The following is a 57215-nucleotide window of genomic DNA, read 5'->3' as shown; positions in this document are numbered from 1 at the left end:
GACATGATGACGAGTAAGGGCGATCCCGGGCGCTCCGTCGAGCACCTTTTACTCATCCAGTCCTGGCGGGGCATCGCCGACCAGTTGGGCCCACTCATTGGCGACAGCGGTTTCTGTGCGCTGTATGGCCGCGCACTGCGCCTGGTCGGCCCCGAGTACGCATGGCTGGCCCCGGGCGCACCTTGCAAAACCCGCGACGCCCAAATCAACGCGCTGGACGACATGCTCGCCAGCGTTGCACCCGACCTCGCACAAGCGGCCCATGCCGCCTTGCTCCAGACGTTTACCAGCCTGCTGTCGTCGCTGATCGGGCATGCACTTGCGCGGCGCCTGCTCGATGCCGCTGCAGGTGACGGGGAAGAGAAGAAAGTACAGGAGCACAAGTAATGAGCGAAAAAGTATCCCTTGGGAAATTGAGCACCGGCGTGCAAGGGCTCGACGTCCTGCTGGGAGGAGGATTGAGCGAATTTTCTTTCAACCTGATCGCAGGGCCGCCGGGCTCGGGCAAGACGACGCTTGCTCACCAGATCATGTTTTCGCTCGCGACGAGCGAGCGGCGTGCGTTGTTCTTCACGGTGTTGGGCGAGCCACCCCTGAAAATGCTGCGCTATCAGCAGCAGTACAGTTTTTTTGACATGCAGAAAGTCGGTACTGCGGTGCGTTACGTAAACCTGGCCGAAGACTTGCGCGCTGGCGACTTCAGCGCGTTACTGGCGCGGGTGATGAAAGAGGTTGAAGACTTCGCGCCGAGCCTTGTGTTCGTCGATTCGTTCCGCTCGGTGGCGCAGACGGCGCGCAGCGGCAGCGAGGGCGTGGCGGACCTGCAGCTTTTCATCCAGGATCTCGGCACCCGCATGACGAGCTGGCAAGCCACCACGTTCCTGATCGGCGAATATACGAATGGCGACCTGGAAGCCAGTCCGATCATGACCGTGGCCGACGGCATGATCTCGCTGACGCCCGTGCATGACGACAATTCGGTGGTGCGCAAGATGCGCGTGGTGAAGATGCGCGGCCAGGCTCACATGAACGGCTCACACACCTTCCGCATCACCGATGACGGCATCCGCGTGTATCCGCGCATGCTGCCGCCGTTGGCACAGGATTACCACGATCACCACCAGGACGCGTCGGCCGCGCACGATGTGCTTCGCATCCCGACCGGCACACCCGACCTGGACGTGCTGCTGCATGGCGGCCTGCCGCAGGGGCATTCGTTGCTGGTCACGGGCCCCAGCGGCTGCGGCAAGACCATCCTGGCCACGCGTTTCCTGCAAGATGGCGCGCGCCGCGGCGACAAGGGCGTGGCCCTGTCGTTCGAGAAAAGCACGTCGCGCCTGCGCAACGCCGAACTGGCGGCGTTGGTCGCTGCCGGCGATGTGGAGGTGCTCGAAAGCCGCATGATCGACCTGACGGTCGATGAGGTGCTCGAGGCGCTGAACGAGGCGATCGACCGCACCGGCGCGCGTCGGGTGGTGGTCGATTCACTGTCCGAGCTGTCGCTGTACCTGGCGCCGGAAGGGCGAAACCAGTTGCGCTCCACCGTGTTCCAGATGCTCACGGCGCTGGCCAAGCGCAATGTGACGGTACTCGTGACGATGGGGATGGACGACAACTTCACGCATCTGCGCTTTAGCCAGTCCGAAGTTGCCTACCTCACCGATGCGGTCGTCCTGATGCGATTTGGTGAGAGCGCGGGCCAGCTACGCCGCTTCATCTCGGTGGTCAAGGTGCGCGGCAGCGGCCACAGTGCCGATCTGCGCGAGTTCCATATCGATGCCGCCGGCATTCACATCGATCCGATCAGCACAGCGCACGAGGGCGTGCTGCATGGTCTGCCGACCTCGCGCGGGGCCTGAATGACGGGGATGACGGCGCTTCCGGCCAACGCGGCATCGTCCCCCGAAAGCCGTCTTGCGCAACTCGAGCGCGAAAACGCACGGCTGCGGTGCGAGCTCGAAGCCAGCAACGCGCTGGCCGTGAGTCTGCGCGAAGCCAACGAACACCTGGTGCTGGCCGCTGTCGACGCGCAAACGTCGCGCGACGACGCCGAAGAGAACAACCGGCGCCAGAACGAATTTCTGGCCATGCTGGCGCACGAACTGCGTAATCCTTTGGTGCCGATCAGCGTCTCGGCGGGCCTTCTCGAGCGCGGGCCGGTCGCCAGCCTGCCGCTGGCGCGCCTGACGGCCGTCATCCAGCGCCAGGTCGACCATATGGCGCGCCTGCTCGACGACCTGCTCGATGCCGCCCGCCTAAGCAGCGGCAAGATTACGCTGGCGATCGAGCCGCTGCAACTGGCCGAAGTGCTGGAACACGCCGCCGAGACGGTCATGCCGCGCGTGCGCGAGCGCGGACAGAACCTCACGATCACCCATGACGTGCGTGATCTCGTCGTCGACGGCGACCGCGTGCGCCTGACGCAGGTTTTCACCAATCTGCTCAGCAACGCTTCCAAGTACACGCAGGACGGCGGCCAGCTCGCCGTCAGCGTGCGCTGCGAGCAGGGCGTCGCGGTCACCGTCGCCGACAACGGCGCCGGCATGTCTGGCGAGACGATCGGGCGCGCGTTCGAGCTGTTTACGCAGGGACCGCGCACGCTGGCGCGCTCCGAGGGCGGGCTGGGCGTGGGCCTGAACGTCGTGCGCAACCTGGTCAATATGCATGGCGGTAGCGTGACCGCCGGCAGCGATGGCCCGGGGCAGGGTAGCACCTTCACCGTGCGCCTGCCGCAATCGGCGGCCGGCGCGCCGCTCGTCCCCGCCGCTGCGCCGCTGCAGGCGGCCGTCGCCAGGTGCCGCATCCTGGTCATCGAAGACAATAGCGACGCCTCCGACGTCCTGCGCCTGCTGCTTGAATTCGAAGGCCACGACGTCGAGATCGCGGCCGACGGCCACGCCGGCCTGGCACTCGCGCTCGAAGGAGGCTTCGACGCCATCGTCTGCGACATCGGCTTGCCCGGCATCGACGGCCTCGAACTGATGACGCGTCTGCGCGCCGCGCAGCCAACCCCGCGCCCGCTCACGGTGGCGTTGTCGGGTTATGGTCAGCCGAGTGACCGCGCGCGGGCGCTGGCCGCCGGCTTCGATCGCTACCTGGTCAAGCCGGTGGCGTCGGCCACGCTGGTCGAGGCGCTGGCGGGCTGGTGCGTTGCGTCAGGGGCGTAGTCGCGCCTTGCCTTCACCCCGGTATTCCGCAAGCAGCCCGGATCGAGGCCTGTTGATGTCATCGTCATGGCGACGTTTCCTTTATGCGGGCGGTGCAATCGCAGTTTTGCTCTGGTACACCGCTCTGGGCGGGATGTTGGAAAGTACCAGATAAGGCATATCCTTCAGCGTGACTAATGGACAGATGGTTGCGCTTGCCCCCAACGTATGGCCCCAGCTGTTCACCGACGCCCCTAGTTTCTCTATTTTTCCAAGAGGCGGGTTCCAGATGAATATCGCGCCCCGCCAACATGCCTACGATGGAGCCAAGAACCGCGATAGCAGCTGTGATCAGTAACGGTATAGCCCTTCCGAAGCGCCAATCATGAAGTGCACCCAAGAGCATTGGTCTTGCAGCCGCCAGCAAATAACCCATTCGATACGGTTCAGCCGCTGTACTGTTCGCGGTCTCTGTATGTCGCTTGGTTTCAGGTGATAGCTCTACTTTTACGACGGCTCTTTTCCTGACCCTGTTCGCGAGACCCTTCGCCCCCATCGTCTGCGACACCGGCTTGCCCGTCATTGATGGCTTCGAACTGACGGCGCGCCTGCTGCCGGTGGCACTGTCGGGTCATGGCCAGCCGAACGACCGCGCGCGCTGTCTGCAGGTTTCCATCGCTACCGGCTGAAACAGGTGGCGTCGGCCACGCTGGTCGAGGCGCTGGCCGGTGGGCGCGTTGCGTCAGGGCCTACCGGGCTTTCTATCCATCCCCGGCAGTCGCACTTGCGCTTTGCGCGCACCGGATGCTGTGGCGCATGCGTGTAGTCATCCTGTCAAAGGTGACCTGCTCTTCGTGACATTCTCAGCATGATCAGCCATCGAAACCTGCGCGCCGCTCTGCAGGAGACCCGCACCTCGTCGACGTCAGTGACCGGATTACTGAAACTGAATATGGCCAGTTCGGTCATGGTCGACATACCGCCGCCCCTGCAGTACGCGTCGAACTGGTCGTGGATGACCGGCTGACGGATACGATTGCCCAGGTTTGTGCTGCCCGTGTCCGGCATCCGGTATCCGGAACATCTTGCCAAGGACATGATTGCGGTACCCATTGGTCTGCGCTGACAGGCGTTGGCGCTCGCCGCGGCGCCATCGTATCTGCTGGCGCATGGCCACCCCGGGCATCCCCGCGGGTTCATGTGGCATCAGTGCGTCCGTCTTCGCTTTGCAAGCGGCGCACTGACTGCCTGGGACTTCGAGCATGACGGTGAAAAAATCACCATTGATCCGGTGACTCGGTTGATCATCGGCGTCGATGCTGGAGCTGCCGGCATCGAACTGGCGCACGCCGGACCTGGATTGGTCGGCACATTCAGGAACTGGCTCGATCCGTATGGCGAGAACGGCAGTCTCGAGCCTGTCCTGAAGCATGATGGCAGCGATTCGACGGCCCCAAGCCTTAGCTCCCCAAGCAGACGCAGGCCGGCACCGCTGCTTGCCTTCGTTGACCTTGTCACAGAATGGCCGGTGTCCGACACTTGACGGCCATGCCGCGGCAAGGCAGGCAGCGCCGCCCACAACCTGCAATCGGCCCCGCACTCCCTGAGCCGGGTGCTCAGCGCCCTAGCTGACGCGCCAGCCGCGCCACTGCTTCCTCGATCCGCTCGTACTTGGTCGCATACGAAAAGCGCACATGCCGCGCCGGCGCGGCCACGCCGAAGTCGTCACCCGGCACGATCGCCACGTGTGCGTCATTGAGCAGCGCCATGCTCAGCGCCGCGCTGTCTCCCCGCAGCGGATGATCGAGTCCGCTGATGTCGGCGTACACGTAGAACGCGCCGTCGGGCATCACCGGCACGCCGAACCCGAGCTCGCGCAAGGCGGGCACCAGATAGTCGCGGCGGCGCCGGAATTCCTGGCGGCGCGCTTCGAAGATCGCCAGCGCTTCGGGCTGGAAGCAGGCCAGCGCCGCGTGCTGCGCGATCGTCGGCGCGCAGATGAACAGGTTCTGTGCCAGCTTCTCGAACACCGGCACCAGGCTGTCGGGCACCACGAGCCAGCCAAGGCGCCAGCCCGTCATGTTGAAGTATTTCGAGAAGCTGTTCACCGTGATCACATCCGGGTCGAGTGCCAGCGCGCTGACCGGCACGTGGTCGTATGACAGCCCTTGGTAGATCTCGTCGACGATGGCGAAGCCGCCGCGCGCGCGCACGGCGGCCAGCATGTCGCGCAGCTGCGTTGGCGTCATCGACGTGCCGGTGGGGTTGGAGGGTGAGGCCACCAGCACACCGCGCGTGCGCGCCTTCCAGCGCTCGTGCACGTGGTGCGCGCCGAGCTGGTAGCGGTCCTCGAACGAGGCCGGCACCAGGATCGGCGTGCCGCCGAAGCTGGTCACGAAATGGCGGTTGCATGGGTATGAGGGATCGGGCATCAAGACCTCGTCGCCCTGGCCGACCAGCGCCGCGCAGGCCAGCAGCAGGCCGGCCGACGCGCCGGCGGTGATGACGATGCGACGGGGATCGATGTCCAGGCCCTGCGTGGCGGCGTAGTGGCCAGCGATCGCGGTGCGCAGCTCGGACAGGCCGAGCGACTCGGTGTATTGCGTGACGCCGCCACGGATCGCGGCGACAGCCGCATCTGCCACGATGTCGGGCGCCGTGAAATCGGGCTCGCCGACGCTCATGCTGATGATGTCGTGGCCCGCGCGCCGCAGCAGGGCGGCGGCCTTGACCATCTCCATGACGCGAAACGGTTCGATGGCGTGCACGCGCTGCGCGACCTGCAGGGTGGTGTCGAGGGAATTGGAAGGCATGATGGCCGGATCTGGAAAGAAGCAATCCGGCCATCTTACAAGAAGCCTACCGGTGCGTGTGGTGCTCGGCCGTCAGGCGGCGCATCAGCGGCAGCGCAGCCAGTGCGATCAGCGTGCAGGCGATCGCCGCCAGGCCCAGCTTGTTGAACAGGCTCGTATAGATCGGGAGTGTTTGCAGCGGGTCGGTCATCCCTTGCGGCACGCTGGCCATCGTCGCTACCACGCCGCCCAGGTATTGCGAAATGCCGACCGCCACGAAGTAGGCGCCCATCATGAAGCCGCCCATCCGCGCCGGCACGTAGCGCGCGATCATGGCCAGTCCCAGGCCACTCACCAGGAGTTCGCCCAGCGAATACAGGCCGTACCCGGCGATCATGATCCACGACGAGGTCAGACCATTGACGGCAAAGGCGCCAGCGAAGCCATACGTGAAGAAGCCTGCCGCGACGACGGCAAAGCCCAGCGCGAACTTGGCGGCGATCGACAGGTCGCGGCCGGCGTTGCTCGCGCGCGTGTAGACCCAGGCCAGCACGGGGCTGAGCAGCATGATCCAGATGGCGTTGAGCGCCTGGAACTGCGCCGGCGACCAGGTAAACAGGTGGCTGCCGAACAGGCTGAAGTCCAGGTCGACGTTACGCAGCGCGAACAGCGACAGCGACGTCGACATCTGCTGGTAAAAGATGAAGAAGAACACCGTCTGCAGCGTCAGGACCAGCGCGGCGACGAGGCCCGCGCGTTCGCTGGTCTGGCTGGTGCGGATCAGGTGGATGAAGATGCCCAGCACGACCAGGCCCGCCAGGTAGACGAACAGGCGCGCGAGCCAGCCGTATTCGAGGATGAAGGCCGACGCGATCACGGCCAGCACGCCGCCGCCCAGCACCAGCGCGAGCTTGCCCCAGTCGAGCGGCAAGTTATCCGGCGGCGAGCCGATATGCTTGACCGTGCGGCGCAACAGGCCCACGGTGATCAAGCCCACCCACAGGCCCACGCTGCAGAACGCGAACGCCACGTGCCAGCCAAGTTGGCCAGCGTAGTTGGCGTTGACATGGTCCTTGATCGCCGGCGTGGCCAGCATCGACACCGTCGAGCCGACGTTGACGGCCATGTAGTAGATGGTGAAGGCGCTGTCGATTTTCGAGTCATTGCCTTCGTAGATCTTGCGCACCAGGTTGGCGGTATTGGGCTTGAACAGGCCGTTGCCAACAACGATCACGCCGAGCGCCGAAAACGTCAGCCAGGTATTCGTCGTCGGGATGCCCATCAGCGCGTAGCCGAGCGAGAGGATGATGGCGCCGATCACCATCGAGCGGCGCGTGCCCAGCACCTTGTCGCCGATCCAGCCGCCGATCGCGGGTGCGACATAGATCAGGGCGGCAGCCGCGCCCCACACCAGCGTGGCGCGGGTGTCATCGAACCCCAGGCGCTGCACCATGAAGTACACGATCAGCGCCTGCATGCCGTAGTAGCCGAAGCGCTCCCACAATTCGATCAGCGCGATCGTGGCGAATGAGCGGGTCTGGCTGACCGGGTGAGCGTGTGCGATGTCCATACAAGTCCTTTGCGACTGCGCCCGGGCCAGGCCGGCGCGCAAAATCCGACGATTCTATGTCATTTTCATGCAGCCCGCATCTCGGGCGGCATGCGCAATGGTGCCATTTGCCCGGTGTCCGCTACCCGCCAGGCAGCGAACGGTCTTCAGGTTTCGTGTAGGGCGAGGCTGTTGGTCGCGGCCGAATTCTGTCATGCTTCGGCTGCAGCCGCCCAACCTGACATCACGACATCGAAGACATGACAACCGCCACGATCGCCCGCCTTGCCCTGTGCATCACCGCACTCCCACTGGCCACCAGCACGCTGGCGTTCGCGCAGAACGCCGAGCGCCAGTTCAAGAGCGTCACGCAGAACGGCAACACGCTCGAGATCGCGACGGCTGACGGGCGCTACCTGATCAAGCCCTATTCGAGCGCGATCGTCGAGACCACCTTCGTCCCGAACGGCGAGAAGTTCGAGCCGGCCTCGCATGCGGTGATCCTGGCGCCGGTGCAGGCGCCGGCCACCTTCAACGACGACGGCGCGCGCATCACGTATGCGACCGACGGCATCGCCGTCACGGTCGAGCGCAAGCCGTTTCGCATCGCTTATACGTACAAGGGCAAGCCGCTCGTGGCGGAAAAGCGTGGCTTCGGCCGCGTCGACGGCATGGACACCATCGAATTTGGCCTCGACGATGGCGAAGCGCTGTACGGCGGCGGGGCGCGTGCGCTCGGCATGAACCGGCGCGGCAACCGCCTGCGCCTGTACAACAAGGCCGACTACGGCTACGCCGAACGCGCCGAGCTGCTCAACTTCACGATCCCGGTGGCGCTGTCGTCGAAAAAATACGCGATCCACTTCGACAATCCGCAGGTCGGCTGGCTCGATTTCGACAGCCGCAAGGATGGCACGCTGCGCTATGAGGTCATCGGCGGGCGCAAAACGTACCAGGTCGTCGCAGGCGAGAGCTGGGACGCCGTCATGGCCGGCTACACCGATCTGACAGGCCGCCAGCCGCTGCCGCCGCGCTGGGCTTTCGGCAATTTCGCCAGCCGCTTCGGCTACAAGACCGAGGCCGAGACGCGCGCCATCGTCGACAAGTTCGCGCAAGAGAAGATCCCGCTCGACGCTGTCGTGCTCGACCTGTACTGGTTCGGCAAGACGGTGCAGGGCACGATGGGCAATATGGACTGGGACCGCGACACGTTCCCGCACGCCGAAAAAATGATGGCCGACTTCAAGGGCAGGGGCGTCAAGACCGTCGTCATCACCGAGCCGTTCGTGCTCACCACGTCCAAACGCTGGCAGGAAGCGGTCGACAGGAACGTGCTGGCGCTGGATGGCGCCGGCAAGCCGGCCAGGTATGACTTCTACTTCGGGAATACGGGCCTGATCGACCTGTACAAAAAGGAAGGGCGCGACTGGTGGTGGAACATCTACCGCGATCTGAAAAAGGGCGGCGTGACTGGCTGGTGGGGCGACCTGGGCGAGCCCGAACTGCACCCGTCGAACCTGGTGCACGGCACGGGCACGGCCGACCAGGTTCACAATGTCTATGGCCACGACTGGGCGCGCCTGATCGCCGAAGGCTACAAGCGTGAATTCCCGGCCGAGCGCCCGTTCATCCTGATGCGCGCGGGTTACTCGGGCTCGCAGCGCTTCGGCATGATTCCCTGGTCGGGTGACGTCAGCCGCAGCTGGGGTGGTCTGCAGTCGCAAATGGAAATCTCGCTGCAGATGGGCATGCAGGGCCTGGCCTATATGCACTCGGACCTGGGCGGCTTTGCCGGGGCGGTGCTCGACGACGAACTGTACGTGCGCTGGCTGCAGTACGGCGTGTTCCAGCCGATCTTCCGCCCGCATGCGCAAGAGGCGGTGGCGTCCGAGCCCGTGCTGCGCTCCGAGCGCACCAAGGTGCTGGCGCGCGAAGCGGTGTGGCTGCGCTATGCGATGCTGCCGTATAACTACACGATCGCCTTCGACAACGAGCAGACCGGCATGCCGTTGATGCGCCCCCTGATGTTCGTCGAAACCGATCCGGCGCAGCCGATCGAACGCTCGTCGACCTATCTGTGGGGCCCGGATTTTCTGGTCACGCCAATCGTCAAGCCGGGCGCCACGCGCGCCGAGGTGTACTTCCCGACCACGGGCAGTGTGTGGTTCGACTTCCATACGGGCCAGGTGCACAAGGGGGGCATCCTGGAGACCGTGCGGCCGGTCGACGCCAACATCCCGGTCTATGTGCGCGCCGGCGCGTTCGTGCCGATGGCGAAGGTGGTGCAGACCACGCGCGACTACACGGGTCGTCAGATCGACCTGCATTATTACCACGATGCCTCGATCGAGACGTCAAACGGCAAACTGTATGACGACGATGGCGAGACGGCGGGTGCGTTCGCGGCGGGCAAGTACGAGATCGTGCGCTTCACCAGCCGCCTGCTCGAGACGGACGGCAAAGCGCGCCTCGAGATCGGCTTTGCCACCGAAACCGGCAATGCCATGACCGCTGCCGAACGGGGCTTTTCGCTGAAGGTGCACAATGTGGTGGCCAAGCCCCGCGCAGTAACGGTCGACGGGCGCGCCGTACGTTTTGTGTTCAACGCCCAGCAGCACCTGCTCGAAGTACCGGTCGCGGCGAAGAAGGGCCAGGCGGCGCAGGTCGTCATCATGCTGTAACGGCGCGTGGGCGGGACGGTGTTCTGGCGTACATCGAGGATGGTCGAAGTTCGCTACATTGGACGCTTCATTTCAGGAGCCACCAATGACGACGACCGCACCAGCCAATCCCCTCGTTTTTCGTAGCGAGTTCGAACACGTCGGCCTCGACGAATCCGAAACCATCCACGCGCTGCAGACCGTATTTGCCAATATGGCCAAGAAGGTCGCGGATGCCGGGGGCCACGCCAGCCGCGCCCGGTGTTCTCGGCGCCCGATCCGCAGGGGTTTCTGAAAAGCGTGAAGCTGCTGGCAGCCACCACCAACGCGTCCGAAACCGGCAAGAAGATCATTTCGGCCGTGCTGCGCACCGCTGAAAATGCACTGGAAGCAGTCGGTGGCGAGAGCGGCATGCTCAAGGCGCTGGGCGGCGAGCCGCAGCACCATCCGTTGGGCGAAACCTACTTCAGCCAGACCCCGTACCTGTACGGCCAGTACATGGCCAAGCTGTCACTGGTGCCCGTCGCGCCCGAACTGCTGGCGCTGGATGGCGCATCGATCAAGACCGAAGACGACGCCCAGTGTCACGCGATCGGGTCGCACTTCGCGTCGAAGGGCGGCGAGTGGGAACTGCGCGTGCAGCTGAACGTGGATGTCGAGAGGATGCCGATCGAGGATGCGTCGGTCGAGTGGCCGCAGGAACTGAGCCCGTTCATCGCCGTTGCGCGCGTGCGCCTGGCACCGCAAACGAGCTGGGATGCGTCGCTTGAAAAGCTGGAAGACGAAATCGCCTACGACCAGTGGAACTGCCTCGTCGAGCACCGCCCGCTCGGGTCGGTGAATCGCGCGCGGCGCCAGGTGATGGCCACGTCGCGCGCGTTTCGCTCGGCGTTCAACCGCTGCCCGATCCACGAGCCGTCGGCATCACTACGCGCTGTCACTACGCTACGACTACCGGGCCACGATCAAACGCAGCCCCAGTCCGATGAACACCGCCCCCGCGATCCGGTCGAGCCACATGCCGGCCGTGGGGGTGCGATTGAGCCAGCCGCCGATCGTGCCCGAGAAGTAGCCGAGCAGGCCAAAGATCACGGCCGCCTGCAGTGTGAAGACGAGCCCCAGCATGCCAATCTGCAGATTGGCGTCACCACGCGCCGCAACCACAAATTGCGGCAGGAACGACAGAAAGAACAGCACCACTTTCGGATTGATCGCCGCCGCCACCAGGCCTTTGGCGAACAGGCGCTGCGCCGGTTCGTTCGATAATCCGTCGCCGGACACGCGCGCGCCGCCACGGCTGCGAATGGCGCCCCAGCCCATCCAGATCAGGTACAGGCCACCGGCGAGTTTGAGCGCTGTGAATGCCGTGGGCGAGGCCGCGATCAGTGCACTCACGCCGACGACAGCCAGCAGCGTGTGACTCAGGCAACCGAAGGCGCAGCCTAGCCCGAAGGCCACGCCACGCAGACGGCCCTTGGCGATGCCGGTGCTGAGCACCATCAGGTTATCAGGCCCGGGAGAGAGCGTGATCAGGATGGCGGCGGCGAGAAAACCAAAGAGCTGTTCGGGCGAAAGCATGGCAGAGGCGAGATGAAGAAAGGGCGAACAGCATAGCGCATGTTCGCCCCCGTCAAGCATCCCGCAGTGCGGGGTCAAGCGCTCATCAAGCCTTCTTGCAGCTCAGTTCCTTGGCGTTCTCGCCCCACTTGATCGTGACCTTGCCCTTGTGCTCCTTGAACTGCTCGCCGCGGTTGCCGTAGGCGACGCCGTTGTCGCTTGGCTCGCCGCGCAGCAGCACGTGTTCCTTGTTGCGCGCTGCGACCATCGATGGTGGCGTGGTCTCGAGGAAGAACGCGGTGATCTTGCTCTTGTCGCTGCACGAGTACGACACCGGGCCTTTGGCCTGGGTGACCTTGTAGGCCGTCTGCAGCTGCATGGCGCGGGTGCCGTAGGCATTGTTGATGCAGCCGTTCATGTCCTTGGCGTCGGCGCATTGCTTGACGCCGTCCCACCACTTGGTGTGCTGTTCCTGCAGCGTCTTGCCGGCGCCGGCATCGATTTTTTCCAGCGCTGCGCGGTACATCGCGTAGACCAGGCCTTCCGATTCGGCGGAACCCGGGTGGCCGCAGACCTTGGCTTCGGCCGAGCCGATGCCCTTGGCGCAAAAGCCCGGCATCGAGGCAGCTTGTGCACCGATCGGCAGGGCGAGGGCGGCGGCAAGAATGAGAAGTTTTTTCATGAAGATTCCTTATGGTGGTGGTCGCGGCGCATCTAGAGGGGCGCCGTCGTGAATTGGGTCAGGCGGGCTTGCCCGATAATCTGGCCGGAAACTTGCTCAAGTCGAGCTCAATCCAGGTGGGGGTGTGGTCGCTGGGCTTTTCGCGCCCGCGCATGAATTTGTCCACGCCGGCCGCTGCGAGCGCCGGTGCCAGCGCAGGGCTCAGTAGCAGGTGGTCGATGCGCAGGCCGGCATCGCGCCCGAACGCATTGCGAAAGTAATCCCAGAACGTGTAGATCGTCTCGTCCGGGTGCAGCGCGCGCAGCGAATCGAGCCAGCCCTGATCCATCAGGCGCTCGAATGCAGCGCGGGTTTCAGCCCGAAACAACGCATCGTCGGCCCAGCGTTCGGGCTTGTAGACATCGCGCGCGGTCGGAATCACGTTGAAGTCGCCGGCCAGCACGGCCGGCACGCCAGCGGCGAGCAGCTCGAGGCCGCGCAGGCGCAGGCGCTCCATCCAGGCCAGCTTGTAATCGTACTTGGGGCCGGGCGCCGGGTTACCGTTCGGCAGGTACAGGCAGGCGATCAGGATGCCCTGGTACGCCACCTCGAGGTAGCGACTCTGCTCGTCCGTGTCGTCGCCCGGCAGGCCGCGCTGGACTTCCTGCGCCGGCTCGCGCGTGACGATTGCAACGCCATTCCAGCTTTTCTGTCCGTGCCACAGCGCGTGATAGCCGGCAGCTTCGATTGCCGCAATCGGGAATTTCTCTTGCGGCGCCTTCAGCTCTTGCAGGCACACGACGTCCGGCTGGCGCTCCTCGAGATAGTGCAAGAGGGCGTCCAGCCTGCTGTTGATACTGTTGACGTTGTAGGTGGCGAGCAGCATGGGGTATTCCGCATTTGTGACAGGGTAATTATGACAATATTGCGCGGAATCAGTCGCACGCCTCGTTCGGTGCGGATCGGTTCATATATACATAACAGTATTATCTTATGGCGAATAATTCGTTTTTCCATATAAGTGTTTGTTCTATACTACGATCATCGAATATTGTTGCTGGAGATTTTTGCATGATCAACCGCCGTTCCCTCATCCTCTGCGCCGTTGCGCTGGGCAGTTCGCTCACGATGGGCCTGGCCCACGCCGACCAGCTGGCCGACATCAAGAAGAAAGGCCAGATCGTGTTCGGGGTGCTTGGCACCGATGAGCCAAACAGCTTCATCGACCCGAAGACCCGCCAGCTGGTGGGCTACGAGATCGACGTCGCCACCGCCGTGGCCAAGAAAATCGGCGTCAAGCCCGTGTTCAAGCAGCTGGCCGTGTCGGCCCGCATTCCCGAGCTGCAGCAGGGGCACGTCGACATCCTGGCCGCCACGCTCACGCACAACAAGGAGCGCGAAGCGCAGGTTGATTTCGCACTGACCCACTTCGTCACCGGTTCGAAGGTCATGGTGCGCAAGAACAGCGGCATCACGGCGCTGCCGCAACTGGCGGGCAAGAAGGTCGTCACGGTCCGCGGCGGCACCCAGGAAACCAATATCAAGAAGGCCGTACCGACGGCCAATGTGGTGACCTTCGAGAACACCCAGCAAGCGTTCCAGGCGCTGCGCCAGGGCAAGGGCGCGGCCTATGTCAATGACGAGTCGTCGCTGCTGGCCGACTACGGCAAACTGGGCCCGACCGCGAAAGACTTCGTGATCCTGCCGCAGTCGATCGGCGTCGAGCCGATTGCCCTTGGCCTGCGCAAGGGTGAGGCGGGCGTCAAGACCGTCGTCGACCAGGCCCTGCGCGAGCTCGAGGCGAGCGGCGCGGCCGAAGACCTGTTCAATAAATGGTACGGCCCCGGCACACGCGCCAATATCGCCAAGCGGGCATTCAAGATCAGCACTGACAAGATCTGACCTTGGCACTGTTCGATCCGACCATCCTGCAATCCGGCCAGTATCACGACTGGCTGGTGCAGGGCTTCATCCTGTCGATCCAGCTGACCGTCATCAGCTTTGCCTTCGCGCTGCCGTTCGGCGCGCTGGTGGCGGTGATGCGCACCTCGTCGTCCGGGCCACTGCGCGCGGTTGGCGCCACGCTCGTCGAATCGATCCGCAATGTGCCGCTGCTGGCGCATCTGCTGTTCTGGTATTTTGCGTTCCCCGAGCTGTTGCCCGAGGGGCTGCGCGAGATCCTGTACGCGAACAATCCCGAGGCGGTATGCGCCGTGATCGCGCTTACGCTCTACAGCGGCGTGCATATGGCCGAGGATATCCGCAGCGGGATCCGCGCGGTGCCCGCGACCCAGCTGGAAGCGGCCCGTTCGCTGGGCCTGGGCCGCGCCGCTGCGGTGCGGCTCGTTCTGCTGCCGCAGGCGCTGCGCGCCTCGGTGCCCCCGCTTCTGTCGCAGACGGTCAATCTGTGGAAGGATACCAGCGTGGCCACCGTGATCGGCGCGGCCGAGATGATGTATCAGGCTGCGCGCGTCGAGACGGCGAGCTTTCGCAGCCTCGAAGCATTCACCTTCGCCACGCTGGCCTACCTGACTGTCTCGCTGCTGATTTCGGCGGCGGCGTACCTGTTCCAGCGCCGCTATCCGGTGCGCACGGCGCTCTGACCATGAAAGCGTCCCGATGCTGGAACTGATCGATACCTACTGGCTGTACTTCCTGGTCGGCCAATACCCGGACGGCCCGCTGGGCGGGCTCGTGCTGACCATCCTGCTCTCTGGCGCGGCGCTGGTGCTGGCCATGCCGCTTGGCCTGATGCTGGGCATCGCGCGCGTGAGCCGCCGGCGCGCCATCAGCCTGCCGGTGGGCGCGTTCGTGCAACTCGTGCGCGCCGTGCCGCTGCTGCTGGTGCTGTTCTGGGTGTACTTCTTCTTGCCGGCGGTGACCGGCGTGAAGACCTCGCAGGCGATGACGATGCTGATCGTGCTGGTGGTGTTCGACAGCGTGTATCTGGCCGAGATCGTGGCGGCGGGCATTCGCGCACTGCCGAAAGGGCAGCTGGAAAGTGCCCGTTCGCTGGGCCTGGGCTACGGCCAGGCGCTGCGCCACATCGTGCTGCCGCAGACCTTGCGCCACGGCCTGCCGTCGATCGTGAACCAGCTGGTCTCGACGATCAAGGCGACCTCGCTGGGCTACATCATCGGCCTGTCGGAAGTCTCGTTCATCGCCACCCAGATCAACACGCTCGTGTTCACCCGCGCGGTGGAGGTGTACCTGATCCTGGCGCTGACCTATTTCGTCCTGTGCTTTGGCCTGTCGCGCCTGGCCTTCCTGCTCGAACGGCGCCTGCAACGGCGGCCGGTCGTGGCGGGCTGAATTCTTGAAAGAAGCGAACGATGATCGTTCTGGATAACGTCAACAAGTATTACGGCGACTATCACGCGCTGGTGGGCATCACCGAGCGCGTGGAAAATAATGAAGTACTGGTCGTGTGCGGGCCGTCGGGTTCGGGCAAGTCGACGCTGATCCGCACGCTCAACCGTCTCGAAGACATCAATGGTGGCCGCATTGCCATTGCCGGGCAAGACATCCACGCGAAAGGCGTCGACGTGAACGCGCTGCGCGCCGGCATCGGCTTCGTGTTCCAGCAATTCAACCTGTTCCCGCACCTGACGGCGCTCGAGAACTGCATGCTCGCACCGGTGCAACTGAAGCGCGCCAGCAAGGCCGAAGCACGGGAGCAATCGATGCTGCTGCTCGACCAGGTGGGCCTGGCCCACAAGGCCGATGCCTATCCCGATGCGCTGTCGGGTGGCCAGCAGCAGCGCGTGGCGATTGCCCGCGCGCTGGCCATGCGTCCTTCGATCATGCTGTTTGACGAGCCGACCAGCGCGCTCGACCCGGAGATGGTGGGCGAGGTGCTGCAAGTGATGCGCGCGCTGGCAAAGCAGGGCATGACGATGGTGTGCGTGACCCACGAGATGGGCTTTGCACGCGACGTGGCCGACCGTATCTGGTTCATGGCCGAAGGCAAAATCCTCGAGAAGGGCACGCCTGCGGAGTTCTTCGCGAACCCGCAGCATCCTCGCGCCATCCAGTTTCTCGCCGATCGCAACCGCAACTAGCGTCTCGCCTCGGCTGGCATGCACAGTTTCGTGGACGCCGTGCATATGCACGGTGGCGGTTTGGTATTTATAATGGCAAGCCGGCAGGCATGCCTGGGCCTGCCATACTTGCATGGTACGTCCCCCGTGCCCCGTGCCCCGTGCCCCGTGACCCGTACCCCTTGCGCCGGTTGCCGATGCCGGCTTCCTTTTACCATGCCCCTTTGAAGCGTTCCCGCGATGACGTCCAATTCTGCCAACTTCGATGAAGAAGCACGCCTCGCCGTCCTCGATTCCTTCGGCATCCTCGATACGCCGCTGGAACGCTCGTTCGATGACGTGGTGCGCCTGGTCAGCCAGCTGCTCGATGCGCCGATCGCTGCCGTCAACCTGATTGCGCGCGGGCGGCAATGGTTCAAGTCGGAGATCGGTCTGGGAACGCGCGAAATGCCGCTCGAAAATTCGATCTGCCGCCATGCGCTGCTGCTAGAGCAGATGATCGTGACCGACACGCAGGACGATCCCCGCTTCAGCTGCAATCCGCTCGTCACGGCCGAGGGCGGCCTGCGCTTCTATGCCGGCGCCGTGCTGCGCACGCGCGACGGTGTGCCGCTTGGCACCCTGTGCGTGCTCGACAGGAAGCCCCGGCCGGAAGGGCTGACCGAGCAGCAGCAGTTCATGCTCACGACGATGGCGCACCAGGTCATGAGCCAGATCGAGCTGCGTCAGGCGCTGGCCGAGCAGGAATCCCTGAACGAGGCGCTGCGCTGCGCAGATCAGCGCAAGGACGAATTCCTCGCGATGCTGGCGCACGAGCTGCGCAATCCGCTGGCGCCGATCGTCTCGGCCGCCACGATGCTGTCGAATTTCGAGCTCCAGCCGAGCATGGTGCAGCGCGCCGCCGACATCATCGCGCGCCAGGCCGGTCACATGACGTCGCTGATCGACGACCTGCTCGACGTGTCGCGTGTCACGCGCGGCAAGGTGGAACTCGAATTCGTTGAACTCGATCTGAAGGCGGTCCTGGCGGACGCCATCGAGCAGGTCCGGCCGCTGATCGAGAAGCATGGCCATCGGCTGGTGCTGGAGGCGATGCCGGCGTCGGCGCTGGTCGTGGGTGATCGCAAGCGCCTGGTGCAGGTCATGACCAATTTGCTGAGTAACGCGGCCAAGTACACGCTTGAGGGCGGGCGCATCGAAGTGCGCATGTCGACACGCGGCGCGATGCTCGACCTGGCGATCCGCGACGACGGCATCGGCATGTCGCCCGAGCTGATCGCCAGCGCATTCGACCTGTTCTCGCAGGGCACGCGCGGCCTGGATCGCAGTCAGGGCGGCCTGGGCATCGGCCTGGCGCTCGTGCGCAGTCTGCTCAAGCTGCATGGCGGCGAAGTGAGCGCCAGTAGCGACGGGCCGGGTTGTGGCAGCACGTTCCGGGTCACGCTGCCGCTGTCGTTGCGTGCCAGCGTCGCTGCGCCGGTTGCCGTGCCGGATGCGCCGCAACGCAATCCGGCCGCGCTGCGCATCGGCGTGGTCGACGATAACGAAGACGCCGCCGTGACGCTCGCGCTGTTGCTCGAGACGCTGGGCCATACGGTGTCGGTCGCGCATTCGGCGCGCGAGGCGCTGGCGTCGCTGCCGCTGTTCGAGCCGGACGTGTGCCTGCTCGATATCGGCCTGCCTGAGATGAATGGGTTTGAGTTGGCGCGGGCGCTGCGTGCTAGGGCCGAAACCGGCCATGCGATCCTGATCGCGGTGACCGGCTACGCGCAGGAAAAAGACCGCGCCGAGGCGCGCGCCGCGGGCTTCCACGACCTGTTCGCCAAGCCGGTCGACCTCGAGGTGCTGGGCGCCGCGCTCGTGCAGATCGAACGGCGCCCGCGCTAGGCTGCTGTGCGACGGGGTCGGCGCGCGTCAGGCAGAATTTGTTCCTGATCCACGCACAAGGGACACCCAATGACACAGCGCTATCAACCAATCACGCGCCTGGGCCTGGGCGGCACGGGCTTTGGCGACATGTACCACGCCACCAGCGATGAAGCAGCCCAGGCAACCGCCGATGCCGCATGGGATGCTGGCATCCGCTACTTCGACACCGCGCCGCATTACGGCGCGGGCTTGTCCGAGCACCGCTTCGGCCACGCGCTGCGCCGCCGCCCGCGCGCCGACTACACGCTCTCGACCAAGGTCGGCCGCCTGCTGGCGTCGTCCAGCCCGGGCGAGATCGCCGCGCCGTTCGTCGGCGCCTTGCCATTCAAGCGCGTCATCGACTACACGGCCGACGGTGCGCGCCGCTCGGTGGAGGACAGCCTGCAGCGCATGGCGCTGGCATCCATCGACATCGTCTACGTGCACGACCTGTCGCCCGACATGTTCGGCGACCAGTTCGACCACTACTACCGGATCGCCGCCGGTCCGGGCGGCGCCTTCGAGGGCTTGACGAAGCTGCGCGAGGAGGGGGTCATCAAGGCCTGGGGCCTGGGCGTCAACACGGTCGAACCGTGCCTGCGCGCGCTGCGGGATGCCGACCCCGATATCTTCCTGCTGGCCGGGCGCTACACGCTGATGGAAACGACGCCGCTGGCCGAACTGTTCCCGCTGTGCGCCGAACGTAGCGCCAAGGTCGTCATTGGCGGGCCGTTCAATTCGGGCTTCCTGGCCGGCGGGCCAAATTACGATTACGGTCCGGCCGATGCGGGCAAGCTTGCGCAGCGTGAACGCTTGCGTAAAGTAGCGGTAGAGCACGGCGTCGACCTGGCGGCGGCCGCGCTGCAGTTCGGTCTGGCACACCCGGTGGTCGCCGCGACCATCCCGGGCGCGAGCAGCCCGGAGCACCTGCGGCGCAATGCGGTGTTGATGGAGATGGCGATTCCGAAGGCGTTCTGGGAGGCGTTGCGTAGCGAGGGGCTGGTGGCCGAGGACGCGCCGTTGCCGTAACCTGGCCGTTGTGGGAACACCCGGCGCGACATCGGCGCGGCTGACATCCGCCGCGTGGACGGCGCAGCCGTCCACGCTACGTCAACGGGATAGTGGATGAAAATGTGCCGTAGGGTGGGCGGATATGCCGCCCACGCGGTGATGGTTACAGCCAGAACAGCCGCGCGCTACCGGCCAATATAGAATCCGAAGGGCTTAAAAACCTTCTTCCGGCGTCAGATACCGCCACTGACCAACCGGCAGATCGCCCAGTTTGACGCGCCCGATCCGCACGCGTTTCAGGCCCAGCACCTTCAGTCCCACCATGTCGCACATGCGCCGGATCTGGCGCTTGCGGCCTTCCATCAGCGTGAAGCTCAGCTGGTCTTCGTTCTGCCAGCGCACCTTGGCTGGCAGCAGCGGTTTGCCGTCCATCCACAGGCCGTGCTTGAGCTTCTTGAGTTCACTGTCGGGGAGCGTGCCTGGCTTGGTGTACTGCACACGCACCAGGTATTCCTTTTCGATCGACGTTGTCTCGCCAATGAGCTGCTTGGCAATGCGGCCATCCTGCGACAGCACCAGCAGGCCCACCGAATCGATGTCCAGGCGCCCGCATGGCACCAGGCTGCGCAACTGGGTCGGGTGGAACTGCTCGGCCGATGGATCCTCGGCCCAGCGGTTCTCGGGCTTGATCAGTGCCACGGCCGGCGTGTAGCCGTCTTCGGCCTGGCCGCTGACGTAGCCGACCGGTTTGTGGATCAGCACCGTGACGCGCTTGGATTGCTCGGCGGCGGCCTGGCGCTCGACCGTGATGCGCTGCGTCGGCAGCACCTTGCTGCCCAGCTCCGAGACGACCTGGCCGTCCACCCGCACCCAGCCGCGCGCGATCCATTCATCGGCTTCGCGGCGCGAGCACAGGCCCAGTTCGGACATTCGTTTGGAGAGGCGGAGCGGTTCGGTCATGATCAAGGCTTTTCGGTAAGAGGGTAATTCAGATCTTGAGCGCGTCGAGCAGGTCGGTTTCGAGCTGGACCTGGATGCGCGGGTTGTTCAGGGCTGGACCATCGACGAGGAACACGTCTTCGACCCGTTCGCCCAGCGTCATGATCTTGGCGGTGTGCAGATTGATGCGGTAGCGCGTCAGCACGCTCGATACCGCATACAGCAGGCCCATACGGTCATTGGCGGCGATCGACAGCACATGGAACTGGCCCCGTTCGTCGGGCCGTACTTCGACCGTCGGCGTGATCGGGAACGTGCGCGACATGCGCGACAGGCGCCCGCGGCACGGTGGCGGCAGCGGCTCCTGCGACACGAGCAGTGCACTCAGTTCGTGCTCGATCAGGTTGATGATGTCGCGGTAGCTGCCGGCGAAGTGTTCGTCGGCCACCATGAAGCTGTCGAGCGCGTAGCCGTGGCGCGTGGTGTGGATCTTGGCGTCGAGGATCGAGAAATCCTTGCGGTCGAAATAGCTGCAGATGCGCGCGAACAGGTCGGGCTGATCCTTGATGTACACGGCCACCTGCAGGCCTTCGCCGATCGGCGCCAGGCGCACGCGCACGACAGGCTTGGCGCTGTCGACCTTGTCATGCAGGGCGCGCGTCTGCCAGGCGATGTCGGACGCGTCGTGGCGCAAAAAGTACGCGACGTCCAGCTGCTTCCACAACGCTTCGTGCGCATCGACCGGCAGGCCAAACAGGCGCAGCGTGGCCAGCGCCTCTTTCTGGCGCATGCGCAGCTCGCGGTCGGCCGAATGCGGTTCGCCCCCCAGCACGCGCAGCGTCGTCTTGTACAGGTCTTCGAGCAGCTTGGCCTTCCAGGCATTCCAGACCTTCGGGCTGGTGCCGCGGATGTCGGCCACGGTGAGCAGGTACAGCGCCGTCAGGTGGCGCTCGTCCTTGACGACGGCGGCAAACGCCGCGATCACGTCGGGATCGGACAAGTCCTGCTTTTGCGCGACCTGCGACATCGTCAGGTGCTGCTCGACGAGGAATACCACCAGTTCGGTGTCGGCCTCGGTCATCCCATGGCTGCTGCAGAACTGGCGTGCGTCGTCCATGCCGAGTTTGGAGTGGTCGCCCCCGCGCCCCTTGGCGATATCGTGGAACAGGGCGGCCACGTACAGCACCCAGCGGTCGCGGAAGTCGGCAATCAGCTGGCTGCAGAACGGGTATTCGTGCGCATGTTCGGGCATCGTGAAGCGGCGCAGGTTACGCACCACCATCATGATGTGCTGGTCGACCGTGTAGGCGTGGAACAGGTCGTGCTGCATCTGCCCGACGATCTTGCGAAACGCCGGCAGGTAGCGGCCCAGGATGCCGAATTCGTTCATGCGGCGCAGCGCATGGACCATGCCGCGCGGGGCCTGCAGCACGCGCAGGAACAGGGCCTTGTTGACTGGATCGGCGCGGTAGGCGTCGTCGATGCGGGTGCGGGCATGCCATAGCGCGCGGGTGGCGCGCGCCGTCATGCCCTTGATGTCGTGGCGTTCGGTCATCACGACGAACAGTTCGAGGATCGCCGTGGGCGTTTGCTCGAACGTATCGTCCTGCGCGATGTCGATCAGGTTGCCCATCTGCAGGAAGTGGGCGCTGATCGGGAAGGCGACGGCCGGCTGCGGGAACAGCTGGGCCTCGATATTCTGCAGCAGGATCGTGTTGAGCTGCGTGACCGTCTTGGCGGCCCAGTAGTAGCGCTGCATCAGCAGTTCGCTCGGGCGGCGCAGGTTCGGGCCATCGTCGGTGGCGACCAGGCCGAGCGTGTTGGCAATCGCCGTCTGGACGTCGAATACCAGCCGGTCCTCGCGACGTTTGGTGTGCAGGTGCAACCGGATGCGGATGTCCTTGAAGGCGCTTTCCTTTTCCATCAGCTGGCGCGCTTCCATGCGCGTGATCAGTTCGCGTGTGGCCAGCTGGCCCCAGCTGTCGGCCAGGCCAGCGGCCTTGGCCACCCACATGATCACCTGCAGGTCGCGCAATGCGCCCGGGCTTTCCTTGACGTTCGGCTCGAGCGCGAACGCCGTGTATTCGTGCTTGGCGTGGCGCAGACGCATCTCGGCCGTCTTGGCCCGGAAGAAGGCCTGTGGGTCGAGCGCATCGCGGTAACGCCGCTGCAATTCGTCGAACAGCGGCTCGTTGCCGGTGACCAGGCGCGCTTCGAGCAAGCTCGTTTGTACCGTGATGTCGGCCGCGGACTCGATCAGGCATTCCTCGACCGTGCGGATGCTGTGGCCGATCTCCAGCCCCAGGTCCCACAGCAGCTGGACCAGGCCTTCGAGGCGCGCCTGCGTGATCGCGTCCGGCGGGGCGGCCAGCAGAATCAGCAGGTCGACATCGGAATACGGAAACAGTTCGCCGCGCCCGTAGCCGCCCACGCCCACCAGCGCGGTGCCGGCTGGAAGGCCGGCCGCCTGCCAGGCGTCGATCAGGACCGCATCGACGACCTGACGCAGGTTGCGCAGCAGTTTTTCGGGCATGCCGTCTTCCTGGAACGCCTGGAACACGAGCTGGCGCTCGTTCTTGAGGCGCTGGCGCAGCGTGGCGCGGACGGTGTCCAGGTGTTCGGCGTGACCCATGGCGACTCCTTATGCGGCCGCGCTGGCAGGGGCAAGCGCAGGCGCAGAAGAGACAAAGTCCGGCCCGAGCAGCGGCAGGGCGATGGCCGGCGGCGGCGGGCTGCCGGCCGACAGCGTCAAGACTTCGACGCCGGTCTCGGTGACCAGCACCGTGTGCTCCCACTGCGCCGACAGGCTGCGGTCTTTCGTCTTGATCGTCCAGCCGTCCGGCATTTCCTTGATGTCGCGCTTGCCGGCATTGATCATCGGCTCGATCGTGAAGATCATGCCGGGTTGCAGGACTTCGAGGGTGCCCGGACGGCCGTAGTGCAGCACTTGCGGCTCTTCGTGGAACGAGCGGCCCACGCCGTGGCCGCAGAATTCGCGCACCACGCTGTAGCCGTTCTTTTCGGCGTGCTGCTGGATCGCATGGCCGATGTCGCCCAGGTGCTTGCCCGGCTTGACGGCGGCGATGCCCAGCCACATGCACTCGAAGGTGACTTCGGCCAGGCGCCGCGCCATGATCGACGGCTCGCCGACCAGGTACATGCGGCTGTTGTCGCCGTGGAAGCCTTCTTTGGTGATCGGCGTGATGTCGATGTTGAGCGCGTCGCCGCTCTTGAGCACGCGGTCGCCCGGAATGCCGTGGCAGATCACGTCGTTGAGCGAAGCGCAGATCGAGCCGGGGAACGGCGGATAGCCGGGCGGGGCGTAGTTGAGCGTGGCCGGGATCGTGCCTTGCACGTTGACCATGTACTCGTAGGCCAGGCGGTCGAGCTCGCCGGTGGTGACGCCGGGCTTGACGAATGGAGTGATATAGTCCAGCACTTCCGAGCCGAGGCGGCAAGCGGTGCGCATGCCGTCGATTTCTTCGAGGGTCTTGATGATGGTGGCCATAGGAGAGTCGTATCCTGCGTGGTATCGGGTGAGCGCCCGGCGACCGGGGTGGCAATGGTCGGGGCAGTATGGCCGCCATTATAAGGGATGTCGCGCCCCTGCTGTAAGCCAGGGGCCGAGCCCGGGGCGACGTCTGGCCCGCGCGGCTGCGATTGCACGCTTGAATAATGCTGACAATTCCGCTAGAATCTCGGGTTGCTCGGATTCACATCGTGCAACGTTGTAAAAATATAGTTTTTTAATTGATAGAAATCGCGAATGTGGCCCTAAAAGGGTGCCTGCTTGGTGACTGGCCACATTCAAGACCCAACCCTGGAGAATTACATGTCCGTTACTATGCGCGAAATGCTGGAAGCCGGTATTCACTTCGGCCACCAGACCCGTTTCTGGAATCCAAAGATGGCACCGTTCATCTTCGGTCATCGCAACAAGATCCACATCATCAACCTGGAAAAAACCATGGCGATGTATCAGGATGCGATGAAAACCATCAAGCAGATCTCCGCCAACCGCGGCACGATCCTGATGGTCGGCACCAAGCGTCAAGCACGCGAAATCATCGCTGCTGAAGCGCAGCGCGCCGGCGTGCCTTACGTCGACCAGCGCTGGCTCGGCGGCATGCTGACCAACTTCAAGACCATCAAGACGTCGATCAAGCGCCTGAAAGAGATGGAAGTCCTGGTCGAAGACGGCTCGGTCGAGAAGATGTCGAAAAAAGAAGCGCTGATGTTCTCGCGCGAAATGATCAAGCTGCAAAAGTCGATCGGCGGCATCAAGGATCTGGGCGGCGTGCCAGACGCGATCTTCGTCGTTGACGTCGGTTACCACAAAGGTGCGATCACCGAAGCCGGCAAGCTGGGCATCCCGGTCATCGGCATCGTCGACACCAACCACTCGCCAGAAGGCGTGACCCACATCATCCCGGGTAACGATGACTCGTCGAAAGCCATCAGCCTGTACGCACGCGGCGTTGCCGATGCGATCATCGAAGGCCGCGCCAGCGCGACCAACGAAGTGGCTGACATGGTCAAGGCAGCCGGCGGCGACGACTTCGTCGAAGTTTCCGAGCAGGCATAAGTGATGGCAGGCCATGTGCCTGCTGCCACATAGAAGGGGGCGCCGGACTGTCGAGCCCCCCTTTTTTTAAGCTAAATACTTGCAGGACGCTCATTATTGGCGGACTGCACCCCTGGATACACATTTAGGAGAACACACTATGGCAGCTATTACTGCAGCAATGGTTGGCGAACTGCGCGCCAAGACCGATGCACCAATGATGGAATGCAAAAAAGCACTGACCGAAGCCGAAGGCGACATGGGCCGTGCTGAAGAAATCCTGCGCGTCAAGCTGGGTGGCAAAGCATCGAAGGCATCGGCACGCGTAACCGCTGAAGGCGTTGTTGCTACCTATATTTCGGGCAATGTTGGCGCGCTGGTTGAAGTCAACAGCGAAACCGACTTCGTCGCGAAGAACGACGATTTCCTGGCACTCGTAAACCTGGCAGCACGCCTGGTCGCCGAAAACAACCCGGCTGACGTCGCTGCCCTGGCAGCACTGCCGCACGAAGGTGGTACCTTCGACGACGTCCGTACTGGCCTGATCGGCAAGATCGGCGAGAACATGACCGTGCGTCGTTTCCAGCGTTTCGAAACCACCGGCAAGCTGGCGTCGTACCTGCACGGCACCCGTATCGGCGTGATCGTCGATTTCGAAGGTGCGGACGAGCAAGTCGGCAAGGACCTGGCCATGCACATCGCTGCCATGAAGCCAGTCGCTCTGTCGTCGGAGCAAGTGCCAGCAGACATGATCGAAAAAGAGCGTTCGGTTGCTGAACTGAAAGCCAAGGAAGATGCCGACAAGGCCGTCGCCGAAGGCAAGCAGCCACAATCGGCCGAGATCGTCGCCAAGCGTGTCGATGGCTCGGTGCAGAAGTACCTGAAAGAAGTCTCGCTGCTGAACCAGGCGTTCGTCAAGAACGACAAGCAGTCGATCGAACAGATGATCAAGGCGGCAAACACCACCGTCAAGGGCTTCACCATGTACGTGGTGGGCGAGGGCATCGAGAAGAAGGTCGACGACTTCGCAGCTGAAGTCGCAGCACAGATGGCTGCCAACAAGCAGTAATCAAACAACGGGCCGTGAGGCCCGTTTTTGTAGGGTGGGCCGGGCCGCGCAGGCGGCTATGCCGCCCACGCGGTGATAGTTGGCGGCGCGGTGATGGGGCAGCAAGCGGAGCCGGTTTGGTCTGGTTTGGTATCCGAACGTAAGTTTTGCGGGATGGATATTGTGGCTCCGCTATCATTCCGGATAACAGTATCGCCAACGATCACCGCGTGGACGGCGCAGCCGTCCACCCTACGATCCGGATGATTGCGCAGCCAAACGCCATGCGTAGCGCGCCTCAGGCCGCACCCGCTTTACAATCCCATCCGTCCCGGGACGGATGAGACCCGCCCACGAGGCGCCGGTCAGCCCCGAATTCGAACCACAGAACCATCCTATAGGAGCCGCTTCATCATGACAAAACCAGCTTACCAACGTGTCCTTCTGAAACTGTCTGGCGAAGCACTGATGGGCGATGATCAGTTCGGTATCAACCGCGCGACCATCGAACGCATGGTGGCCGACGTGGCCGAAGTGTCCAAGCTGGGCGTGCAGATCGCGATCGTCATTGGCGGTGGCAACATCTTCCGCGGCGTCGCCCCCGGCGCCCAGGGCATGGACCGCGCGACCGCCGACTACATGGGGATGCTGGCCACCGTCATGAACGCGCTGGCATTGGCGGACGCGATGCGTCACGTCGGTATCACCGCCCGCGTCATGTCGGCCATCGCCATCGAGCAGGTCGTCGAGCCGTACGTGCGCCCGAAAGCACTGCAATACCTCGAAGAAGGCAAGGTCGTCGTGTTTGCCGCCGGCACCGGCAACCCGTTCTTCACGACCGACACGGCTGCCGCCCTGCGCGGCGCCGAGATTTCGGCCGAGATCGTCCTGAAAGCCACCAAGGTCGACGGCGTCTACAGCGCCGACCCGAACAAGGACCCGAGCGCCACCCGCTACGACAGCATCACGTTCGACGAAGCGATCTCGAAGCACCTGCAAGTGATGGACGCCACCGCGTTCGCACTGTGCCGCGACCAGAAACTGCCGATCAAGGTGTTTTCCATCGTCAAGCCCGGCGCGCTCACGCGCGTGATCATGGGCGAAGACGAAGGTACACTGGTCCACGTCTAAATTAACTGAACAACAGGAGAGCAGCATGTCCTTAGCTGACGTCAAAAAAAACGCACAAGACCGTATGGTCAAGTCCATTGAAACCCTGCGTGCCGATCTGGCCAAGGTCCGTACCGGCCGCGCGCATACCGGCATTCTCGACCATGTGACGGTCGACTACTACGGCTCGCCAACGGCGCTGCCGATGGTGGCCAACCTGACCCTGGTCGATGCCCGCACCATCGGCGTCCAGCCATTCGAAAAGAAAATGCTGGGGGCCATCGAAAAGGCCATCCGTGATGCCGATCTGGGCCTGAACCCGTCGTCGCAGGGCGAAATGATCCGCGTGCCGACCCCGCCGCTGACCGAAGAGCGCCGCAAGGAAATGGTCAAGCTGACCAAGTCCGAAGGTGAAGACGCGAAAATTGCCGTGCGCAATATCCGTCGCGACGCCAACGAAGCGCTGAAGAAAATGGTCAAAGACAAGACCGCATCGGAAGACGACGAGCGCCGTTCGTCGGACGAAATCCAGAAGCTGACCGACAAGGCCGTGGCCGACATCGACAAGTTGCTGGGCGAGAAAGAAAAGGAAATCCTGACGGTGTAAGCAGGCATTGCATCGGCAAGCCTCCGGGCTTTCTGCGGACCGGTCCCGGCAACTTGCCGCGGCCGGTCCGCGTGCCTTATGATTGACCAATTGCACAATGCCGCGTGCAGGTTGGTAGCGCAGTCCGATGGCGCAATTTTCTGACGCAGTTGTATGGCGCAGTTTTGCGGCGCAGTCTTATGGAAATATGATGTTCAAAAGCTCGACCACTGCCGTTCCCGCCACGTCCGCCGTGCCACGCCATATCGCCATCATCATGGATGGTAATGGTCGCTGGGCAACCAAACGCTTGCTGCCGCGCGTGGCTGGCCACGTCAAGGGCGTCGAAGCCGTACGCGGCGTGGTCGAAGCCTGCGTCGAACGCGGCGTCGAGTACCTGACGCTGTTCGCCTTCTCGTCCGAGAACTGGCGCCGTCCGGCCGACGAAGTCTCGCTGCTGATGCGCCTGTTCGTGACGGCGCTCGAGCGTGAAGTCGCCAAGATGCATGCCAATAATATCCGCCTGAAAGTGGTGGGTGACCTGAGCCGCTTCGACGCCAAGCTGCAAGAGATGATCGCCAATGCCGAGCGCCGCACTGCCGGCAACACACGCCTGACGGTCACTGTGTGCGCGAACTATGGCGGTCGCTGGGATATCATGCAGGCAACCGGCAAGATGGTGAAAGCCAACCCCGGCATCACCGAGTTCAGTGAAGACATGCTGGCGCCGCACCTGGCGATGGCGTACGCGCCTGAACCCGACCTGTTCATCCGCACCGGCGGCGAAGAACGCATTTCGAATTTCCTGTTGTGGCAGTTGGCGTATGCCGAGCTGCACTTTACCGACACCTTCTGGCCTGACTTCACGCCAAAGGCGCTGGACGAGGCGATTGGCTCCTTCCAGGAGCGCGAACGGCGCTTTGGCCAGACCGGCGCCCAAGTAGCGAAGAAGACCAACTAAATGCTCAAGACCCGGATTCTCACCGCGCTCGTTCTGCTGGCAGTGTTGCTGCCGGTTTTGTACTCCAACAATTACATGGCGTTTGCGGTGGTGGCCTCGGTCTTCTTCGGCGCCGCGATCTGGGAGTGTTTTCGCCTGTTCAATCCCGGCGCCCGTAGTGCGATCGTGATCGCCGCTGCCTGGACGCTGGCCTTTGCCTATGCGTTCTTCGTGCGCGAGCAGGGCAATCCGACCTTCTGGTTCGGCATCGGCGTGCTGCTGTGGGCGCTGCGCTTCGCACCCACGCTCAAATTCGGGCTGCCGCCGCTGTCGAGCGCGCCCAACACCCTGCTGAGTCTGCTGTACGCGATCTCGCTCGTGGCCTGCTTCGTGGCCATCGTCTACCTGTTCAATTATTCGGCGGTGCTGCTCCTGTCGGTGCTCGCCATCGTCTGGGCGGCCGACATCTTTGCCTATGTCTGCGGCAAGACCTTCGGCAAGCGCAAGCTCGCGCCGAGCATCTCGCCCGGCAAATCGTGGGAGGGCGCCATCGGCGGCGGACTCGTCACGCTGGTGCTGGCTGCGTGCACCGTGGTCTTCGGCGGCGAAGCCTTGGCCGGCACGTTTGCCGTGCGCGTGCAGGCGGGCCTGGGCTGGCTGGGCATGTTCGCCGTGATTGCCCTCATCGTGGTTGCCAGCGTTGTTGGCGACCTGTTCGAATCCCAGCTCAAACGCCGCGCCGGCGCCAAGGACAGCAGCAACCTGCTGCCGGGCCACGGCGGCGTGCTGGACCGGATCGACGCACTCGTGCCGGTCCTGCCACTGGCGGCGCTGATCGCTACCTGGCTCTAGAAGGAAGTTCACATGCAACGCATTACCATCCTGGGCGCCACCGGCTCGATCGGCGCCTCGACCCTCGACGTGCTGGCGCGTCATCCCGAGCAATACCAGGTGTACGCGCTGAGCGCCCATACCCGCGTGGAAGAACTGGCCGCGGCCTGCCGTAGCTGCCGCCCCGCGCGCGCGGTGGTCGGTAGCGCCGACGCGGCCGCGCGCCTGGCGCTGCTCATCGCCGACCTGCCGACCAGCGTCGAATACGGCGAACAGGCGCTGTGCGATATCGCGTCAAGCGACGACACCGACACCGTGATGGCGGCCATCGTCGGCGCCGCCGGCCTGGCCCCGACGCTGGCTGCGGCCCGCGCCGGCAAGAAGATCCTGCTGGCGAACAAGGAAGCGCTCGTCATGTCCGGCCAGCTGTTCATGGACGCCGTGCGCGAGCACAAGGCGACGCTGCTGCCGATCGACAGCGAACACAATGCCATCTTCCAGTCGCTGCCCGCCGCCTTTGGCCGCGTGCCAGCAGCGGCCGGCGTGGCCAAGATCCTGCTGACGGCATCTGGTGGCCCGTTCCTGAACCGCGCCGTCGAGACCCTCGGCGACGTGACCCCGGACGAAGCCTGCAAGCACCCGAACTGGGTCATGGGCCGCAAGATCTCGGTGGATTCGGCGACCATGATGAACAAGGGTCTCGAAGTGATCGAAGCCCACTGGCTGTTTGGCGCGCCGGCCGACCAGATCGAGGTCGTCATCCACCCGCAAAGCGTGATCCACTCGATGGTGTCGTATGTCGACGGTTCGGTGCTGGCGCAACTGGGCAACCCGGACATGCGCACGCCGATCGCGCACGCGCTGGCGTATCCGGACCGGATCGCGTCGGGCGTGGCCCAGCTCGACCTGACGCAGATGGCGGCGCTGCAGTTCTTCCCGCCTGATTTTGCGCGCTTCCCGTGCCTGGCGCTGGCGTTCGACGCGCTGCGCGCCGGCGGCACCGCCCCGTCATTGCTCAACGCCGCCAATGAGGTGGCGGTGGATGCCTTCCTCGCGCGCCGCATTGGTTTTCGCGATATCGACCGCGTCATCCGCCACGCGCTCGACGCCGTCGAACACGGTCCGGCACCCTCGATCGAGGCCGTGCTGGCCCAGGACGCGCGTGCCCGCGCGGCTGCGGCGCATGCGGTCGCGAGCCTGCACTGATTGACGGATAGATCCCGATGAACCTGCTCTACACAGTGCTGGCCTTCGCGCTGGCGCTCGGCCCGCTGATCGTGATCCACGAGCTGGGTCACTACCTCGTGGCGCGCGCCTGCGGCGTGAAAGTGCTGCGCTTTTCGATCGGCATGGGCCGCGTCGTCTGGTCGCGCCGGTTCGGTCGCGATCAGACCGAATGGGCGGTCTCGCTGCTGCCGCTGGGCGGCTACGTCAAGTTCCTCGACAGCCGCGATCCCGACGCCGGCCCGATCGACAAGAGTGAGCTGTCCCGCGAATTCACGCGCCAGAATGTCTGGAAGCGCATTGCGATCGTCGCCGCCGGCCCGCTGTCGAACTTCGTGCTGGCGATCGCCCTGATGGCCGCGCTGTTCATGCATGGCGTGGACGAGCCGTCGGCGCGCCTGCGCAGCGTGGCCGAATCGACGGACGCCTACCGCGCCGGCGTGCGTGGCGGCGAAACCGTCGTCGCCGTCAATGGCAGCGCCGTGCGCTCGTGGTCCGAGCTGCGCTGGCAGATCATGCACGCGGCGGTCGACAAGACCGATGTGCGCATGGATCTGCGCAGCCCCGACAACGGAACCTACGCTGTCGTGCTGCCAGCGTCCGTCATCGGCAAGCTCGATGTCGACAGCGACGTGATGACTACGCTGGGCCTGGACCTGTGGCGCCCGCAGCCGCGCATCGACAAGGTGATCGCCGATGGGGCAGGTCAGCGCGCCGGCCTGCAGGCCGGTGATCTCGTGATGCGCCTGAACGGTGCACCGGTCGTGGACGGCATCGCCTTTATCGACGCGGTGCGCGCTGCCCCGGGGCGCGCCCTGCAGGTCGACGTGCAGCGCGCCGGCGCGCCGGTCTCGCTGTCGCTGACGCCGGAGACGGACGCGAATGGCCGCGGCGTGATCAAGGCCATGGTGGCGCAGGCGCCCGAGATGGTGACTGTCTCATCAGGCCCGTTCGATGCCATCGCACGCGGGGCCGAGCGCACCTGGGAAACGTCGATGATGACGCTCAAAATGATCGGCAAGATGATTACTGGCGAAGCATCTTGGAAAAATGTGACCGGTCCGATCACGATCGCCGATTATGCCGGACAGACCGCCCGCATTGGTCTCGTGAGCTATTTACAGTTTATTGCCTTCATTAGTATCAGCTTAGGCGTCATGAATTTGTTACCAATTCCCGTTCTGGATGGTGGCCATTTACTGTATTATTCGCTGGAAGTTTTGACCGGGCGTCCTGTTTCTGTGCGCGTCGTCGAGTTCGCACAGCGCGCCGGGATCGGCCTGCTGTTCATGCTGATGGCGCTCGCCGTCTTCAACGACCTGGGCCGGCTGCTCTAGCCGCCCGCGGTTCGCTCCCCGAGAGCCCAGTCAAATCACCACGCAATCGTTGTCCAAATGAGTGACCCTTTGATCCAGCCAATGAAATCACAACCAGATCGTTTCGCCTTGCCGTTCATTCGCCGCAGCCTGATCGGCTCCGCCGTCGTGGCGCTGTGCGCCACGCTGTACGCAAATAATGCCATGGCCGCCAACCCGTTCGTCGTCAAGGACATCCGGGTCGAAGGCATCCAGCGTACCGAGGCAGGCACCGTGTTCAGCTACCTGCCGGTGCGTGTGGGCGAGACCTTCGACGACGTCAAGGCCTCGAGCGCGATCAAGGCCTTGTACGCGACCGGCTTCTTCAAGGACATCCGCCTCGAAGAAGAAAACGGCGTGCTGGTCGTGCTAGTCGAAGAGCGTCCGGCGATTTCGTCGGTCGACTTCACGGGCACCAAGGAATTCGAAAAAGACATGCTGGTCAAGGCGCTGTCCGAAATCGGCGTCGCCCAGACCAAGATCTTCGACAAGGCCTCGGTCGACCGCGCCGAGCAGGAGCTCAAGCGCCAGTACCTGTCGCATGGCCTGTACGGCGTGAAAATCACCACCACCGTGACCCCGATCGAGCGCAACCGCGTCACGATCATGTTCAACGTGGACGAAGGCGATGTCGCCAAGATCAAGGGCATCAACATCATCGGCAACAAGGCGTTCAGCGATAAAGAGCTGCGCCAGTTACTCGAGCTGCGGCCGTCGGGCTGGTTCACCTGGTACTCGAAGGCTGACCAGTACTCCAAGCAGAAGCTGACCGGCGACCTCGAAAAGATCAAGTCGTGGTACCTCAATCGCGGCTACCTCGAAGCCAACGTCGAATCGACGCAAGTGTCGATCACGCCAGATAAACGCGACATCTACCTGACGCTCAATATTACCGAAGGCGAGCAGTACACCGTCTCGAGCGTCAAGCTTGAGGGCGAAATGTTCGGCCGCGAAGAAGAGCTCAAGGGGCTGATCCTGCTCCAGCCTGGCAAGACCTACGTGGGCGACCTGCAAGAGGGCACCAACAAGCTCATTTCCGATCGCCTGGGCACCTTCGGCTACGCATTTGCCAACGTCACGGCCAACCCGGAACTCAATCGCGAAAAGCGCGAAGTGGCCTTCACGTTCTTCGTCGATCCGGGCAAGCGCGCCTATGTGCGCCACATGAACATCACGGGCAACACCGTCACGCGCGATGAAGTCATCCGCCGCGAATTCCGCCAGTTCGAGAGCTCGTGGTATGACGCCAACCGCGTCAAGCTCTCGCGCGACCGCGTCGATCGCTTGGGCTACTTCAAGGATGTGAAGGTCGAAACGCCCGAGTCGCCAGGCACCTCCGACCAGGTCGACGTGAACATCGCGGTCGAAGAAAAACCGACGGGTAACTTCATGATCGGCGGCGCCTTCTCGCAGTCCGAGAAGTTCACGTTCACCGCGTCGATCTCGCAGGCCAACTTCGCCGGCAGCGGCAACACGGTCGGCATCGAACTCAATACCAGCAAGTACAACCGCACGATCGCGTTCTCGCAGACCAATCCGTACTTCACGGACGACGGCGTCTCGCGCGCGTTCTCGCTGTACCTGCGCACGTCGCGCCCACCGGCACTGAACATCGGTTCATACACGGTGAAGCAAACCGGCGGCAACATGACCTTCGGCGTGCCGTTCTCCGAGTCCGACACCGTCTACTTCGGTGCTGGTCTGGAACGCACCCAACTGGAAACCGACGAATCGTCGCCAAGCATCTACCAGACGTTCGTGCGCCAGAACGGCGGCCCGGCCAGTGGTGTCGGTTCGGCCACCACCAATTCGATTCCATTGACGGTGGCGTGGGGCCGCGACACGCGCGACAGCGCCGTGACCCCGAGCCGCGGCCGCTTCCAGCGCGCCAACTTCGAAGTCGATGCGATTGGCGACGCCAAGTACTATCGCCTGGTGTACGAACACCAGTGGTGGAAGCCGGTCACGCGCTGGATGACGCTGGCCCTGCGCGGCGAGTTCGATTACGGCCAGGGCATTGGCGGCAGCGCCTACCCGGTCTTCAAGAACTTCTATGCCGGCGGCATCGGTTCGGTGCGCGGCTACGAGAGCTCGTCGCTGGGCGTGGTCGACCAGCGTAACTTTGATGCGATCGGCGGCTCGAAACGCGTCATCGTCAACGCCGAACTGCAGTTCCCGTTCCCGGGCAGCGGCACCGACCGCAGCCTGCGCTGGTTCACCTTCGCCGACGGCGGCCAGGTGTTCCAGGAGGATGCGAAGATCCGCTTCGGCGAGTTCCGCTACTCGGCCGGTATCGGTCTGTCCTGGATTTCCCCGGTCGGTCCGCTCAAGTTGAGTTATGCTAAGCCGCTGAATTCGCTGCCGGGTGACCGCCTGGAGCGCTTCCAGTTCCAGATGGGTACCGGCTTCTGACCGGCCCACTGCGTCCTGAAGAACGATTGCGAGAGACTTTATGTTGAAAACTCTGATTGCCTCGCTGCCTGACGGCTTCAAGCCCACCGTGGCACCAGCCTTGCTGCTGGCCGCGATGTGCGCGTCGCCGCTGGCGCAGGCGCAGGCGCAGGTGGCGACGGGCCGCATCGGCTTTGTCTACACCGAGCGCCTGATGACCGACTCCAAGATGGCCAAGGCGGCCGACGCCAAGCTGGCGGCCGAATTCTCCAAGCGTCAGAAGGCCCTCGAAGAGACGGTCGGCAAGTTCAAGGGCGCGTCCGAGAAGTTCGACGCCGAAGGCAGCAGCCTGGCCGAGCTGGAACGCACGCGCCGTGCGCGCGAGCTGTTCAACATGCAGAAAGACGTCGAACGCATGCAGCGCGAGTTCCAGGAAGACCTGCAGCAGCGCAAGAACGAAGAACGCGCCGCCATTGCGCAGAAGGCCTACAAGCTGGTCGAACAGTACGCCGAAGCCGAAAAGCTCGACGCAGTGCTGGTCGAAGCCGCCTGGGTCAACCCGCGCGTGGACATCACCGACAAGATCCTCAAGCTGCTCGACAAGTAAGCTTTGTTGGCAGTGTTTTCCTGCTTTACCGATTTTGACTCACACTGAAAGACCGAGATGGGCATTCGACTAGGCGATTTGGTCGAGCGCTTCGGCGGACAGCTGGTGGGCGACCCGAACCTCGAGGTTACGGCGATTGCTCCCCTGGACACGGCCGGCGCTTCGCACATCAGCTTCCTCTCCAACAGCAAGCTGCGCGCACTGGCGGCGCAAAGCGGGGCCGCGGCCCTGATCCTGTCGCCGCTGGACGACCCGACGGTGGCCGCGACCTACGAAGGCGCGCGCATCGTTACCACCAACCCTTACGCATACTTCGCCCGCGCGGCGCAGTATTTTGCCTCGTTGACCGACCACGTGCCGGCCGCGGGCGTGCACCCGAGCGCCGTCGTTGCCGACAGCGCCGTGGTCGACCCGAGCGCCCATATCGGGCCGCACGTGACGATCGACGAAGGCGCCGTGATCAAGGCGCAGGCGGTCATCGACGCCGGCTGTTACGTCGGGCGCAACGCCGTCATCGGTGAAGGCACGCACCTGTTCGCGAACGTGACGTTTCACGCTGGCTGCGAGATCGGCAAGCGGGGCATCCTGCACTCGGGCGCCGTCATCGGCACCGACGGCTTCGGGTTCGCCAACGAAGGCGGCGTGTACATCAAGATCCCGCAGACCGGCCGCGTGCTGATCGGCGACGACGTCGACATCGGCGCCAACACGACGATCGACCGCGGCGCGCTCGAAGACACGATCATCGAAGACGGCGTCAAGCTCGACAACCAGATCCAGATCGGCCACAACACCCGCATCGGCGCGCACACCGCGATGGCCGGCTGCGTCGGCGTGGCCGGCAGCGCGAAGATCGGCAGCCGCTGCACGTTCGGCGGCGCCGCCATGGTGCTGGGCCACCTCGAGATCGCCGATAACGTCCACATCTCATCGGGCAGCATGGTATCGCGCTCGGTGCTTGAACCGGGCCAGTACACGGGCTTTTATCCGCTGGCCAAGAACGCCGAGTGGGAACGCAGCGCCGCGATCGTGCGCAACCTGAGCTCGATGCGCGAAAAACTGCGCGCGCTCGAGAAAACCATCAAGAACCTCACAGAACAACAACAATGACAACGCCACAACTCACCACTCTCGACATCAACCAGATCAAAGAATACCTGCCGCACCGCTATCCGATGCTGCTGGTCGACCGCGTGCTCGACGTCGAACTGGGCAAGCGCATCGTCGCGATCAAGAACGTCACGATCAACGAAGAATTCTTCAATGGCCACTTCCCGCACAAGCCGGTGATGCCGGGCGTGTTGATGATCGAAGCGCTGGCGCAAACCGCCGCGATCCTGTCGTTCATGACGATGGGCGTCAAGCCCGACGAAAACTCGGTCGTGTACTTTGTCGGCATCGACAACGCGCGCTTCAAGCGGCCGGTGGAGCCGGGCGACCAGCTGCGCATGGAAGTGGAAATCGTGCGCGTCTCGCGCGGCATCTGGAAATACAAGGCCGTGGCCACGGTCGACGGCAAGGTCGCTGTGGAAGGCGACTTGATGTGCACGATCCGGGGCGCAGCCGAAGCGCCGATGAAAGGCGAGGCTGCACCGGCTGCGGCCACGCCCGAGTAAGGAGACGCGATGAGCAAGATCCATCCAACCGCGATCGTCGATCCGCAGGCGCAGCTCGATAGTTCGGTCGAGGTCGGGGCTTACTCGATCGTCGGGCCGAACGTGCGCATCGATGCCGGCACCGTCATCGGGCCGCACGTCGTCATCGACGGCCACACGACGATCGGCAAGGACAACAAGTTCTTCCAGTTCTGCTCCATTGGCGCAGCGCCGCAGGACAAAAAATGGCAGGGCGAGCCGACGCGACTGGAAGTGGGCGACCGCAATACGGTGCGTGAATTCGTCAGCTTCAACCTGGGCACCGTGCAGGATGAAGGCGTCACGCGCCTGGGCCACGACAACTGGATCTCGGCGTACGTGCACCTGGCGCATGACTGCCAGGTTGGCAACAACACGATCTTCTCCAACAATGCACAGCTGGCGGGCCACGTGCATGTGGGTGACTGGGCGATCCTGTCCGGCTTCGTCGGCGTGCATCAGTTCTGCAAGATCGGCGCGCACGCGTTCATCGGCATGTATACGAGCCTGACGCAGGACGTGCCGCCGTACGTGCTGGTGTCGGGCAATCCGGCCGGTGCACGCGGCGTCAACCTCGAAGGCCTCAAGCGCCGCGGCTACACGCGCGAGCAGCTCGATGGCATCCGCAGCGCCTACAAGCTGCTGTACCGCAACGGCCTGACGCTCGAGGAATCGAAAACGGCGCTGCAGGCCGAAGAAGAACGCCTGCCGGCAGCGGCGGACGATATTCGCCTGCTGCGCGACTTCCTCGGCACCGCGAGCCGTGGCATTGTCCGCTAACGGCGTGCGCACTGCCTCTTCTGCCGACGTGTCGCTGGCCCTGGTGGCCGGCGAAGCGTCCGGCGACATGCTGGCGGCGCGCCTGCTGGCCGGCCTGCGGCCGCACCTGCCGGATGCGCGTTTCCACGGCATCGGCGGGCCGCGCATGATCGAGCAGGGCATGGTCAGCGACGTCCCGATGGACCTGCTGACGGTGCGCGGCCTGTTCGAAGTCATTCCCCGCTACCGTGAGCTCAAGGGCATCCAGAGCCGCCTGCGCGACCGCTTGATCTCCGAGCGGCCGGCCGCCTTCATCGGCGCCGACTACCCCGGCTTCAACCTGGGCTTAGAGGAGCAGTTGCGCGCCGCGGGCATCCCGACGGTGCACTTCATCGGGCCGCAAATCTGGGCCTGGCGCGGTGGCCGCATCAAGAAGATCCAGCGCGCCGTGTCGCACATGCTCGTCATCTTCCCGTTCGAAGAAGCGATCTACCGCGCGGCGGGTGTCCCGGTGACGTATATCGGGCACCCGCTGGCCGAGACGATTCCGCTGGCGCCCGACGTGGCGGCTGCGCGCCGCGCGCTGGGTTTGTCGATCGATGCGCGCGTCGTCACCGTCATGCCGGGCAGTCGCATGGGCGAACTGAAATACCTGGCCGAGCCCTTTGTGCGCACCGTGCAGCTGCTGGCGGCGCGCGATCCGGGCCTGCGCTTCGTCGTGCCGATGGTCGGCGAGCGCCAGCGCGCCTACTTCGACGAGATCGTCGTTGCGGCAGGACTGCAGGGCGTCGAGCTGCTGGTGACCGCCGAAGGTTCGCACACGGCGATCGCCGCTGCCGACGCGGTGCTGGTTGCCTCGGGCACGGCCACCCTTGAAGTCGCGCTATTCAAGAAGCCGATGGTCATCGCCTACAAAGTGATGCGGGCCTCGTGGGAGATCATGCGGCACATGGGTTACCAGCCGTGGATCGGCCTGCCGAATATATTGGCGCGCGAATTTGTCGTGCCGGAGCTGTTGCAGCATGCGGCTACGCCCGAAGCGCTGGCCGACGCCGTCTGGCGCCAGCTGGAAGATACTGCGGGGCGCGAGCGCCTGGCGCAGCGCTTCCTCGACATGCACCACAGCCTGCTGCGCAACAGCGCCGCAGAGAGCGCGCAGGCGGTGCTGCAGATTATCGGGCGCTCGGCGCCCACACCACGTTCATGACCAAGACAAGAATCAATCTGTATCCCGGCCTGCCCACCAGGGGCCGGCCGTTTACCGCACTGGACATCGTGTGCGGCGTCGATGAAGCGGGCCGCGGCCCGCTGGCGGGGCCCGTGTTTGCGGCCGCCGTCATTCTCGATCCGCGCCGTCCGATCGACGGCCTGCGCGACTCGAAGAAACTGACCGCCGCGCGGCGCGACGAACTCGCGCCGCTGATCCGCGCACAGGCCCTGGCCTGGGCAGTGGCCGAATGCTCGTGCGAAGAAATCGACAGCATCAACATCCTGCAGGCGACCATGCTGGCGATGCGCCGCGCCGTGGAGGCGCTGCAGCATGCGCCGACGATCGCGCTCATCGACGGCAACCGCTGTCCCGAGCTGACGGTGCGCGCGCACGCGATCGTCAAGGGCGACGACAAGGTCAATGCGATTTCGGCCGCGTCGATCCTGGCCAAGACCGCGCGCGACGCGGCGCTGGTGCGGCTGCACGAACAGTATCCGCAATACGGTTTCGACCAGCACAAGGGCTACGGCACGGCGCTGCACCTGGAACGTCTGGGCGAGCACGGGCCGTCGCCGGCGCACCGCCGCTCGTTTGCACCGGTGCGCGGGATGCTGCAGACCGATCTGTTTGGCGCCATGGTTGGCAGTGTGGTGACCCCATGAAGACCATCACCTCGCGCGACAACGCGTTCTACAAAGAGATCAAGGCGCTGGCGACCAGCTCGCAGGCGCGCCGCAAGGCCGGCCACAGCCTGCTCGATGGCGTGCACCTGTGCCAGACCTGGCTCGACCTGCGGGGTGCGCCGCGCCATTGCGTGGTGTCCGAGGGCGCGCTGGGCAACCCCGAAGTGCAGGCCATCGTCGCGCGCTGCGGCGCCGTGAACGCCCCGGTGACGGCGCTGCCCGATGCGCTGTTCAACGCGGTCAGCCAGGTCGAGCATGGCGTGCATCTGCTGTTCGTGATCGACACGCCGCAGCCGGCGACTGCGCCGGCATTGGTGATGGCCAGCGTGCTGCTCGACGGCGTGCAGGACCCGGGCAACGTCGGCTCGATCCTGCGCAGCGCCGCTGCCGCCGGCATCAAGCAGGTGTACTGCAGTCCCGGTACCGCATTTTGCTGGTCGCCGAAAGTGCTGCGCGCGGCGATGGGCGCTCATTTCGTGCTCGAGATCTTCGAGCACGTCGAATTGCCGGCGCTGGTGCGCACGGCGCAGGTGCCGGTGCTGGCCACCAGCGGCTATGCGGCCGCAGGCCTGTACACGCTGGACCTGCGGCTACCTGTGGCGTGGGTGCTGGGGCACGAAGGGCAGGGCGTATCAAACGCCGTGCTGGACCTGGCCACGCACCGCGTCGCGGTGCCGCATCTGGGACAGGTCGAGTCGCTCAACGTTGCGGCCTGCGCCGCCGTGTGCTTCTTTGAAGGTCTGCGCCAGCAGCAGGCATAGACGGCGCCTGCGCCATCAAGTAGGCTAGCGGCTGGTAACGTGGAGTAACGATGGACATCGCGCATTTGCATTTTCTGGTGGCGCAAGCCGACCCTTCCGAACGCCGGGTGCTCGTGGCCTTGCTGGGGCAACTCGGCGCCGGCCAGGTCACCGACGTCGCCGACGGCCCGGCCGCGCTGCAGGCGCTGGAAGCCGGGGCCACCCCGCTCGTCAACGTCGCGCTCATCGACCTGGATTTGCCTGGCATGGACGGCTTGGCGCTGTTGCGTCGCCTGGGCGAGGTCAAATGTGCGGCGCGCCTGATCGTCACTGGCGCGCAGCCGGCCGGCCTGCTGTTCTCCGTCGAGACGCTGGCCGAAGCCTTCGGCATCGAGCTGCTCGGCGCCATCGGCCGCCCGGTCACCGCCGTCACCCTCAAGCCGGTGCTGGAGAACTACACGCCGCTGCCGCGCTTCGCGCAGCCGCCATCCGAGCCGCAATTCACCTTCCAGCAAGTGGGCATCGGGCTGCAAAAGCGCCAGTTCGAGCCGTACTTCCAGCCCAAGATCGAACTGGCGACGGGGCAGGTCAAAGGCCTGGAAGTCTTCGCGCGCTGGAACCATCCGGAGCATGGTGTGCTGGGGCCGGCCTCGTTCGTCGATTCCCTGGGCGAGAGCGGCCGCATCGACTTCCTCGACTGGAGCATGATCGAACTGGCAGTTGAGCGCCAGCGCTGCCTGCAGGACCAGGACATCGCGATCCCGATCTCGCTGAACATCGCGTCCGAAACCCTGGCCCATCCCGCGTTCGTGCGCCAGATGTCGGCCTGCCTGGAGCGCCACGAGGTAGCTGCTACGGACGTGACATTCGAGATCTCGGAATCGTCGGTGCTGAACACGGACCCCGACTTCATCGAGCGCCTGGTCCGGCTGCGGATGATGGGCTTCGGCCTGGCCATCGACGACTACGGCACCGGCCGCTCGAACCTGCAACTGCTGGCGCGCATCCCGTTCACCGAACTGAAGATCGACCGCAGCTTCGTCGATGGCGCTTCCCGCCGCCTGCCGCTGAGCACGGTTCTGCGCTCGTGCCTCAGCCTGGCGCATAGCCTGGAGCGAAAATCGGTCGCCGTCGGCGTCGAAACCCGCCGCGACTGGGACTTCCTCCAGGCACTGGGCTGCACCTACGCCCAGGGCTACCACATCGCCAATCCCATGCCCGCCACAGCATTCCCTGCCTGGCTGGGTGACTGGCGCCAATACTTCTAGCCCCTTATGGCGCCTCTCGGCTTCACGTCAGGTGCGCGCTAGCGGGGCGGTGGAGTTGCGCGTCACCAGTTCCAGGCCGTAGCGGATCTTGGCCGGTTTGATCTCGGCGCCCTGGATCAGGGCGATCACTTCGGTGACCGCGCGCTCGCCCATGGCGTCGTAGGGCGGGCGCATGGTGGTCAGTTTGGGGAAGACGTAGCTCGACGTGGGAATGTCGTCGAAGCCAATCACCGACACATCGCCCGGCACCGACAGGCCGCGGCTCTTGAGTGCATCCATGGCGCCGAACGCCATCTCGTCGTTGGCCGCGAAGATCGCGCTGGGCGGCTGGGGCAGCGCAATCAACTGCTCGGTGGCGGCATAACCCGAGGTCTGGTTGAAGGCGCCTTGCACCACCAGAGCCGGATCGGGTTCGACGCCCGCTGCGGCCAGGGCCTCGCAATAGCCTTTGTAGCGTTCCGCGCTTTGCCCCGTACCAGGGGTGCCGGCGATGAACGCGATGCGGCGGTGTCCCAGCGACAGCAGGTGCTCGGTGGCGGTGCGCGCGCCGATACGGTTCTCGACCGTGATGACCGGCACGTTCATGTCCTGCGCCTCGAAATTCATCAGCACGCAGGGAAAGCGGCATTCGTTGACCACGTCCAGGTAGAGGTCGCCGCAGGTTGGCAGTACCAGCAGCAGGCCGTCGCACAGCTTGCTCAGCATTTCGCTGGTGCCCAGCCGGCCCGGGCCGGCAAAGCGCTCGGCATTGAAAATGATCAGGTCGTAGCCGCGCTGGCGCGCATGGTCGCTGATGGTACGGATCATCTCGTGCAGGACCACGGAACCGTAATTGTTGACGAAAACGCCGATCAGGTTGCTCTTGTCCCCGCGCATGCGCCGCGCCAGCATGTCCGGCGTGTAGTGCAGTCTCGCGGCCGCCTCCATGATGCGCGCGCGGGTCGCTTCCGACACGTAGCCGACCCCGCGGACCGCCCGCGACGCCGTGATCGGGGACACCCCCGCGAGCTTGGCCACTTCACTCAATTTACTCGGTTTGCGCATGCTGCATCCATTGATTTCAAGACGGTGATTGTAGTGTCTGAAGGCAAATCCGGCACTGCGACCAGCGCGATGCGCACCACATGTGGTGACGATACCACTTGCCATGAAAAAATAAATTTAGTGATTTTTTCTTAAGTATTCAGGTACTTGCGTGAGCGTTTCACGCGCCAAAAATCTTGACGTCTTGCAAATCAAAATCATGATGGTAACGTGACCACATGCCCAGAGTGCGAAGACACCGGGTGCTGTAGTTCACCTACGGAGACAGAGATGAGACAGAAAATGTTAGTAACGCAGCTGGCGCTCGCGCTGGCCACGGCCTACGGTACCCAGGCGCATGCACAGACGGCAGCCGATGCGCAGGAGGGTGCAGCGCCCGCCTCAACCACCCCAGCCAGCACCGCAGCGCCGGCCGCCGACGCGCCCGTCGCCACCGTCCTCGTGACGGGCTTTCGCTCCAGCTTGCAGAAGGCGCTGAACCTCAAGCAGCAGGCCATCGGCGTGCGTGATTCGATTGTGGCCGAGGACATCGGTAAATTCCCCGAGGCGAACATCGCCGAATCGCTGCAGCGCGTGCCGGGCGTGATCCTGGTGCGCGATGAAAGCTCGGGCGAGGGGCAGCGTATTTCGATCCGCGGCTTGCCAACCGCGTATTCGGTGACAACGCTCAATGGCGCGCCGGTCAACGCCACGTCCACGGGCGGTATCGGCGGCGCGGTGCGTGGCTTCAATTACGACGTGTTCGCGTCTGAACTGTTTGGTCGCGTCGATTTTTACAAATCGCCATTGGCCGAGCTGACCGAAGGCGGTCTGGGCGGCGTGGTCGATTTGCAGAGCCCGCGCCCGTTCGACAATCCGAAGGGCGCGGTGCGCTATGGCGCCACGGCCAGCTACAACACCACGTCGAAGAAGATCGACCCGATGGGCTTCGCGCTGATGTCCAAGACCTGGGGCCAGTGGGGCCTGCTGGTGGGCGGCTCGCACTCGGGCGGCACCAACAACCGGTCCGGTTTCGAAGCGACCGGCGGCTACAACAGCTCGGCGCTCGGCAGCCAGAATCCGGTCCGTGGCAACTTCGCGCTGGCGCTTGACTATGGCGACCCGCGCACCAACCTGTCGGGTTACACCCGCGAGCAGGTCGACAATGCGCTGCTGCCCCGCATTTACCGTTTCTATGGATCGAGCAACGAGCGCTCGCGCGACGGCATGGTGTCGTCGCTGCAGTACAAGACGCCGACCCTTAACCTGTCATTCGATACGCTGTACTCGAAGCTGGAGAACGAGCGCGACGAACTCTTCTTCGGCGTCCTGATCCGCAGCACGCGCACCACCGAAGCCGGTCGTGGCACCGCAGCACCGGGTACCGCCAATCACAACGGGCTGGTGCCGATGGATGTGAAGATCGATCCGTCCTCGAACCTGCTGACCGGCACCTTCGGCAATACGTCCTACAGCAGCGGCGCCCTGTACAGCACCGACCAGACGCGCTTTCGCTACAACGCCGTGAACGCCCAGTGGAAAGCCACCGATAGGCTGACCCTGACCGGCCAGATCAGCGACAACTCCAGCAAGGCCGAGCGCGCAAGCTCCGAACTGTCGGGCCAGATCTTCGGCATCACCTCGACCATCGACTACGGCAGCGACCACGTCTATCCATCGCTGTCCTCGCCGACCAGTTATACCGATCCCGGCAATTTCGCCGGCTTCGCCAACTCGACCGGGCTGTTGCGTGAACTCGACAAGGGCCGCCAGGCACGCCTGATCGCCGACTACGACTACGACTTGCCGGGCGAGTGGACCGGCCGTCTGAAGGGCGGCGTGGTGTATGTCGAGACCACCAAGGACATCCACAGGCGCAACGGCACGGCGAACGGGACCGCGAAGATCAACCAGGTGGGCGCGACCGGCATGCGGGCCGGCATGACGTCGACGCTGCCGATCGACAACCTCGACATCGGCGCCGGCTGGCCAGGTACCTGGGCAACCTTTGGCCGCGATTACGCGTACGGCAACTTCAATCCGTACGCGCTCAATCCCGATGGTGCATTTTCTCCCGCAGACAGCTTCACCGCCGTGGAGGAGGTCCGCACCGCCTTCGTCCAGTCGGACTTCCGCGGCCAGGTCCTGGGGCGCGAGCTGCGCATGAACGCGGGCGTGCGCTATTCGGAAACCAACACCGACATCGCCAACTACAAGCGGCGCGGGGCCAACCTGCCTTACGATCCGAACGAAGAGCACGGCAAGTACAGCAATGTGCTGCCGGCGGCGTCGGTGGCGTTCGACCTGACCGACAGCCTGATGTGGCGCGCCTCCTGGGGCAAGACCATCTCGCGCGCATCGCTGTCGATCATCGCCGCCCAGACCGTGGTCCCGAACCCGTTCGACCCCGTCGCTACGTCAGGCAACCCGAACCTGCGTCCGCAGGCGTCGACCAACATCGACACCAGCCTGGAATGGTACTTCCAGCCGGGCGGCCTGCTGTCCGCGGCATTGTTCAAGAAAGAGCTGACCGACGCCACCGCGAACGTGTCCACGCAGACCACGTTCGGTGCACTGGGGCTGCCGGATACCGTCATGGGCGGGCTGTTCCGGGATGCCTCCGGGCGGGTCGATCCGAACCTGCCGATGACGCTCAACACATCCATCAATGCAGGCAAGCAGACCCTGAAGGGCCTGGAACTGGCTTACCAGCAGAACTTCGACTTCCTGCCCGCCCCGTTCAAGGGCTTTGGCGCGCTGGCCAGCTACACCTATATCGATCCGTTCAATAGCGCCAAATGGGTCACCAACGCCGGCCGCGAGATCGACGTCAATTCGGTGCCGAAGTATGCCTACAGCGTGACCGGCTTTTATGACCGTGGCCCGCTGGCGGTGCGTTTCTCGTTCAATCAGAAGGGCCGTTCGCTGCACTCAGGCAATCCGCGCAATAACGGCGACGACCTGATTCGCTGGAACGGCGCGCGCGGTTATCTGGATGGCTCGATCAGCTACAGGATCAGCGACCAGCTGGAACTTCGCCTCGACGCCCTGAACCTGTCGAACACCCTGGTGTACGACTACTTTGAGGATGCCACCGGCAAGTACGGCAGCGGCAGGAAGACCCGGATGGACTACGCCAAGTACGACGGCCGCACCATCAAGATCGGCCTGCGCGGCAGCCTGTGAGCCTGGTGGCTGCAACCTGACGAGGGCGAACAGCGGATTGCCGGTCCGCTGTTCGTTTCTGCCATCTCTTTCTTGTGCGTCCATGACATCACCGAATCTGACCGCCGCTCTCGTTTCCATCACCCTGCTGCTGGGTGGCTGCGCCTCGCCTGGTGATGGCGGGCCTGCCAATGTGGTCGAGGTCGAGGTCGGGCCGGGCTGGGCAAAAAACTCGGTCAATGCCGTGGTGTTTCGCAAGAATTCGCTGGTGTCACACGGCGAGACGCAATACATCGCGTTCTACGACCAGGATGCCAATGTGGTACTGGGCAAGCGCCAGCTCGGCACTGCACGCTGGCAGTTGCAACGCACCCAATACCGTGGCAATGCCGCCGACGCCCACAACAGCATCAGCATCATGGTCGACGGCGATGGCTTTCTGCACATGGCCTGGGACCACCACAACAATCAGCTGCGCTATGCCCGCAGCCTGCAACCCGGGTCGCTGGCGCTGGGCGAGAAGCGGCCAATGGTGGGCGTGGACGAGCAATCAGTCAGCTACCCCGAGTTCCACCTGCTGCCCGGCGGCGACCTGTTGTTCTTCTACCGTGACGGCGGGTCCGGTCGCGGCAACCTGGTGCTGAACCGTTACGACCGGGCGCGCGCCACCTGGACCCGCGTGCACAGTAACCTGATCAGCGGCGAGACGCAGCGCAACGCCTACTGGCAGGCGTTTGTCGACCATCACGGCTCTATTCACGTCTCGTGGGTGTGGCGCGAGTCACCCGACGTCGCCAGCAACCACGATCTGGCCTATGCCCGTTCGGTCGACGGTGGGCGCTCCTGGCAGAGCACGTCGGGCAAGCCCTACGCATTGCCGATCACGGCCGCGAACGCCGAGTACGCGGCGCGGATACCGCAGAACAGCGAGTTGATCAACCAGACCTCGATGGCGGCGGACAAGCGCGGCAACCCCTATATCGCCTCGTACTGGCGCGCGGCCGGGCAGCAGAGCCCGCAGTATCACGTGGTGTATCACACCGGCGGCCAGTGGCGCCAGCTCGACCTGAACTTTCGCAGCACACCGTTTTCCCTTAGCGGCCAAGGCACCAAGGCCATTCCCATCGCGCGACCGCAGATCATGGTCGATACGAGGGCGGAGCAGCCCGCCGGGCTGCTGGTGTTTCGCGACGAGGAGCGCGGCAGCCGCATCTCGGTGGTGCGGATCGAGGACTTCGACGGCGCCAGGTGGTCGTTGCGCGACCTGAGCGAATCGTCGGTCGGCGCCTGGGAACCGAGCTTCGATACGCAACTCTGGCGCCGGCGCGCAGAGCTCCATCTTTACACGCAGCGTGTCCGGCAGGCCGATGGCGAAGGCGTGGAAGAGGTCGCGCCAACCCAGGTGCAGGTGCTGGAGTGGACGCCCGCGTTCAATCCCGCCCTCAACAAGTGAACACACGAGGATGACGACATCAATGTTCAAGAGACGACTGTACCTGAAGGCGCTGCTGGGCGGCGTCGCGGCGCTGGGCACCGGCTGCACCATGGGCACGCCCAACCGCAATGCCGTCAGCGTCAACGCGACCCGCATCGACGTCCTGGAAACGCTCACCCGCGCCAACGACTATTGGCAGGCCAGCCACCAGCCCACCAGCTGGGCGTTCTGGGACTACGCCGCCTACCACACCGGCAATATGGAAGCCTACGCCGTCACCGGCAATGAGACCTACCGCCAGTACTCGACTGCCTGGGCCGAGCACAATGGCTGGAGCGGCGCCAGATCGCAGGACAAGGCGGCGTGGAAGTACCAGTATGGCGAAACCGACGACTTCGTGCTGTTCGGCGACTGGCAGATCTGCTTCCAGACCTACGTCGACCTGTACCTGCTCGATCCGGCCAGGGACCGCCGCAAGATCGCCCGTGCGCTCGAGGTGTTCGAGCATCAGATGCGTACGCCGAACGTCGATTACTGGTGGTGGGCTGACGGCCTGTACATGGTGATGCCGGCCATGACCAAGCTGTACAAGGTGACCGGCGACAAGCGCTACCTCGACAAGCTGCACCTGTACTTCGTCTGGGCCGACCAGCTGATGTTCGACCAGGAAGCCGGCCTGTACTACCGCGACGCCAAGTACGTCTATCCGAAGCACAAGGCATCCAACGGCGGCAAGGACTTCTGGGCGCGCGGCGATGGCTGGGTATTCGCGGGCCTGGCCAAGGTGCTGGCCGATCTGCCCAAGGATCACGCCGCCTACGCGCTGGTGCTGGACCGCTACCGCCGCATGGCGCGCGCGCTCAAGCCCGCGCAGCAGAGCGCGGGCTACTGGACCCGCAGCATCCTCGACCCGAACCATGCACCGGGCCCGGAGTCGAGTGGCACCGCCTTTTTCACCTATGGCTACCTGTGGGGTATCAACCACGGCATCCTGGAGCACGACGAGTACACGCCGGTGGTGGCCAGGAGCTGGGCATTCCTGTCGCGCACCGCGCTGGCCGCCAGCGGCAAGTTCGGTTACGTGCAGCCGATCGGTGAGCGGGCCATTCCCGGCCAGCGGGTCGACCAGGAATCGACCGCGCCGTTCGGCGTCGGTGCCTTTTTACTGGCGGCCGCCGAGATGAGCCGGTTCGTCGGCGCCTGACCGTGGCCGCGGATTGTCTAACACCGGACTTTCGCCGCAAGGCGCCATGCATATCGAGTGATACAACCATGACCACCACCCTTGTTCGCCGCCGCCTCCTGCAAGGCGCGGCTGCCGCCGCCAGCGGCGCCCTGGTTCCGATGAGCGTATTCGCGCAGGCCGCGTCGCCGCGCTTTGCCGTCGGTTCGCAGGACTTTCTGCTGGACGGCAAACCGATCCAGATCCGCTGCGGCGAGATGCACTTCGCCCGCGTCCCGCGCGAGTACTGGGCACACCGCCTGCGCGCAATCCGCGCCATGGGGTTAAATACCGTCTGCGCCTACCTGTTCTGGAATTACCACGAGTGGCGCGAAGGGCGCTACGACTGGGCCGGGCAGCGTGACGCCGTCGAGTTCTGTCGACTGGCGCAGCAGGAGGGCCTGTGGGTCATCCTGCGGCCCGGCCCATATGCCTGCGCCGAGTGGGAGATGGGCGGGCTGCCGTGGTGGCTGCTCAAGAAAAGCCGGTCCGACAGCTTCCTGCGGTCGCGTGATCCGGCCTTCGTCGAACCGGCGCGCCGCTACCTGGCCGAAGTCGGGCGCGTGCTCGGCCCGATGCAGGTCACCCGGGGCGGGCCGATCCTGATGGTGCAGGTCGAGAACGAATACGGCTTCTTCGGCGAGGACAAGGAGTACATGCGCGTGATGCGCCAGGCGCTGCTGGACGCGACATTCGACGTGCCCCTGTTCCAGTGCAATCCCACCAATATGGTCGCCAAGACCCATATCCCGGAGCTGCTGTCGGTGGCGAACTTCGGCAGCGATCCCGAGCGCGGGTTCGCGGCGCTGAAGGCGGTCCAGCAGGGCCCGTTGATGTGCGGCGAATACTATTCCGGCTGGTTCGACACCTGGGGCAATCCGCACCGGCGCGGGGACAATGCGCGGGCGCTGCAAGACATCGCGTACATGTTGAAGAACAACGGCTCGTTCAGCCTGTATATGGCGCACGGCGGCACGACCTTCGGCCTGTGGGCTGGTTGCGACCGGCCCTTCCGACCCGACACCACCAGCTACGACTACGACGCCCCGATCAGCGAGGCCGGCTGGGTCGGCACGAAGTTCGAGTCCTACCGCGAGGGCATGCGCCCGTTCCTGGCTCCAGACGAAACGCTGCCCGAGCCGCCAGCGAAAAACCCGGTCATCACCATCGACGCCTTCGCGCTGAAGGAGACCGCGCCGGTGTTCGCCAACTTGCCGGGTCGTGTCATCAAGACCGCGTCGCCGGAGCCGATCGAGCACTACGACATCAGCCGCGGGCTGGTGGCCTACCGCGTGCGCTTGCCGGCCGGACCGGCCGGCAGGCTGGCTGCCGCCAAGGTGCGCGACCTGGCCTGGGTGCACATCGACGGCAAGCTGGTCGGCACCATGGACACGCGCTACCGCCGCTTCTCGGTGGCGCTGCCGGCGCGCAGCAAGCCGGTGACGGTGGACATCCTGCTGTACACCATCGCGCGCGTAAACTTCGGCCTGGAGGTGCATGACCGCAAGGGCCTGCATGGGCCGGTGACGTTCACGGTCGGGGAGGGCACGCCCCAGGCGGTGGAGGGATGGGAGATCCGCGCCATTGACTTCGACGCCGACGGCGTGCTGCCACCGCTGAAGTTCGCCAGGGGCCGGGCCAGAGGGCCTGCGTTCTGGCGCGGCAGCTTTGATGTCAAGCGTACTGGCGACACGTTCCTCGACATGTCCAGCTGGGGCCAGGGCATCGTGTGGATCAACGGGCGCTGCCTGGGCCGCTACTGGAACATCGGGCCGACCCAGACCATGTACCTGCCGGGCCCGTGGATCAACAAGGGACGCAACGAGATCGTGGTGCTGGACCTGACCGGGCCCGCCGTGGCGCGCATTGCCGGGCGCGCCGAGCCGATTCTCGACGAACTGCACCCGGAACAGGACCTGCCGCGGCCACCGAGCACCGTCAAGCCCACACTGGGCAATAGCAAGCCGGCGCAGGAAGGAGAATTTGCGCCCGGCGGCGCCACCCAGGAAGTGCGGTTTGCCGCGCCCGTGAGGGGCCGCCATTTCTGCCTGGAGTCGCTGAGCGCCTTTGATGGCAAGCAGTATGCGGCGGTGGGCGAGATCGCCCTGCTCGGCCCTGACGGCAAGCCGCTCAACCAGCAGTCCTGGACCATCCTGTATGTCAGCAGCGAAGAGCGAAAGAAAGAGGATGGCTCGGCGCTCAACGCCATCAACGGCCAGGCGTCGGATCACTGGCACACGGCGTTCAGCGGCAGCGGCGCCGGCGCGGCGCACCCGCACCAGCTGATCGTGGATATGGGACAAGAGGTGGACGTGGCGGGTGCGCGCTACACCCCGCGCCAGGGTGCCGAGGGCGTGACTGGCCGGATCAGGCAGTACCGGATGTATGTGGCGGAGAAGCTGGTTACCGACAAATAGGCAACGACGCGAGCGACGACTGCGTGCCGGTGACAACGATAAATAACGATCAGGAGACACGATGGAACGACGCAATTTTCTCGGCTCGCTGGTAGCCGGGTCGGCCGCCACGCTCGCCGCTGCAGGCGAGGCAGACGCTGCAAACAAGCCGGCGGCCCAGCCGGCCAACGACCGCGCGTACATGGCCGGCCTGCTGCAAAGGATGACCGAGCCGGTATTGTCTGCCATGGCCCGGGGTGAACTGGTCAGCAAGTTCGAACTCGAAGTCAGCCCGACCTGGGACGGGCGCGACAAGCGTGTCAGCTACTTCGAATGCTTCGCCCGGCTGATGGCGGGCGCCGCGCCGTGGCTGGCGCTGCCCGATGACGGCACGCCCGAGGGGGCCACGCGCGAGCGCCTGCTGGACATGGCCCGGCAAAGCTACGTGAACTCGGTCGACCCGGCTAGTCCCGACCGGCTGATGTGGGAGGGGCCCGGCCAGGTGCTGGTGGACTCGGCGTACTACACCAACGCCCTGATGCGCGCGCCAAAAGCGCTGTGGGAACCGCTCGACGCCGCCACCAAACGCCGCATCGTCGACCACGTCAAATCGCTGCGCCGCATCGAGCCGCCGTACATCAACTGGATGCTGTTTGCAGCCATGAACGAAGCCTGGCTGATGTCGATCGGCGAAGCCTACGATCCGATGCGCATGAACGTCGCCATCCGCAAGGTCAACGAGTGGTACGTGGGCGACGGCTGGATCAAGGACGGCGAGACCTTCCACTTCGACTATTACGGGTCGTACGTGATGCACCCGATGCTGTGCGAAATCCTGGAAGTGCTGGAAAAGCACAAAGGACCATTCTGGAACGGCAAACCGGACGAGATGCGCGCACTGGCCTTCAGGCGCATGCAGCGCTTCTCGGAACACCTGGAGCGCTTCGTGTCGCCCGAAGGCACGTTCCCGATGTTCGGGCGTTCGCTGACCTATCGCACTGCGGCGTTTCAGCCGCTGGCGTTGCTGGCGCTGAGGAAGCAACTGCCTGCCAAGCTGCCGGAGGGGCAGGTTCGCAGCGCCATGCGCGCGGTGCACGAGCGGATATTCTCGGCGCCGTCGAATTTCACCAGGGGCGATTTTCTCACCATCGGCTTTGTCGGCGCCCAGCCGGAACTAGGCGACTGGTATTCGAACAACGGCAGCATGTACATCACGTCAGCCAGCTTCCTGCCGCTCGGATTGCCAGCGACCGATTCGTACTGGACTGCGCCGGCGCAGGACTGGACGCAGAAAAAAGCGTTCGCGGGCGCCAGGTTTCCCAAGGATTATCATGTTGATTACTAAAAACGGACCCGGTGAAAAGCGCGTCCTCACGCAGGTTGCGCTGGCGTGGTGTGGCTTGCTTATAGGGTTCGCCACAATTAATTAAGTCCGCCACAGAACAATATAGTCTGCGACGACCAGAAGGCGGTCGATTGCCTGGACTTGTCATGACAGTAACATGCTTGTAGACTGAGCCATACGAAAGGCTGCTTTCGGCCAAGAGCGGCCCCTGGCATCCACAATCATTTCGTTAGGAAGAGAGCATGATGAGAATTGTCAGACGCCTCTTAAATCTTTCTGGATTGAATGATAAGGCCATGAAACGGCGTTCATGTTCCTGTGAAGAACCCCCGTTTCGCTTTGAGGGTTATAAAACCGTCGAAGTTGGCGAAGACAGCCACGGGGCCGAAATCTCTGTTTTAACTTGCAATCTTTGTGGTCATATGTGGCTCAAGTATCTTATCGACTGGCCACATCAGAGTCGATCTGGTCGTTGGTGGCGCGTTCACATACCACCGGACGAAAAGCATTCAATCTCCACTACGACAGCGAGAGAATTTATCGAGCGCTCCTTCGAAGGGTTTGCAGGTGGAAGCTTTTTCAATTCACACGGTCACCGGATCACGACGCCAATCACCGTCGCTTAGCAAAACAAAATTGAAGACTCTCAAGATCTGCTTCGGGTCGACAGCTGCCTGAACAGGGGTAGTGCGTGGCACAGGATTTCTTGCCGGAAACCCGCGGAACCGAAGTCGGCAAATTTCAGACGCAGATCGGTATCCATGGTGCAGTTTTACACCCGGTCTGGAACACACGCATGCAACAAAAATATCTGCAAGGCGGTAAGCATCTGCCAGTGCAGGCTTTCCAGTTCCGCATCGCGCACCTCGTTTGTCTGCACCTCACCGTCGCTACTGATCTGGTACGGCATGCCAAGATGGGAGGCCATATCGATCTGGAAATATGAACAGTCACCGTAGGGGCGTTTCCCATCGATGCCCGGCAGCGGCCACGAGGGGGGATAAAGCATGTCGGTGCGCCAGCAAGACTGGCGAAGCAAGACGGCGTGTTCTTCACGGAACTCGAACGTTCCGTCAGCCGAGACCCCGGTCTGCGAATCGGCGAAATAGTCACGCATGTCGGCAGGAACGGCATATCTGCCCGCTGACATCACTGCTTTTATGCAGAAAGCGGGTATCAATTGGCCGGTTTCGACTAAGGCTCGCGCAAGCAACGCCTCATTGCGGCAACCGATTAGTTCAAACCCAACCTTGAGAGTGGACCGATTCGAACCGAAAGGGAGAAACTGCCGCAGGCCCGGCGCCCCGGATTCGACCGTCAACCATGTGACACGCAGGTTTCGCAGTATAGCGAGATGCTGTGCGCTGAATTCGTCCGGCGGACGTGTCGCGAGCGTTTCAGCAATCGTCGCGTGCTGACGTTCCAGCAACTTGTATTCAGAACGGCACCGCCACAAATGCCGCAGTTGGGCGGCGACATCGCGCAGGCTCATCACAAACGATCCGACAACGTTGTGACCTTGGTCAGTTTGGGCTCGTCAAGCAGCTTGGCCTTGTAAGCCAGCACTTCGTCCTCTGGCACGTCAAAGCGTTGGAGCCACTGCTCCGCACCCCAGCCGATGAGGCGGGGCTCGCCTTCCTTAGATGCGTAGTGCAGGCTGACCTTAGGCGCACGCAGTTCTTTGAACAGCATGTTGGGGAGCACCATCAGGGCAGGCTTTGGTTGGTCGGCGGGCGCGCCCTCTGGCTTCGGCCCAGCCTGCACGACCAAACCCGCGCCGTAGTCGTAGAGTGCGAACCAGTCCATCGGCAGCTCGGAGCGGATCGCTGATAGCCCGCCGATCTTCTCGATCATTTTGTGATTAACGGCAGTCAGCCAGGAAACAGTTTTAATGCCCAGATGGGCCGAGCGAGTTGCACCAACCGGCTCACCGACATCAAGTCCGTTGAGCATGTTGGCCAAGTAAGCCTCGAATGGCTGATTGTCACTCTCTCGCGGGGCCGATAGCACCAAGCCCTGTCCACCGTAACCGTGGAGTGCCTTTAGACGCTTGGCGAAGCTCACGAACATGGCTTGGAACGCTGCAGGATTCTTCTCGACATGAAGCAATGGCATGGTAAAGCGTAACGCTGAGGTGCCGCGCACGATCATCTTGGCTTCCCACCCACGCCGACCAAAAACCTGGAACTCCCAGTCGCCCGCATCGTGCGGTTGCTTGCCGCTGACATAGGTAAAGCTCACCAAGTCGTTTTCATTCATGCGCTTGACCATCGCACGCATCGATGGCGCCTTTTCATAAACGAACTTGTCCGGGCCTTCGGGCGGTTCTGCGCGCCACAGCCAGGTCAGATGGGCCTTGGCGATCACTTCGTACTCGTCGAAGCAGGTGCAAATGGCCTCACGAACCTCGGCTGTGTGGGCGTCGTTGAAGAACAGCGTGCCGGTGATGGCCGGGACACCGCCCACGTAGTCCTGCGAGCCTTGCTTGGTCAGCAGGCCGCCGGGAATGCGCATCTTCTCGGGATGCTCGCGCATCAGTTGTATCGGATCGAAGGGAAGATCGGTCATGGGGATTCCTTAGAATGCAGGCACCGGACCAGGTGGCGGCCGGCGAGTGATGAGCATGTACAAAATGCGAGCGAGAGCCGCCGCAGCACCAATCTCCTCGACTGGAATCTCGGACGGTTTGGGGTCGGGCTGGCTACAGTCACAACTCTCAGGCCCAATGACAACGAGCTTACTGTCGCTACCCGCAATCTGGACGTAAGCATCTTCTTGAGGTTTGTCGATCTTATCGGGTGGAAATTTTATTTCAACAACCTGCTTAATGTTGTCTTGGGTGGGCGGCTTGGTCGGATCGTTGACAATGATCACGTCGGGGCGACGCACCATGCCCATTCCTCTGAGGTAAGGCGAACCGTGGTCGGCCTCCCAGTGCTTCTTAATGAAGCCCGGCAGCCAGTCATGCGGTTTGGTGCCGACCGTCGAATCCATAATGGGCTCCGGCGGCTGTTTGGTCATGTCGTAATTGACCTCCGGCTTGTAGGGGCTTCGGTGTTCCAGTACGGCGTCCAATCCTGTTATCTGCCTGGATACACAGGACTGCTTAAGCGAGCGTCCGTCCATGCCGATGCCGGGATCATCCTTACATTTGCAGATGGCCGAGCACAGCACCTTCTTGTCTACGAAGTCCACGTTGGGCCGGTTGATTTTCACCACGGTGGTGGTGCCGTCTTGCGACATGCCTCCGGTCGCCATCGGCACGGAGGGTTTGATAGGTTCCGTCATGCCTGTCCAGAATCGGCAAGGTCGAAAGCCAGCCCCTCACTGGTATCGCGTTCGACCCACTGCGTGAAGCCCTCGGCGTCAGTGCTGCCGGCGAGATACTGGCCACCTGTGGATCGCACTCGAACCGGCTGCCCGGTGATGGGTTCGCCGGAGGCTCGATCCAGTACCTGGAAGCGACCACGGAATCGCTTGGTGCTGTCATCCAGCGGTTCATCCTGGTAGCCGGCCATCAAGCCCGGACCAATTGCACCCAAGCCCTTGGCCAACATGTCATCCGATGCGCCTCTATCTGCGTCTGGCGTCGCGCCGCTGGACGGTACCGTGCTGGTCAGCATCTGACTGGAAATCAAAATTGCGCCACAAGCGACCTTGCAGCCGTGGTAAGCGACGGCGCGGCCGTCATCTTTCAGGCTGTTGTCCCCTTGGCTAATCGGGAAAATTCCCTTGCAGCGTGGGCAGGCTACCATGTCGCCTACTCGCGCCCAGCCTTTACCCAGCGTATCGGTAGTCTGCGCGCAAGTGATGACACTGCCCCCGTGGCTGGTCGTGTCGCCAAGGACGATCAAGGATTGGCTCATGGATGGCCTCCGTCTGCCGATAGCGGGACATAGTTCCGGTCAAGCAGGCCCTTGATCGGCTCCTCGTCGCCGTACTACACGATCATCATTCCGTTGTGCATGGGGCCGGTGATGCGGTCACCATTGTCCAGTTCGCTGCCGACCAGGGCCATCATTCGCCCCTTGTAGAGCAAGGCCGCGCCGGCGCCGGAGACGATGCGGGCTTCGCCACCGTCTGGGTAACGCGCAATGTCCCCCACCAGCGCGACGCGCCCGCCCGCCGTGCGCAGGTCGCGGCTGGCGACGATCCGGCCGCCGCGCTCTGTGATCGAGCATTCGGTGGCGGCCGGATAGCGCCCCTTGACAGGCTTGGCTTCGAGTTGTGCGATGAACTCGGCGACGAGACGCTCGCCATAGGCTTCGGTGTATTCCATCAGGCCTCCTTCGGTGGTTATCGGGTACCGCGCCAGCGCGGCGGCGATGTTGACAAATGCGTCGAGCGAGAAGCGTTCCGTCGCGCCGCGTCGCAAGTCACTGATACGCGGCTGGATCTGCCCACAGATGCGCGCGGCTTCCTGCTGTGTCCAGTTATTGCTGGCCAGCAGCAACTGGATGCGCGCGATCAGAGCGGCGCGCAATTGCAGATTGGGGACACTGGGAAGCTTGCCGAGGTCGCTCGTTGTCATCGATGCATTATGCCATTATTGGAATGCCGTGCGGTGCCGTTCAGACATCGGACGTTCGATCCCGACTGTTCTGAATTACTGAGAGCGCGTTAAAGGATCGGCTTGCAGACTTTTGCTTGCGAACCGCTCAAGGCGCGCGTAGCAGCTTATAACGGGGTTTAGACTGTAAGAATCGGGCATGTCCCAAACCGCACGGTCGGTGCTGCCCAAGCGCAAACCCTTGTTAGTCATCAGCAGGTTCGAGAGTCCGAGCTGGTTGGGTACAGGCAATGGCGGCAAGCCTTTGATAAAGGAGAAGCGGGCGTCTTCCAGTACGTGATCCTTAGTTGCTGACCGCCCCCCAAGGCGACTGTTGAAAGGCCGCTTCGGGTCGGTATCGGCCCGTCGGGGCCACCTCTGGATTTTCAACCTGGCAACCTGCTATGCTGGCTCGACCGGCTGGATTCGGCCAGAAGCGGACTTATTGATCTACTGAAATTTCTTGCCTTTCGCGGCGTCTTTAAGGAAATATGCTTCTAGATTTGGTTGTTAACATCATTGGTCCCATTGCGGAAAAACGCTATCCAGCAGTACGCAAAGCGGTCAGGTGGTCTGGCGCGGTCATTCTGGGTGCATTGGCTCTCTACGTCGCATACTCGTTCGGTAATCCCCCCACAAAAAGAGCGCGATCAGAAGTAGAATTTTCTACTTAAGACACAGAAAGCTCTGCATGAAGACCTCCCGCTTTACCGACAGCCAGATCATCGCCATTCTCAAGCAAGCCGAAGCCGGCAGCCCTGTACCAGAGCTTTGCCGCGAGCATGGCATCAGCAACGCTACGTTCTACAAGTGGCGCTCCAAGTTCGGCGGCATGGATGCCTCGCTGATGGCACGCATGAAGGAGTT

Annotated in this window: 51 protein-coding genes and 1 pseudogene; 37 read left to right on the top strand and 15 right to left on the bottom strand. The window is 63.8% G+C overall.

Translation table 11 applies throughout. The features are described 5' to 3' along the window. The first annotated feature begins 3 nt into the window (after positions 1-3). The 5 genes from RCH14_RS15655 (at position 4) to RCH14_RS15635 (ending at position 4689) form a co-directional block, all read left to right on the top strand. Entirely contained in the window at positions 4-387 is a 384-nt protein-coding gene (locus RCH14_RS15655; protein WP_343027030.1) for a hypothetical protein, read from the top strand. Continuing rightward, positions 387-1859, top strand: coding sequence for an ATPase domain-containing protein (locus tag RCH14_RS15650; protein ID WP_343027029.1), 1473 nt, complete (start codon positions 387-389; stop codon positions 1857-1859). The genes RCH14_RS15655 and RCH14_RS15650 overlap by 1 nt, the downstream gene beginning before the upstream one ends. A 9-nt stretch (positions 1860-1868) precedes the next feature. Beyond that, complete coding sequence (locus RCH14_RS15645; RefSeq protein WP_343027028.1) at positions 1869-3167, top strand: ATP-binding protein; 1299 nt, start codon at positions 1869-1871, stop codon at positions 3165-3167. A gap of 847 nt (positions 3168-4014) precedes the next feature. Next, entirely contained in the window at positions 4015-4173 is a 159-nt protein-coding gene (locus RCH14_RS15640; protein ID WP_343027027.1) for a hypothetical protein, read from the top strand. A gap of 105 nt (positions 4174-4278) precedes the next feature. Further along, the gene (locus tag RCH14_RS15635) at positions 4279-4689 is read left to right on the top strand and encodes a hypothetical protein (RefSeq protein WP_343027026.1); all 411 of its coding nucleotides are present in this window, start codon (positions 4279-4281) and stop codon (positions 4687-4689) included. A gap of 73 nt (positions 4690-4762) precedes the next feature. On the opposite strand, the gene RCH14_RS15630 is transcribed toward RCH14_RS15635, so the two are convergent. Beyond that, positions 4763-5959: a pyridoxal phosphate-dependent aminotransferase gene (locus RCH14_RS15630; protein WP_343027025.1), complete on the bottom strand. Its 1197-nt coding sequence runs from the start codon at positions 5957-5959 to the stop codon at positions 4763-4765. Between the two features lie 46 nt (positions 5960-6005). Continuing rightward, the gene (locus RCH14_RS15625) at positions 6006-7508 is read right to left on the bottom strand and encodes an oligopeptide:H+ symporter (protein ID WP_343027024.1); all 1503 of its coding nucleotides are present in this window, start codon (positions 7506-7508) and stop codon (positions 6006-6008) included. Positions 7509-7747: 239 nt separating this feature from the next. Between RCH14_RS15625 and RCH14_RS15620 the strand changes: the two genes are divergently transcribed. Both RCH14_RS15620 and RCH14_RS15615 read left to right on the top strand, forming a co-directional pair. Further along, positions 7748-10168, top strand: a complete 2421-nt coding sequence (locus RCH14_RS15620; protein WP_343027023.1) for a TIM-barrel domain-containing protein — start codon at positions 7748-7750, stop codon at positions 10166-10168. A gap of 85 nt (positions 10169-10253) precedes the next feature. Then, positions 10254-10442, top strand: coding sequence for a hypothetical protein (locus RCH14_RS15615; RefSeq protein ID WP_343027022.1), 189 nt, complete (start codon positions 10254-10256; stop codon positions 10440-10442). A gap of 215 nt (positions 10443-10657) precedes the next feature. Here the strand turns inward: RCH14_RS15615 and RCH14_RS15610 are convergent, their stop codons facing one another. From RCH14_RS15610 to xth, 4 genes are all read right to left on the bottom strand, one after another. Beyond that, on the bottom strand, positions 10658-10969 hold the full coding sequence (locus RCH14_RS15610) for a hypothetical protein (protein WP_343027021.1): 312 nt from the start codon (positions 10967-10969) through the stop codon (positions 10658-10660). A gap of 129 nt (positions 10970-11098) precedes the next feature. Beyond that, positions 11099-11725 (bottom strand): LysE family translocator, encoded by a 627-nt coding sequence (locus tag RCH14_RS15605; protein WP_343027020.1) that lies wholly within the window; start codon positions 11723-11725, stop codon positions 11099-11101. Between the two features lie 85 nt (positions 11726-11810). Continuing rightward, positions 11811-12386 carry an MliC family protein gene (locus RCH14_RS15600; RefSeq protein WP_343027019.1) on the bottom strand — a complete coding sequence of 192 codons (576 nt, stop codon included), beginning with the start codon at positions 12384-12386 and terminating at the stop codon, positions 11811-11813. A gap of 58 nt (positions 12387-12444) precedes the next feature. Further along, positions 12445-13251, bottom strand: a complete 807-nt coding sequence (xth, locus tag RCH14_RS15595; protein WP_343027018.1) for an exodeoxyribonuclease III — start codon at positions 13249-13251, stop codon at positions 12445-12447. Between the two features lie 185 nt (positions 13252-13436). Between xth and RCH14_RS15590 the strand changes: the two genes are divergently transcribed. The 6 genes from RCH14_RS15590 (at position 13437) to RCH14_RS15565 (ending at position 19342) form a co-directional block, all read left to right on the top strand. Continuing rightward, complete coding sequence (locus RCH14_RS15590) at positions 13437-14267, top strand: ABC transporter substrate-binding protein (RefSeq protein ID WP_343027017.1); 831 nt, start codon at positions 13437-13439, stop codon at positions 14265-14267. A 2-nt stretch (positions 14268-14269) separates the two neighbouring features. Beyond that, a complete protein-coding gene (locus tag RCH14_RS15585) occupies positions 14270-14968 on the top strand; it encodes an amino acid ABC transporter permease (RefSeq protein WP_343027016.1) in 699 nt (232 codons plus the stop codon). Between the two features lie 16 nt (positions 14969-14984). After that, positions 14985-15677: an amino acid ABC transporter permease gene (locus RCH14_RS15580; protein WP_343027015.1), complete on the top strand. Its 693-nt coding sequence runs from the start codon at positions 14985-14987 to the stop codon at positions 15675-15677. 20 nt (positions 15678-15697) lie between these two features. Then, positions 15698-16426: an amino acid ABC transporter ATP-binding protein gene (locus RCH14_RS15575; RefSeq protein WP_343027014.1), complete on the top strand. Its 729-nt coding sequence runs from the start codon at positions 15698-15700 to the stop codon at positions 16424-16426. A gap of 219 nt (positions 16427-16645) precedes the next feature. Next, positions 16646-18292 (top strand): ATP-binding protein, encoded by a 1647-nt coding sequence (locus tag RCH14_RS15570; RefSeq protein ID WP_343027013.1) that lies wholly within the window; start codon positions 16646-16648, stop codon positions 18290-18292. A 69-nt stretch (positions 18293-18361) separates the two neighbouring features. Next, positions 18362-19342 carry an aldo/keto reductase gene (locus RCH14_RS15565; RefSeq protein WP_343027012.1) on the top strand — a complete coding sequence of 327 codons (981 nt, stop codon included), beginning with the start codon at positions 18362-18364 and terminating at the stop codon, positions 19340-19342. A gap of 195 nt (positions 19343-19537) precedes the next feature. Here the strand turns inward: RCH14_RS15565 and RCH14_RS15560 are convergent, their stop codons facing one another. From RCH14_RS15560 to map, 3 genes and pseudogenes are all read right to left on the bottom strand, one after another. Next, positions 19538-20284 (bottom strand): pseudouridine synthase, encoded by a 747-nt coding sequence (locus tag RCH14_RS15560; protein ID WP_343027011.1) that lies wholly within the window; start codon positions 20282-20284, stop codon positions 19538-19540. Positions 20285-20312: 28 nt separating this feature from the next. Next, a complete protein-coding gene (locus RCH14_RS15555) occupies positions 20313-22895 on the bottom strand; it encodes a [protein-PII] uridylyltransferase (RefSeq protein ID WP_343027010.1) in 2583 nt (860 codons plus the stop codon). 9 nt (positions 22896-22904) lie between these two features. Beyond that, positions 22905-23801, bottom strand: a pseudogene (gene map, locus RCH14_RS15550) (type I methionyl aminopeptidase); the annotation flags it as partial. Between the two features lie 294 nt (positions 23802-24095). Between map and rpsB the strand changes: the two are divergent. The 17 genes from rpsB to RCH14_RS15465 all read left to right on the top strand — a co-directional run bounded on the left by rpsB (position 24096) and on the right by RCH14_RS15465 (position 41213). Beyond that, a complete protein-coding gene (gene rpsB, locus RCH14_RS15545; RefSeq protein ID WP_343027009.1) occupies positions 24096-24848 on the top strand; it encodes a 30S ribosomal protein S2 in 753 nt (250 codons plus the stop codon). 139 nt (positions 24849-24987) lie between these two features. After that, entirely contained in the window at positions 24988-25896 is a 909-nt protein-coding gene (gene tsf, locus RCH14_RS15540; RefSeq protein ID WP_343027008.1) for a translation elongation factor Ts, read from the top strand. 393 nt (positions 25897-26289) lie between these two features. Further along, a complete protein-coding gene (gene pyrH, locus RCH14_RS15535) occupies positions 26290-27006 on the top strand; it encodes a UMP kinase (RefSeq protein WP_343027007.1) in 717 nt (238 codons plus the stop codon). 25 nt (positions 27007-27031) lie between these two features. Then, entirely contained in the window at positions 27032-27592 is a 561-nt protein-coding gene (gene frr / locus RCH14_RS15530; protein WP_343027006.1) for a ribosome recycling factor, read from the top strand. Between the two features lie 187 nt (positions 27593-27779). Next, positions 27780-28532 carry a polyprenyl diphosphate synthase gene (gene uppS / locus RCH14_RS15525; RefSeq protein WP_343027005.1) on the top strand — a complete coding sequence of 251 codons (753 nt, stop codon included), beginning with the start codon at positions 27780-27782 and terminating at the stop codon, positions 28530-28532. After that, positions 28533-29363, top strand: coding sequence for a phosphatidate cytidylyltransferase (locus RCH14_RS15520; protein WP_343027004.1), 831 nt, complete (start codon positions 28533-28535; stop codon positions 29361-29363). It abuts the gene before it with no gap. Positions 29364-29375: 12 nt separating this feature from the next. Then, entirely contained in the window at positions 29376-30548 is a 1173-nt protein-coding gene (ispC, locus tag RCH14_RS15515; RefSeq protein ID WP_343027003.1) for a 1-deoxy-D-xylulose-5-phosphate reductoisomerase, read from the top strand. 17 nt (positions 30549-30565) lie between these two features. Next, positions 30566-31903 (top strand): RIP metalloprotease RseP, encoded by a 1338-nt coding sequence (gene rseP, locus RCH14_RS15510; RefSeq protein WP_343027002.1) that lies wholly within the window; start codon positions 30566-30568, stop codon positions 31901-31903. Between the two features lie 81 nt (positions 31904-31984). Next, the gene (gene bamA / locus RCH14_RS15505; RefSeq protein ID WP_343027001.1) at positions 31985-34333 is read left to right on the top strand and encodes an outer membrane protein assembly factor BamA; all 2349 of its coding nucleotides are present in this window, start codon (positions 31985-31987) and stop codon (positions 34331-34333) included. Between the two features lie 40 nt (positions 34334-34373). Next, positions 34374-34919, top strand: a complete 546-nt coding sequence (locus RCH14_RS15500; protein ID WP_343027000.1) for an OmpH family outer membrane protein — start codon at positions 34374-34376, stop codon at positions 34917-34919. Between the two features lie 57 nt (positions 34920-34976). Next, positions 34977-36029 (top strand): UDP-3-O-(3-hydroxymyristoyl)glucosamine N-acyltransferase, encoded by a 1053-nt coding sequence (lpxD, locus tag RCH14_RS15495; RefSeq protein WP_343026999.1) that lies wholly within the window; start codon positions 34977-34979, stop codon positions 36027-36029. After that, positions 36026-36535: a 3-hydroxyacyl-ACP dehydratase FabZ gene (gene fabZ, locus RCH14_RS15490; RefSeq protein ID WP_343026998.1), complete on the top strand. Its 510-nt coding sequence runs from the start codon at positions 36026-36028 to the stop codon at positions 36533-36535. The genes lpxD and fabZ overlap by 4 nt, the downstream gene beginning before the upstream one ends. 9 nt (positions 36536-36544) lie before the next feature. Further along, complete coding sequence (lpxA, locus tag RCH14_RS15485; RefSeq protein ID WP_343026997.1) at positions 36545-37333, top strand: acyl-ACP--UDP-N-acetylglucosamine O-acyltransferase; 789 nt, start codon at positions 36545-36547, stop codon at positions 37331-37333. Continuing rightward, positions 37317-38519: a lipid-A-disaccharide synthase gene (lpxB, locus tag RCH14_RS15480; RefSeq protein WP_343026996.1), complete on the top strand. Its 1203-nt coding sequence runs from the start codon at positions 37317-37319 to the stop codon at positions 38517-38519. The genes lpxA and lpxB overlap by 17 nt, the downstream gene beginning before the upstream one ends. After that, on the top strand, positions 38516-39184 hold the full coding sequence (gene rnhB, locus RCH14_RS15475; protein ID WP_343026995.1) for a ribonuclease HII: 669 nt from the start codon (positions 38516-38518) through the stop codon (positions 39182-39184). The genes lpxB and rnhB overlap by 4 nt, the downstream gene beginning before the upstream one ends. Continuing rightward, the gene (locus RCH14_RS15470) at positions 39181-39966 is read left to right on the top strand and encodes an RNA methyltransferase (protein WP_343026994.1); all 786 of its coding nucleotides are present in this window, start codon (positions 39181-39183) and stop codon (positions 39964-39966) included. Before rnhB ends, RCH14_RS15470 begins: the two co-directional genes overlap by 4 nt. 50 nt (positions 39967-40016) lie before the next feature. After that, positions 40017-41213 (top strand): EAL domain-containing response regulator, encoded by a 1197-nt coding sequence (locus RCH14_RS15465; RefSeq protein ID WP_343026993.1) that lies wholly within the window; start codon positions 40017-40019, stop codon positions 41211-41213. A gap of 27 nt (positions 41214-41240) precedes the next feature. On the opposite strand, the gene RCH14_RS15460 is transcribed toward RCH14_RS15465, so the two are convergent. Beyond that, positions 41241-42257 carry a LacI family DNA-binding transcriptional regulator gene (locus RCH14_RS15460; RefSeq protein ID WP_343026992.1) on the bottom strand — a complete coding sequence of 339 codons (1017 nt, stop codon included), beginning with the start codon at positions 42255-42257 and terminating at the stop codon, positions 41241-41243. Between the two features lie 282 nt (positions 42258-42539). Here RCH14_RS15460 and RCH14_RS15455 point away from each other — a divergent pair, with 282 nt between their 5' ends. From RCH14_RS15455 to RCH14_RS15430, 6 genes are all read left to right on the top strand, one after another. Then, on the top strand, positions 42540-45422 hold the full coding sequence (locus tag RCH14_RS15455) for a TonB-dependent receptor (protein ID WP_343026991.1): 2883 nt from the start codon (positions 42540-42542) through the stop codon (positions 45420-45422). 82 nt (positions 45423-45504) lie between these two features. After that, on the top strand, positions 45505-46854 hold the full coding sequence (locus tag RCH14_RS15450; protein ID WP_343026990.1) for a BNR repeat-containing protein: 1350 nt from the start codon (positions 45505-45507) through the stop codon (positions 46852-46854). A gap of 22 nt (positions 46855-46876) precedes the next feature. Further along, complete coding sequence (locus tag RCH14_RS15445; protein WP_343026989.1) at positions 46877-48040, top strand: glycoside hydrolase family 88 protein; 1164 nt, start codon at positions 46877-46879, stop codon at positions 48038-48040. Positions 48041-48108: 68 nt separating this feature from the next. After that, positions 48109-50475, top strand: a complete 2367-nt coding sequence (locus RCH14_RS15440; protein WP_343026988.1) for a beta-galactosidase — start codon at positions 48109-48111, stop codon at positions 50473-50475. 61 nt (positions 50476-50536) lie between these two features. Continuing rightward, positions 50537-51799, top strand: coding sequence for a DUF2264 domain-containing protein (locus RCH14_RS15435; RefSeq protein ID WP_343026987.1), 1263 nt, complete (start codon positions 50537-50539; stop codon positions 51797-51799). A 242-nt stretch (positions 51800-52041) separates the two neighbouring features. Next, a complete protein-coding gene (locus RCH14_RS15430) occupies positions 52042-52425 on the top strand; it encodes a hypothetical protein (protein WP_343026986.1) in 384 nt (127 codons plus the stop codon). A 146-nt stretch (positions 52426-52571) separates the two neighbouring features. Here RCH14_RS15430 and RCH14_RS15425 read toward each other — a convergent pair whose 3' ends face one another. The 5 genes from RCH14_RS15425 to RCH14_RS15405 form a co-directional block, all read right to left on the bottom strand. After that, the gene (locus RCH14_RS15425; protein ID WP_343026985.1) at positions 52572-53291 is read right to left on the bottom strand and encodes a hypothetical protein; all 720 of its coding nucleotides are present in this window, start codon (positions 53289-53291) and stop codon (positions 52572-52574) included. Continuing rightward, positions 53291-54367, bottom strand: a complete 1077-nt coding sequence (locus tag RCH14_RS15420; RefSeq protein WP_343026984.1) for a type VI immunity family protein — start codon at positions 54365-54367, stop codon at positions 53291-53293. The genes RCH14_RS15425 and RCH14_RS15420 overlap by 1 nt, the downstream gene beginning before the upstream one ends. Before the next feature lie 9 nt (positions 54368-54376). Continuing rightward, a complete protein-coding gene (locus tag RCH14_RS15415; protein WP_343026983.1) occupies positions 54377-55087 on the bottom strand; it encodes a VRR-NUC domain-containing protein in 711 nt (236 codons plus the stop codon). After that, positions 55084-55665, bottom strand: coding sequence for a PAAR domain-containing protein (locus tag RCH14_RS15410; RefSeq protein ID WP_343026982.1), 582 nt, complete (start codon positions 55663-55665; stop codon positions 55084-55086). Before RCH14_RS15410 ends, RCH14_RS15415 begins: the two co-directional genes overlap by 4 nt. A 74-nt stretch (positions 55666-55739) precedes the next feature. Beyond that, positions 55740-56330, bottom strand: a complete 591-nt coding sequence (locus tag RCH14_RS15405; protein WP_343026981.1) for an XRE family transcriptional regulator — start codon at positions 56328-56330, stop codon at positions 55740-55742. A gap of 709 nt (positions 56331-57039) precedes the next feature. On the opposite strand from RCH14_RS15405, the gene RCH14_RS15400 reads away from it, so the two are divergent. After that, a partial coding sequence (locus RCH14_RS15400; protein WP_343027207.1) for a transposase occupies positions 57040-57215 on the top strand: 176 nt, incomplete at its 3' end.

The sequence above is a fragment of the Massilia sp. MP_M2 genome (genome assembly GCF_039123635.1).
Lineage (GTDB): Bacteria > Pseudomonadota > Gammaproteobacteria > Burkholderiales > Burkholderiaceae_D > Telluria.
The sequence above is the reverse complement of the archived record's forward strand: the minus strand, read 5'-3'. Positions and strand labels throughout refer to the sequence as shown.

Bases quoted from the DNA above. Each gene is read 5' to 3' on its own strand.
- RCH14_RS15590 (WP_343027017.1), top strand. From the start codon at position 13,437: ATGATCAACCGCCGTTCCCTCATCCTCTGCGCCGTTGCGCTGGGCAGT.
- RCH14_RS15420 (WP_343026984.1), bottom strand. From the start codon at position 54,367: ATGACCGATCTTCCCTTCGATCCGATACAACTGATGCGCGAGCATCCC.
- RCH14_RS15600 (WP_343027019.1), bottom strand. From the start codon at position 12,386: ATGAAAAAACTTCTCATTCTTGCCGCCGCCCTCGCCCTGCCGATCGGT.
- RCH14_RS15430 (WP_343026986.1), top strand. From the start codon at position 52,042: ATGATGAGAATTGTCAGACGCCTCTTAAATCTTTCTGGATTGAATGAT.
- RCH14_RS15465 (WP_343026993.1), top strand. From the start codon at position 40,017: ATGGACATCGCGCATTTGCATTTTCTGGTGGCGCAAGCCGACCCTTCC.
- RCH14_RS15645 (WP_343027028.1), top strand. From the start codon at position 1,869: ATGACGGCGCTTCCGGCCAACGCGGCATCGTCCCCCGAAAGCCGTCTT.
- RCH14_RS15570 (WP_343027013.1), top strand. From the start codon at position 16,646: ATGACGTCCAATTCTGCCAACTTCGATGAAGAAGCACGCCTCGCCGTC.
- xth (WP_343027018.1), bottom strand. From the start codon at position 13,251: ATGCTGCTCGCCACCTACAACGTCAACAGTATCAACAGCAGGCTGGAC.
- rpsB (WP_343027009.1), top strand. From the start codon at position 24,096: ATGTCCGTTACTATGCGCGAAATGCTGGAAGCCGGTATTCACTTCGGC.
- frr (WP_343027006.1), top strand. From the start codon at position 27,032: ATGTCCTTAGCTGACGTCAAAAAAAACGCACAAGACCGTATGGTCAAG.
- lpxA (WP_343026997.1), top strand. From the start codon at position 36,545: ATGAGCAAGATCCATCCAACCGCGATCGTCGATCCGCAGGCGCAGCTC.
- rnhB (WP_343026995.1), top strand. From the start codon at position 38,516: ATGACCAAGACAAGAATCAATCTGTATCCCGGCCTGCCCACCAGGGGC.
- fabZ (WP_343026998.1), top strand. From the start codon at position 36,026: ATGACAACGCCACAACTCACCACTCTCGACATCAACCAGATCAAAGAA.
- RCH14_RS15655 (WP_343027030.1), top strand. From the start codon at position 4: ATGATGACGAGTAAGGGCGATCCCGGGCGCTCCGTCGAGCACCTTTTA.
- RCH14_RS15460 (WP_343026992.1), bottom strand. From the start codon at position 42,257: ATGCGCAAACCGAGTAAATTGAGTGAAGTGGCCAAGCTCGCGGGGGTG.
- RCH14_RS15440 (WP_343026988.1), top strand. From the start codon at position 48,109: ATGACCACCACCCTTGTTCGCCGCCGCCTCCTGCAAGGCGCGGCTGCC.
- RCH14_RS15575 (WP_343027014.1), top strand. From the start codon at position 15,698: ATGATCGTTCTGGATAACGTCAACAAGTATTACGGCGACTATCACGCG.
- ispC (WP_343027003.1), top strand. From the start codon at position 29,376: ATGCAACGCATTACCATCCTGGGCGCCACCGGCTCGATCGGCGCCTCG.
- pyrH (WP_343027007.1), top strand. From the start codon at position 26,290: ATGACAAAACCAGCTTACCAACGTGTCCTTCTGAAACTGTCTGGCGAA.
- RCH14_RS15405 (WP_343026981.1), bottom strand. From the start codon at position 56,330: ATGACAACGAGCGACCTCGGCAAGCTTCCCAGTGTCCCCAATCTGCAA.
- RCH14_RS15455 (WP_343026991.1), top strand. From the start codon at position 42,540: ATGTTAGTAACGCAGCTGGCGCTCGCGCTGGCCACGGCCTACGGTACC.
- RCH14_RS15580 (WP_343027015.1), top strand. From the start codon at position 14,985: ATGCTGGAACTGATCGATACCTACTGGCTGTACTTCCTGGTCGGCCAA.
- RCH14_RS15555 (WP_343027010.1), bottom strand. From the start codon at position 22,895: ATGGGTCACGCCGAACACCTGGACACCGTCCGCGCCACGCTGCGCCAG.
- rseP (WP_343027002.1), top strand. From the start codon at position 30,566: ATGAACCTGCTCTACACAGTGCTGGCCTTCGCGCTGGCGCTCGGCCCG.
- RCH14_RS15630 (WP_343027025.1), bottom strand. From the start codon at position 5,959: ATGCCTTCCAATTCCCTCGACACCACCCTGCAGGTCGCGCAGCGCGTG.
- RCH14_RS15450 (WP_343026990.1), top strand. From the start codon at position 45,505: ATGACATCACCGAATCTGACCGCCGCTCTCGTTTCCATCACCCTGCTG.
- RCH14_RS15640 (WP_343027027.1), top strand. From the start codon at position 4,015: ATGATCAGCCATCGAAACCTGCGCGCCGCTCTGCAGGAGACCCGCACC.
- RCH14_RS15520 (WP_343027004.1), top strand. From the start codon at position 28,533: ATGCTCAAGACCCGGATTCTCACCGCGCTCGTTCTGCTGGCAGTGTTG.
- RCH14_RS15425 (WP_343026985.1), bottom strand. From the start codon at position 53,291: ATGAGCCTGCGCGATGTCGCCGCCCAACTGCGGCATTTGTGGCGGTGC.
- bamA (WP_343027001.1), top strand. From the start codon at position 31,985: ATGAAATCACAACCAGATCGTTTCGCCTTGCCGTTCATTCGCCGCAGC.
- uppS (WP_343027005.1), top strand. From the start codon at position 27,780: ATGATGTTCAAAAGCTCGACCACTGCCGTTCCCGCCACGTCCGCCGTG.
- RCH14_RS15415 (WP_343026983.1), bottom strand. From the start codon at position 55,087: ATGACGGAACCTATCAAACCCTCCGTGCCGATGGCGACCGGAGGCATG.
- RCH14_RS15435 (WP_343026987.1), top strand. From the start codon at position 50,537: ATGGAACGACGCAATTTTCTCGGCTCGCTGGTAGCCGGGTCGGCCGCC.
- tsf (WP_343027008.1), top strand. From the start codon at position 24,988: ATGGCAGCTATTACTGCAGCAATGGTTGGCGAACTGCGCGCCAAGACC.
- RCH14_RS15560 (WP_343027011.1), bottom strand. From the start codon at position 20,284: ATGACCGAACCGCTCCGCCTCTCCAAACGAATGTCCGAACTGGGCCTG.
- RCH14_RS15470 (WP_343026994.1), top strand. From the start codon at position 39,181: ATGAAGACCATCACCTCGCGCGACAACGCGTTCTACAAAGAGATCAAG.
- RCH14_RS15445 (WP_343026989.1), top strand. From the start codon at position 46,877: ATGTTCAAGAGACGACTGTACCTGAAGGCGCTGCTGGGCGGCGTCGCG.
- RCH14_RS15625 (WP_343027024.1), bottom strand. From the start codon at position 7,508: ATGGACATCGCACACGCTCACCCGGTCAGCCAGACCCGCTCATTCGCC.
- RCH14_RS15605 (WP_343027020.1), bottom strand. From the start codon at position 11,725: ATGCTTTCGCCCGAACAGCTCTTTGGTTTTCTCGCCGCCGCCATCCTG.
- RCH14_RS15620 (WP_343027023.1), top strand. From the start codon at position 7,748: ATGACAACCGCCACGATCGCCCGCCTTGCCCTGTGCATCACCGCACTC.
- RCH14_RS15410 (WP_343026982.1), bottom strand. From the start codon at position 55,665: ATGAGCCAATCCTTGATCGTCCTTGGCGACACGACCAGCCACGGGGGC.
- RCH14_RS15650 (WP_343027029.1), top strand. From the start codon at position 387: ATGAGCGAAAAAGTATCCCTTGGGAAATTGAGCACCGGCGTGCAAGGG.
- RCH14_RS15500 (WP_343027000.1), top strand. From the start codon at position 34,374: ATGTTGAAAACTCTGATTGCCTCGCTGCCTGACGGCTTCAAGCCCACC.
- lpxD (WP_343026999.1), top strand. From the start codon at position 34,977: ATGGGCATTCGACTAGGCGATTTGGTCGAGCGCTTCGGCGGACAGCTG.
- RCH14_RS15565 (WP_343027012.1), top strand. From the start codon at position 18,362: ATGACACAGCGCTATCAACCAATCACGCGCCTGGGCCTGGGCGGCACG.
- RCH14_RS15615 (WP_343027022.1), top strand. From the start codon at position 10,254: ATGACGACGACCGCACCAGCCAATCCCCTCGTTTTTCGTAGCGAGTTC.